The 55,820-nt window shown below is 64.1% G+C and carries 57 protein-coding genes and 1 tRNA gene (1 of these 58 only partly in view); 26 read left to right on the top strand and 32 right to left on the bottom strand.

The window, feature by feature from the left end:
• The 3 genes from thrC to QYH69_RS09300 all read right to left on the bottom strand — a co-directional run.
• Positions 1-1,372: the 5' portion of a threonine synthase gene (gene thrC, locus QYH69_RS09310; RefSeq protein ID WP_308831590.1), read on the bottom strand. The gene continues 92 nt to the left of window position 1, outside the view; only the first 1,372 of its 1,464 coding nucleotides appear in the window; its start codon is at positions 1,370-1,372; its stop codon lies off the left edge, out of view.
• A gap of 19 nt (positions 1,373-1,391) precedes the next feature.
• Complete coding sequence (locus tag QYH69_RS09305) at positions 1,392-2,735, bottom strand: homoserine dehydrogenase (protein ID WP_308831589.1); 1,344 nt, start codon at positions 2,733-2,735, stop codon at positions 1,392-1,394.
• Positions 2,736-2,805: 70 nt separating this feature from the next.
• Complete coding sequence (locus QYH69_RS09300; protein WP_308831588.1) at positions 2,806-4,044, bottom strand: pyridoxal phosphate-dependent aminotransferase; 1,239 nt, start codon at positions 4,042-4,044, stop codon at positions 2,806-2,808.
• A 517-nt stretch (positions 4,045-4,561) separates the two neighbouring features.
• Here QYH69_RS09300 and QYH69_RS09295 point away from each other — a divergent pair.
• The 12 genes from QYH69_RS09295 (at position 4,562) to QYH69_RS09240 (ending at position 18,187) form a co-directional block, all read left to right on the top strand.
• A complete protein-coding gene (locus QYH69_RS09295; protein WP_308831587.1) occupies positions 4,562-4,936 on the top strand; it encodes an Mth938-like domain-containing protein in 375 nt (124 codons plus the stop codon).
• Positions 4,937-5,253: 317 nt separating this feature from the next.
• Positions 5,254-7,032 (top strand): glycosyltransferase family 39 protein, encoded by a 1,779-nt coding sequence (locus QYH69_RS09290; protein WP_308831586.1) that lies wholly within the window; start codon positions 5,254-5,256, stop codon positions 7,030-7,032.
• Between the two features lie 17 nt (positions 7,033-7,049).
• Positions 7,050-7,421, top strand: coding sequence for an SMR family transporter (locus tag QYH69_RS09285; RefSeq protein WP_308831585.1), 372 nt, complete (start codon positions 7,050-7,052; stop codon positions 7,419-7,421).
• A 183-nt stretch (positions 7,422-7,604) separates the two neighbouring features.
• The gene (locus QYH69_RS09280; protein ID WP_308831584.1) at positions 7,605-8,756 is read left to right on the top strand and encodes a DegT/DnrJ/EryC1/StrS aminotransferase family protein; all 1,152 of its coding nucleotides are present in this window, start codon (positions 7,605-7,607) and stop codon (positions 8,754-8,756) included.
• 48 nt (positions 8,757-8,804) lie between these two features.
• Positions 8,805-9,848, top strand: coding sequence for a glycosyltransferase (locus QYH69_RS09275; protein WP_308831583.1), 1,044 nt, complete (start codon positions 8,805-8,807; stop codon positions 9,846-9,848).
• Entirely contained in the window at positions 9,845-10,840 is a 996-nt protein-coding gene (locus tag QYH69_RS09270; protein ID WP_308831582.1) for a formyltransferase, read from the top strand. The genes QYH69_RS09275 and QYH69_RS09270 overlap by 4 nt, the downstream gene beginning before the upstream one ends.
• Positions 10,840-11,883: a bifunctional UDP-4-keto-pentose/UDP-xylose synthase gene (locus tag QYH69_RS09265; RefSeq protein WP_308831581.1), complete on the top strand. Its 1,044-nt coding sequence runs from the start codon at positions 10,840-10,842 to the stop codon at positions 11,881-11,883. The genes QYH69_RS09270 and QYH69_RS09265 overlap by 1 nt, the downstream gene beginning before the upstream one ends.
• 44 nt (positions 11,884-11,927) lie before the next feature.
• Positions 11,928-12,824, top strand: coding sequence for a polysaccharide deacetylase family protein (locus QYH69_RS09260; RefSeq protein WP_308831580.1), 897 nt, complete (start codon positions 11,928-11,930; stop codon positions 12,822-12,824).
• A gap of 224 nt (positions 12,825-13,048) precedes the next feature.
• Complete coding sequence (locus tag QYH69_RS09255) at positions 13,049-13,510, top strand: peroxiredoxin (RefSeq protein WP_308831579.1); 462 nt, start codon at positions 13,049-13,051, stop codon at positions 13,508-13,510.
• A 445-nt stretch (positions 13,511-13,955) separates the two neighbouring features.
• Complete coding sequence (locus QYH69_RS09250) at positions 13,956-15,827, top strand: PhoH family protein (RefSeq protein ID WP_308831578.1); 1,872 nt, start codon at positions 13,956-13,958, stop codon at positions 15,825-15,827.
• 205 nt (positions 15,828-16,032) lie between these two features.
• Complete coding sequence (locus QYH69_RS09245; protein WP_308831577.1) at positions 16,033-17,247, top strand: NlpC/P60 family protein; 1,215 nt, start codon at positions 16,033-16,035, stop codon at positions 17,245-17,247.
• A gap of 133 nt (positions 17,248-17,380) precedes the next feature.
• The gene (locus QYH69_RS09240) at positions 17,381-18,187 is read left to right on the top strand and encodes an SDR family NAD(P)-dependent oxidoreductase (RefSeq protein WP_308831576.1); all 807 of its coding nucleotides are present in this window, start codon (positions 17,381-17,383) and stop codon (positions 18,185-18,187) included.
• A 9-nt stretch (positions 18,188-18,196) separates the two neighbouring features.
• On the opposite strand, the gene QYH69_RS09235 is transcribed toward QYH69_RS09240, so the two are convergent.
• From QYH69_RS09235 to QYH69_RS09195, 9 genes are all read right to left on the bottom strand, one after another.
• Positions 18,197-19,207: an anion permease gene (locus QYH69_RS09235; protein ID WP_308831575.1), complete on the bottom strand. Its 1,011-nt coding sequence runs from the start codon at positions 19,205-19,207 to the stop codon at positions 18,197-18,199.
• A complete protein-coding gene (locus QYH69_RS09230; RefSeq protein ID WP_308831574.1) occupies positions 19,207-19,833 on the bottom strand; it encodes a DUF47 domain-containing protein in 627 nt (208 codons plus the stop codon). Before QYH69_RS09230 ends, QYH69_RS09235 begins: the two co-directional genes overlap by 1 nt.
• Positions 19,834-20,047: 214 nt before the next feature.
• Complete coding sequence (locus QYH69_RS09225) at positions 20,048-21,436, bottom strand: replicative DNA helicase (protein WP_075157347.1); 1,389 nt, start codon at positions 21,434-21,436, stop codon at positions 20,048-20,050.
• 156 nt (positions 21,437-21,592) lie between these two features.
• The gene (rplI, locus tag QYH69_RS09220) at positions 21,593-22,045 is read right to left on the bottom strand and encodes a 50S ribosomal protein L9 (RefSeq protein WP_308831573.1); all 453 of its coding nucleotides are present in this window, start codon (positions 22,043-22,045) and stop codon (positions 21,593-21,595) included.
• A 28-nt stretch (positions 22,046-22,073) separates the two neighbouring features.
• Complete coding sequence (rpsR, locus tag QYH69_RS09215; RefSeq protein WP_075157349.1) at positions 22,074-22,349, bottom strand: 30S ribosomal protein S18; 276 nt, start codon at positions 22,347-22,349, stop codon at positions 22,074-22,076.
• Between the two features lie 2 nt (positions 22,350-22,351).
• The gene (priB, locus tag QYH69_RS09210; RefSeq protein WP_308831572.1) at positions 22,352-22,651 is read right to left on the bottom strand and encodes a primosomal replication protein N; all 300 of its coding nucleotides are present in this window, start codon (positions 22,649-22,651) and stop codon (positions 22,352-22,354) included.
• A 51-nt stretch (positions 22,652-22,702) separates the two neighbouring features.
• Positions 22,703-23,077: a 30S ribosomal protein S6 gene (gene rpsF, locus QYH69_RS09205; RefSeq protein WP_075157351.1), complete on the bottom strand. Its 375-nt coding sequence runs from the start codon at positions 23,075-23,077 to the stop codon at positions 22,703-22,705.
• Between the two features lie 350 nt (positions 23,078-23,427).
• A complete protein-coding gene (locus QYH69_RS09200; protein WP_308831571.1) occupies positions 23,428-24,414 on the bottom strand; it encodes a zf-HC2 domain-containing protein in 987 nt (328 codons plus the stop codon).
• Complete coding sequence (locus tag QYH69_RS09195) at positions 24,404-25,336, bottom strand: RNA polymerase sigma factor (protein WP_308831570.1); 933 nt, start codon at positions 25,334-25,336, stop codon at positions 24,404-24,406. Before QYH69_RS09195 ends, QYH69_RS09200 begins: the two co-directional genes overlap by 11 nt.
• A gap of 181 nt (positions 25,337-25,517) precedes the next feature.
• On the opposite strand from QYH69_RS09195, the gene QYH69_RS09190 reads away from it, so the two are divergent.
• Both QYH69_RS09190 and QYH69_RS09185 read left to right on the top strand, forming a co-directional pair.
• Complete coding sequence (locus QYH69_RS09190) at positions 25,518-26,414, top strand: metallophosphoesterase (protein WP_308831569.1); 897 nt, start codon at positions 25,518-25,520, stop codon at positions 26,412-26,414.
• Between the two features lie 90 nt (positions 26,415-26,504).
• Positions 26,505-26,909, top strand: coding sequence for a cupredoxin domain-containing protein (locus QYH69_RS09185; RefSeq protein WP_374992377.1), 405 nt, complete (start codon positions 26,505-26,507; stop codon positions 26,907-26,909).
• A gap of 3 nt (positions 26,910-26,912) precedes the next feature.
• Here the strand turns inward: QYH69_RS09185 and QYH69_RS09180 are convergent, their stop codons facing one another.
• Positions 26,913-27,824 (bottom strand): LysR family transcriptional regulator, encoded by a 912-nt coding sequence (locus QYH69_RS09180; protein WP_308831568.1) that lies wholly within the window; start codon positions 27,822-27,824, stop codon positions 26,913-26,915.
• Between the two features lie 144 nt (positions 27,825-27,968).
• Here QYH69_RS09180 and gcl point away from each other — a divergent pair, with 144 nt between their 5' ends.
• From gcl to QYH69_RS09165, 3 genes are all read left to right on the top strand, one after another.
• Entirely contained in the window at positions 27,969-29,753 is a 1,785-nt protein-coding gene (gene gcl, locus QYH69_RS09175; protein WP_308831567.1) for a glyoxylate carboligase, read from the top strand.
• A gap of 166 nt (positions 29,754-29,919) precedes the next feature.
• Positions 29,920-30,723 carry a hydroxypyruvate isomerase gene (hyi, locus tag QYH69_RS09170; RefSeq protein WP_308831566.1) on the top strand — a complete coding sequence of 268 codons (804 nt, stop codon included), beginning with the start codon at positions 29,920-29,922 and terminating at the stop codon, positions 30,721-30,723.
• Positions 30,724-30,776: 53 nt separating this feature from the next.
• Complete coding sequence (locus tag QYH69_RS09165) at positions 30,777-31,685, top strand: 2-hydroxy-3-oxopropionate reductase (protein WP_308831565.1); 909 nt, start codon at positions 30,777-30,779, stop codon at positions 31,683-31,685.
• Positions 31,686-31,989: 304 nt separating this feature from the next.
• Here QYH69_RS09165 and QYH69_RS09160 read toward each other — a convergent pair whose 3' ends face one another.
• From QYH69_RS09160 to QYH69_RS09135, 6 genes are all read right to left on the bottom strand, one after another.
• The gene (locus tag QYH69_RS09160; RefSeq protein ID WP_308831564.1) at positions 31,990-33,033 is read right to left on the bottom strand and encodes an asparaginase; all 1,044 of its coding nucleotides are present in this window, start codon (positions 33,031-33,033) and stop codon (positions 31,990-31,992) included.
• A gap of 113 nt (positions 33,034-33,146) precedes the next feature.
• Positions 33,147-34,073, bottom strand: coding sequence for a CysB family HTH-type transcriptional regulator (locus tag QYH69_RS09155; protein ID WP_308831563.1), 927 nt, complete (start codon positions 34,071-34,073; stop codon positions 33,147-33,149).
• Positions 34,074-34,085: 12 nt separating this feature from the next.
• Positions 34,086-35,186: a sulfate ABC transporter ATP-binding protein gene (locus QYH69_RS09150; RefSeq protein WP_308831562.1), complete on the bottom strand. Its 1,101-nt coding sequence runs from the start codon at positions 35,184-35,186 to the stop codon at positions 34,086-34,088.
• A gap of 12 nt (positions 35,187-35,198) precedes the next feature.
• The gene (cysW, locus tag QYH69_RS09145; RefSeq protein ID WP_308831561.1) at positions 35,199-36,158 is read right to left on the bottom strand and encodes a sulfate ABC transporter permease subunit CysW; all 960 of its coding nucleotides are present in this window, start codon (positions 36,156-36,158) and stop codon (positions 35,199-35,201) included.
• Positions 36,155-37,066: a sulfate ABC transporter permease subunit CysT gene (cysT, locus tag QYH69_RS09140; protein ID WP_308831560.1), complete on the bottom strand. Its 912-nt coding sequence runs from the start codon at positions 37,064-37,066 to the stop codon at positions 36,155-36,157. Before cysT ends, cysW begins: the two co-directional genes overlap by 4 nt.
• 138 nt (positions 37,067-37,204) lie before the next feature.
• Entirely contained in the window at positions 37,205-38,317 is a 1,113-nt protein-coding gene (locus QYH69_RS09135) for a sulfate ABC transporter substrate-binding protein (RefSeq protein ID WP_308831559.1), read from the bottom strand.
• 299 nt (positions 38,318-38,616) lie between these two features.
• On the opposite strand from QYH69_RS09135, the gene lexA reads away from it, so the two are divergent.
• The 3 genes from lexA to QYH69_RS09120 all read left to right on the top strand — a co-directional run bounded on the left by lexA (position 38,617) and on the right by QYH69_RS09120 (position 40,646).
• Entirely contained in the window at positions 38,617-39,267 is a 651-nt protein-coding gene (gene lexA, locus QYH69_RS09130; protein WP_308831558.1) for a transcriptional repressor LexA, read from the top strand.
• A gap of 113 nt (positions 39,268-39,380) precedes the next feature.
• The gene (locus QYH69_RS09125; RefSeq protein ID WP_308831557.1) at positions 39,381-39,731 is read left to right on the top strand and encodes a hypothetical protein; all 351 of its coding nucleotides are present in this window, start codon (positions 39,381-39,383) and stop codon (positions 39,729-39,731) included.
• 237 nt (positions 39,732-39,968) lie between these two features.
• Positions 39,969-40,646: a DUF2939 domain-containing protein gene (locus QYH69_RS09120; protein ID WP_308831556.1), complete on the top strand. Its 678-nt coding sequence runs from the start codon at positions 39,969-39,971 to the stop codon at positions 40,644-40,646.
• 27 nt (positions 40,647-40,673) lie between these two features.
• On the opposite strand, the gene QYH69_RS09115 is transcribed toward QYH69_RS09120, so the two are convergent.
• Entirely contained in the window at positions 40,674-41,138 is a 465-nt protein-coding gene (locus tag QYH69_RS09115) for a universal stress protein (RefSeq protein ID WP_075157365.1), read from the bottom strand.
• Positions 41,139-41,546: 408 nt separating this feature from the next.
• Here QYH69_RS09115 and nodI point away from each other — a divergent pair, with 408 nt between their 5' ends.
• Together nodI and QYH69_RS09105 are read left to right on the top strand one after the other, a co-directional pair.
• A complete protein-coding gene (gene nodI, locus QYH69_RS09110) occupies positions 41,547-42,461 on the top strand; it encodes a nodulation factor ABC transporter ATP-binding protein NodI (RefSeq protein WP_308831665.1) in 915 nt (304 codons plus the stop codon).
• A 76-nt stretch (positions 42,462-42,537) separates the two neighbouring features.
• On the top strand, positions 42,538-43,368 hold the full coding sequence (locus tag QYH69_RS09105) for an ABC transporter permease (RefSeq protein ID WP_308831555.1): 831 nt from the start codon (positions 42,538-42,540) through the stop codon (positions 43,366-43,368).
• Positions 43,369-43,401: 33 nt separating this feature from the next.
• On the opposite strand, the gene QYH69_RS09100 is transcribed toward QYH69_RS09105, so the two are convergent.
• The 3 genes from QYH69_RS09100 to mnmH all read right to left on the bottom strand — a co-directional run bounded on the left by QYH69_RS09100 (position 43,402) and on the right by mnmH (position 46,356).
• Positions 43,402-43,824 carry a hypothetical protein gene (locus QYH69_RS09100; protein WP_075157368.1) on the bottom strand — a complete coding sequence of 141 codons (423 nt, stop codon included), beginning with the start codon at positions 43,822-43,824 and terminating at the stop codon, positions 43,402-43,404.
• A gap of 273 nt (positions 43,825-44,097) precedes the next feature.
• Positions 44,098-45,150, bottom strand: coding sequence for a permease (locus QYH69_RS09095; protein ID WP_308831554.1), 1,053 nt, complete (start codon positions 45,148-45,150; stop codon positions 44,098-44,100).
• A 102-nt stretch (positions 45,151-45,252) separates the two neighbouring features.
• Entirely contained in the window at positions 45,253-46,356 is a 1,104-nt protein-coding gene (gene mnmH, locus QYH69_RS09090) for a tRNA 2-selenouridine(34) synthase MnmH (RefSeq protein ID WP_308831553.1), read from the bottom strand.
• A gap of 269 nt (positions 46,357-46,625) precedes the next feature.
• Between mnmH and QYH69_RS09085 the strand changes: the two genes are divergently transcribed.
• Both QYH69_RS09085 and QYH69_RS09080 read left to right on the top strand, forming a co-directional pair.
• A complete protein-coding gene (locus tag QYH69_RS09085) occupies positions 46,626-48,068 on the top strand; it encodes an MFS transporter (protein WP_308831552.1) in 1,443 nt (480 codons plus the stop codon).
• On the top strand, positions 48,065-48,280 hold the full coding sequence (locus tag QYH69_RS09080; RefSeq protein ID WP_308831551.1) for a DUF3820 family protein: 216 nt from the start codon (positions 48,065-48,067) through the stop codon (positions 48,278-48,280). The genes QYH69_RS09085 and QYH69_RS09080 overlap by 4 nt, the downstream gene beginning before the upstream one ends.
• Before the next feature lie 249 nt (positions 48,281-48,529).
• Here QYH69_RS09080 and QYH69_RS09075 read toward each other — a convergent pair whose 3' ends face one another.
• The 4 genes from QYH69_RS09075 to dusA all read right to left on the bottom strand — a co-directional run bounded on the left by QYH69_RS09075 (position 48,530) and on the right by dusA (position 50,659).
• Positions 48,530-48,799 carry a hypothetical protein gene (locus QYH69_RS09075; RefSeq protein WP_308831550.1) on the bottom strand — a complete coding sequence of 90 codons (270 nt, stop codon included), beginning with the start codon at positions 48,797-48,799 and terminating at the stop codon, positions 48,530-48,532.
• A gap of 108 nt (positions 48,800-48,907) precedes the next feature.
• Positions 48,908-49,276 carry a phage protein NinX family protein gene (locus QYH69_RS09070; RefSeq protein WP_075157373.1) on the bottom strand — a complete coding sequence of 123 codons (369 nt, stop codon included), beginning with the start codon at positions 49,274-49,276 and terminating at the stop codon, positions 48,908-48,910.
• Between the two features lie 210 nt (positions 49,277-49,486).
• Positions 49,487-49,562, bottom strand: a tRNA-His gene (locus tag QYH69_RS09065).
• Between the two features lie 86 nt (positions 49,563-49,648).
• Positions 49,649-50,659: a tRNA dihydrouridine(20/20a) synthase DusA gene (dusA, locus tag QYH69_RS09060; RefSeq protein WP_308831664.1), complete on the bottom strand. Its 1,011-nt coding sequence runs from the start codon at positions 50,657-50,659 to the stop codon at positions 49,649-49,651.
• A gap of 475 nt (positions 50,660-51,134) precedes the next feature.
• Here dusA and QYH69_RS09055 point away from each other — a divergent pair, with 475 nt between their 5' ends.
• Positions 51,135-51,425, top strand: a complete 291-nt coding sequence (locus QYH69_RS09055; protein WP_308831549.1) for a hypothetical protein — start codon at positions 51,135-51,137, stop codon at positions 51,423-51,425.
• A 146-nt stretch (positions 51,426-51,571) separates the two neighbouring features.
• Here the strand turns inward: QYH69_RS09055 and QYH69_RS09050 are convergent, their stop codons facing one another.
• Positions 51,572-51,820 carry a DUF6566 family protein gene (locus QYH69_RS09050; protein ID WP_308831548.1) on the bottom strand — a complete coding sequence of 83 codons (249 nt, stop codon included), beginning with the start codon at positions 51,818-51,820 and terminating at the stop codon, positions 51,572-51,574.
• A gap of 86 nt (positions 51,821-51,906) precedes the next feature.
• The gene (locus tag QYH69_RS09045) at positions 51,907-52,104 is read right to left on the bottom strand and encodes a hypothetical protein (RefSeq protein ID WP_308831547.1); all 198 of its coding nucleotides are present in this window, start codon (positions 52,102-52,104) and stop codon (positions 51,907-51,909) included.
• A gap of 250 nt (positions 52,105-52,354) precedes the next feature.
• Here QYH69_RS09045 and QYH69_RS09040 point away from each other — a divergent pair, with 250 nt between their 5' ends.
• Positions 52,355-52,645 carry a hypothetical protein gene (locus QYH69_RS09040; protein WP_374992374.1) on the top strand — a complete coding sequence of 97 codons (291 nt, stop codon included), beginning with the start codon at positions 52,355-52,357 and terminating at the stop codon, positions 52,643-52,645.
• Between the two features lie 83 nt (positions 52,646-52,728).
• Here the strand turns inward: QYH69_RS09040 and QYH69_RS09035 are convergent, their stop codons facing one another.
• Genes QYH69_RS09035 through ssuD form a run of 3 tightly spaced genes read right to left on the bottom strand, consistent with a single transcriptional unit; the run spans position 52,729 to position 55,773 of the window.
• Entirely contained in the window at positions 52,729-53,781 is a 1,053-nt protein-coding gene (locus QYH69_RS09035; RefSeq protein WP_308831545.1) for an ATP-binding cassette domain-containing protein, read from the bottom strand.
• Positions 53,778-54,596, bottom strand: a complete 819-nt coding sequence (gene ssuC / locus QYH69_RS09030) for an aliphatic sulfonate ABC transporter permease SsuC (RefSeq protein WP_308831544.1) — start codon at positions 54,594-54,596, stop codon at positions 53,778-53,780. Before ssuC ends, QYH69_RS09035 begins: the two co-directional genes overlap by 4 nt.
• Positions 54,597-54,615: 19 nt before the next feature.
• Positions 54,616-55,773: an FMNH2-dependent alkanesulfonate monooxygenase gene (gene ssuD, locus QYH69_RS09025; protein ID WP_308831543.1), complete on the bottom strand. Its 1,158-nt coding sequence runs from the start codon at positions 55,771-55,773 to the stop codon at positions 54,616-54,618.
• Positions 55,774-55,820 lie beyond the last annotated feature (47 nt).

The raw sequence follows: 55,820 nt of genomic DNA, 5'->3' as shown, positions 1-55,820 counted from the left end.
CTTCGAGTCCGACAAATGCCGCGGGCCGCTCCGGCTCGCGCAACAGCGCCTCGCGGATCGTCTCGCCGAATTTGATCGGCTGCGCGGTCTCGAGCACGATCATCGGGATGCCGGCCTGCAGATGCTCGCGCGCAACCTTGAGGCCATCGGCCGTATGCGTGTCGATCATCGTGTCGTAGCGCTCGAACACATCGCGAATCGTCTCGACGCGGCTCGCATGCGTGCTGCTGCCCGACACGAAGCCGAATTCCTTGACGCGCTTGAAATCGCCGCTTGCCGCGAGATCGAAGCCGCCCTTTTCCTCGACATCGCGGAACAGCTGCAGCACGCGCGCCGGGTCGCGGCCGAGCAGATCGAACACGAAACGCTCGAAGTTCGACGCCTTCGAGATATCCATGCTCGGGCTGCTCGTGTGATATGTCTCGGCGGCCTTGCGCACGCGGTAGATGCCGGTGCGGAAAAACTCGTCGAGCACGTCGTTTTCGTTCGTCGCGACGACGAGCCTTTCGATCGGCAAGCCCATCATGCGCGCGATATGACCGGCGCACACATTGCCGAAATTGCCCGACGGCACGGTGAACGACACGCGCTCGTCATTCGACTTCGTCGCGGCGAAATAGCCTTTGAAGTAGTAGACGACCTGCGCCACCACGCGCGCCCAGTTGATCGAATTGACGGTGCCGATCTTCTGCGCGGCCTTGAACGCGTGATCGTTCGAGACGGCTTTCACGATGTCCTGGCAATCGTCGAACACACCTTCGACCGCGATATTGAAGATGTTCGGATCTTGCAGGCTGTACATCTGCGCCGTCTGGAACGCGCTCATTTTCTTGTGCGGCGACAGCATGAACACGCGTATGCCCCGTTTGCCGCGCATCGCGTATTCAGCCGCGCTGCCGGTGTCGCCCGAGGTCGCGCCGAGAATATTCAGCGTTTCGCCATGCTTCGCGAGCGTGTACTCGAACAGGTTGCCAAGCAGTTGCATCGCCATGTCCTTGAACGCGAGCGTCGGCCCGTTCGACAGCTCGAGCAGCGAAAGCGGCGCGCCCTCCTCGATGCCGAGCGTTTTGAGCGGCGTGATCTGCGCCGCCTGCTCGTCGTCGCGCACGTTGCAGTACGTTTGCGGGGTGTAGGTGCGGCGCGTCAGTTCGCGCAGGTCGTCGGCGGGAATGTCGTCGCTGAATTTCGACAGGATTTCGAACGCGAGGTCGGCATACGGCAGCGCGCGCCAGCGCGCCAGTTCCTCGGCCGACACGCGCGGGTACGAGGACGGCAGATACAGGCCGCCGTCTTTCGCAAGGCCGCCGAGCAGAATGTCGGAAAACGAATGGCGTTCGCCTGCCCCGGCGCCGCGCGTGGAAATGTAGTTCATGAGAGAAGTCCGCTCGAGTTCAGTTCAACGATTCCATGCGCAGTTTCGTCACCTTCGAAACGACCGTGCGCAATGCCTCGATGTCTGCGATCGCCGCATTGACGTTCTTTTCGACCGTCTCGTGCGTGATCAGGATGATGTCCGTTTCGCCCTTGCCGTGATCGTCGACCTGCTCCGATTCCTTCTGCAGCAACGCGTCGATCGAAATGCCGGTATTCGCGAGAATGCGCGTGATATCGGCCAGCACGCCGGTCACGTCGGCCACGCGCAGACGCAGGTAATAGCCGCTCGTCACTTCGTCGATCGGCAGGATCGGCGTGTCGGAAAGCCGGTCGCGCTGGAAAGCGAGATGCGGCACGCGATGTTCGGGATCGGCCGTATGCAGCCGTGTCACGTCGACGAGGTCCGCGACCACAGCGGAGGCCGTCGGCTCCGCGCCCGCACCCTTGCCATAGTAGAGCGTCGTGCCGACCGCATCGCCATGCACGACCACCGCATTCATTGCGCCTTCGACGTTCGCAAGCAGGCGCTTGGCGGGAATCAGCGTCGGATGCGTGCGCAGTTCGATGCCCTTGACGGTGCGGCGCGTGATGCCGAGCAGCTTGATCCGGTAGCCAAGTTCCTCCGCATAGCGGATGTCGATAGCGGCGAGCTTGCTGATGCCTTCGACGTAGGCCTTGTCGAACTGCACGGGCACGCCGAACGCGATCGCGCTCATGATCGTCGCCTTGTGCGCGGCGTCGACGCCTTCGATATCGAACGTCGGATCGGCTTCGGCATAGCCGAGCTCCTGCGCGGCCTTCAGCGCCGTGGCGAAGTCGAGCCCGCGATCGCGCATCTCCGACAGAATGTAATTCGTCGTGCCGTTGATGATGCCCGCGATGTATTCGATGCGGTTCGCCGTGAGCCCTTCGCGCAGCGCCTTGATGATCGGGATGCCGCCCGCCACCGCCGCTTCGAACGCGACCATCACGCCGTTCTTGTGCGCGGCTTCGAAAATTTCCGTGCCGTGCACGGCGAGCAGCGCCTTGTTCGCCGTCACCACATGCTTGCGATTCGCGATCGCGCGCAACACGAGTTCGCGCGCGATGCCCGTGCCGCCGATCATCTCCGCGACGATGTCGATCGACGGATCGTCGACGACCGAGTTGAAGTCGTCGGTCACCGCCACGCCGGACGCATCGGCGCCATCCGCGTTCGCGAGCGCGCGCTTCGCTTTCTCCGGATTGCGCACCGCAAGGCGCGCAATCTCGATGTCGCGGCCGGCCCGCCGTTTGATTTCTTCCTGATTGCGGCGCAGCACCGTATAGGTGCCGCAGCCGACGGTGCCGAAGCCCAGCAGTCCAACTTTGATCGGTTCCATGCAGCGTGTGTGTTTCTGGTAAGAGTTTGAGGGAACGGGTAAGCGCAGGACCTGTATTTTAGGCGCTACCTCATACCGCGTGCCGCTTGCGGTAGCCGTCGAGAAAGCGCGCGATGCGGTTGATCGAGTCCGCGAGGTCGTCGACGTTCGGCAGGAACACCACGCGGAAGTGGTCCGGCGCCTTCCAGTTGAAGCCCGTGCCCTGCACGAGCAGTACACGCTCCTCGAGCAGCAGGTCGAGGATGAATTGCTGGTCGTTGTGGATCGGATAGAGCTTCGGGTCGAGCCGCGGAAACATATAGAGCGCCGCTTCCGGTTTCACGCAGGTCACGCCCGGAATGGCGGTCAGCATGTCGTAGGCGAGTTCGCGCTGCCGGTAGAGCCGCCCGCCCGGCGCGATCAGTTCGTTGATGCTCTGGTAGCCGCCAAGCGCCGTCTGGATGGCGTATTGGCCCGGCACGTTCGGACACAGCCGCATCGACGCAAGAATACCAAGCCCCTCGAAATAGTCCTTCGCACGGCGCCGGTTGTCGCCGCCGAGGCCCGACACCCACATCCAGCCGGCGCGGTAGCCGCACGACCGGTAGCTCTTGGAAAGACTGTTGAACGTGACCGTCAGCACGTCTTCGGACAGCGACGCGATCGCCGTGTGCTCGCGGCCGTCGTAGACGATCTTGTCGTAGACCTCGTCCGCGAAGATCACGAGACCGTGCTGGCGCGCGATTTCGATCAGTTCGAGCAGCAGTTCGTTCGAATACAGCGCGCCGGTCGGGTTGTTCGGGTTGATCACGACAAGCGCGCGCGTGTTCGACGTGATCTTCGCGCGGATGTCGTCCGGGTCCGGCATCCAGCGGTTCGATTCGTCGCAGATGTAGTGCACCGGCGTGCCGCCCGAGAGGCTCACGCCCGCGGTCCACAGCGGGTAATCGGGTGCCGGCAGCAGCACTTCGTCGCCGTCGTTGAGCAGGCCCTGCAGCGCCATCACGATCAGTTCGGAGGCGCCGTTGCCGATGTAAATATCGTCGAGTTCGACGCCGTGCACGCCCTTCTGCTGCGCGTAGTGCATGATCGCCTTGCGCGCCGCGAACACGCCTTTCGAATCGGAGTACCCGGACGATGTCGGCAGGTTCAGGATCATGTCCTGAATGATCTCGTCGGGCGCTTCGAAGCCAAACGGCGCGAGGTTGCCGATGTTCAGCTTGATGATGCGATGGCCTTCCTCTTCGAGCCGTTTCGCGTGTTCGAGAACGGGCCCGCGAATGTCGTAGCAGACATTGAGCAGCTTGTTGGATTTGAGTATGGGTTTCACGGCGGATTTCTCGACGGGCACACGCGGCACTGACAACGCGCGCAACAAATAATGGAACGAACCGCAAAAACGCCCGGAACACGAGTGGAACAAACACGCAGGCAATCAGCCAAACCGGATGAACGAGTGATTCAGCACGCCGTGCGCGGCATATCGATCTGGCCGGCCACGGCCCGCCGAGGTCCCGCTCAGGCCCCACTGAGGCCCCACACAGGCCCACTTGCAGCCCCACTGAGGTCGCGCTGCCGGCCGACGCGGACTGACCAGGCCGATCGGTCGGACAGGCTTGACGGGCGCCGCTGAACCGGCCTTGCCGGATGCGTGCGTCGCGGGTGTGCGTTCGCTTATGGCGACGTGCACAGCGCAAAGGGCCGCCGGGCGGCCAAAAAGCTATAATTTAGCGGATTTTGACCGACTTCCGCAATGCACCACGTGCGCGCAACCCCCGCCGCCCGGGCGTCGCGTCAGGCGTCAAGCGTGTTCGCCACCTATTCGTCGCAACTCACGGAATACCAGTTTGAAATTACACCAGGATTCGAGCGGCGCCCTCAATACCGTCACCGGTTACGGCGCCGACTACGTCGAAATCAATCTCGAACGTCATACCGGCAGCATCATCGTGTTGCCCGAACAACCGGTGATCGCATGGCCGGTTTCGTCGTTCGAGAACCTTGCCCCCGAGCACTTCGCGCTGCTGATCGAGCCGGCTCCCGAAGTCGTGATCTTCGGCAGCGGCGAACGGCTGCGCTTCCCTCATCCGCGGCTCACATCGGCGCTTGCGGCACAGCGCATCGGCGTCGAAACGATGGACTTCAAGGCGGCCTGCCGGACCTACAACATCCTGATGGCCGAAGGCCGCAAGGTCGCCGCCGCGCTTCTGATCGAGCAATAGCGGCGCGCGCAGGTCGGCAGCGACGCGCCGATCGAGTAAACTGCGCGGCGTTTCCCGAAGACGCACACCGCGACGCGGCGCGCGAGCAGCCTCGATGTGCGGCTCGACGTTCGGGCTTGACGCCGTTGCAAGGTGCGTCGATAAGGCTCCGTTAAGCTTCACCGCTGCATACTCACGGCGCGGCGCCGCGCGCAACGGCCGCCGGGACGTGCCGCGTAACAGAACGTTGCGGCCCGACCGCACTGGGGCAAGCGCCCTGGCTAGCATCGGGACCGGGCAAAAAAGCATTAACCAGGCACCAAACAAGGTTGAAATCAATGAACGATACGCCGTCCCGGCTACCGCTCAATCGCACCGTCATTCTGCTGTTGCTGATCGCGCTCGCGCTCATCTGGTTCGTGCCGCTCGGCTGGCGCCATCTGCTGCCGAGCGACGAGGGCCGCTACGCCGAAATGGCGCGCGAGATGTTCGCTACGGGCGACTGGATCACGCCGCGTTACAACGGCTACAAGTACTTCGAGAAGCCGCCGCTGCAGACCTGGGCCAACGCGTTGACGTTCGCGTGGTTCGGGCTCGGCGAGTGGCAGGCGCGCCTGTATACGGCGCTCACGGGCTTCGCGGGCGTGCTGCTCATCGGCTTCACCGGCGCGCGCGTGTTCAACGCGGCCACCGGCGTCTTCGCGGCAATCGTGCTCGCATGCTCGCCGTACTGGTATCTGATGGGCCACTTCAACACGCTCGACATGGCCCTGTCGTTCTGGATGGAGCTGTCGCTCTGCGCGCTGCTGCTCGCGCAGCGCCCGGACCTGCCCACGCGTGCCGTGCGCGGCTGGATGTGGACGTGCTGGGCCGCAATGGCGCTCGCGGTACTGTCAAAGGGATTGGTCGGCATCATCCTGCCGGGCGCCGTGCTCGTGCTGTACACGCTCGTCGCGCGCGACTGGGCGATCTGGAGACGCCTTTACCTGGTCAGCGGGCTCGTCGTGTTCTTCGCGATCGTCACGCCTTGGTTCGTGCTGGTCCAGCAACGCAACCCCGAGTTCTTCAACTTCTTTTTCGTGGTGCAGCAGTTCAGGCGTTATCTGACGCCCGAACAGAACCGCCCCGGCGCGTTCTACTACTTCGTACCGGTTATCCTGGTCGGGTTTCTGCCATGGCTGTCGGTCAGTGTGCAAAGCGTGCGGCGCGCGCTGCAAACACCGCGCCAGGCGAACGGCTTCGCGCCGATCGTCATGCTGCTTGTCTGGTCGGCTTTCATCTTCCTGTTCTTCAGCGCCTCGCATTCGAAGCTGCTGTCGTATACGCTGCCGATCGCGCCTGCGCTCGCGCTCGTGATCGGCATGTATTTGCCGCTCGTCACGAAGGCGCAGTTTCACCGCCATCTCACGGGCTATGCGCTGTTCCTCGTCGTCGTCGCGTTCGGCGCGGTCTTTCTCAGCCGTCTCGGCGACGATCGCAATCCGACCGCGCTCTACATCGAGTTCCGCACATGGGTTTTCGCCGCGCTCGCAGTGGGGTTCGCGCTGACGCTCGCCGCTATCTGGATCAACCGCAAAAGCCGCCACGGCATCGTCGGCGCGACGATCGCGTACGGCGCCGCCTGGCTTCTGCTCGCAACGATCGCCGGCACCGGCCATGATGTGTTCGGCCGGCTCAGTTCGGGCGCGCCGCTTGCGCCGGCGGTGCGCGCCGCGCTCGCGAAACTGCCGCCCGACACGCCGTTCTATTCGGTCGGCGTACTCGACCATACGATGCCGTTCTATGTGGGCCACACGATGATCATGGTCGAGCACGGCGACGAATTGACATTCGGCATCAGCGTCGAACCGCAAAAGTGGGTGCCGACGGTCGACGAATGGATCAAGCGCTGGAACGCGGACCGCTATGCACTTGCGTTGCTGCCGCCCGACCGCTATGCGTATCTTGCGGCGCAGCATCTGCCGATGCAGGTCGTCGCGCGCGATGCGCGGCGGGTCATCGTCGAAAAACCCGTAGCCGAAGCGCAACCGGCCGCTGCACTACCGCATGCGCAGCCGGATGCGCAACCCGGCGCACCGGCGTCCGGAGCCGCACCGGCCTCCGGCACCGCACCCTGACCTTCCCCCACCCCTCGATGAACCCGATCTCCCTCTTTTGCATTCTCGCGGGCGTCACGCTGAACGCGTGCGCGCAACTGCTGCTCAAGGCCGGCACGAATGCCGTTGGACACTTCGAATTCACCCGTGCGAACATCCTGCCCATCGGCTTCAGGCTGGCGACGCAATGGCCGATCATCGGCGGCTTGTGCTGCTATGTGGTGAGCGTCGCCGTGTGGATCGTCGGGCTGTCGCGCGTCGATGTTTCGATCGCCTATCCGATGCTCTCGCTCGGCTACGTGCTGAACGCCGTCGCCGCGTGGTACCTGTTCGGCGAAGTGCTGTCGGTCCAGCGCCTCGTCGGGATCGGCATCATTCTGGTCGGCGTGTTCGTGCTGGCGCGCAGCTAGCAAGCCGGTGCGACGCAGTACGGCAGGCGCTTCAGCGCCAGGCGGCCGGCGCCGCGCACATCGGCGCGAAAGGCCGTGCGCCTCTGCGCGCCGCTCGCCATGGCTTAAGCTTTGCGTCACGCGGTTGAAAGTATTCTTTATGCTGTCGGCATCGCGCCGTCTTCCTTATCGCTCAAGGTTCTCATGACCCAGTCATCCGTCCCGTTTTTGCCGTTCGTCCGCCCGGATATCGACGAAGAAACGATCCGCGGCGTCGCCGACGTGCTTCGCTCCGGCTGGATCACGACCGGGCCGCAGAACCAGGCATTCGAAGCGGCGTTGTCGGAATTCTGCGGCGGCCGCCCGGTGCGCACGTTCAACTCAGGCACGGCAACGCTCGAGGTCGGCTTGCGGATCGCCGGCGTCGGCCCCGGCGACGAGGTGATCACGACGCCCGCGTCGTGGGTCGCGACGGCCAATGTGATTCTCGAAACGGGCGCGACACCGGTCTTCGTCGATATCGATGCGCGCACGCGCAACATCGATCTGAACCTCGTCGAGCAGGCGATCACGCCGCGCACGAAGGCGATCATTCCCGTCTACCTCGCGGGCCTGCCCGTCGATATGGACCGGCTCTATGCGATCGCGCGCGAGCACAAGTTGCGCGTGATCGAAGACGCCGCGCAGGCGTTCGGTTCGACCTGGAACGGCGAGCGCATCGGCAAGCTCGGCGACATCGTCTCGTTCAGCTTCCACGCGAACAAGAATCTGACATCGATCGAGGGCGGCGCGCTCGTGCTCAACGACGAGGCGGAAGCCGTGCTCGCACAGAAGTACCGTCTGCAAGGCATTACGCGCACGGGCTTCGACGGCATGGACTGCGACGTGCTCGGCGGCAAGTACAACCTGACCGACGTCGCCGCGCGCGTCGGTCTCGGCCAGTTGCCGCGCCTCGAGGGCTTCACCGCGCAGCGCAGAAAACTCGCGCGCGCCTACTTCAACGGCTTTGCGGACGGCACCGCCGTGAAGCTCGGCATCGGCCTGCCGGTTGCCGACTTCGAAAACAGCAACTGGCACATGTTTCAGATCACGCTACCGCTCGAGAAGCTGTCCGTCGATCGTGCGGGCTTCATGGGCGCGCTGAAGGAACGCGGCATCGGTTCAGGCGTGCACTATCCGGCGATCCATCTGTTTTCGCTGTATCGTGCGCGCGGCTTCAGGGAAGGCATGTTCCCCCATGCCGAGCGCTTCGGCGCGACGACGGTCACGCTGCCGCTCTTCACGCAGATGAACGAACGCGACGTCGCGCGCGTCTGCCGCGCAGTCGACGAAATCTGCGAGCAGCACGGACGCTGAACGGACATCAGGCAAACCACGGACACACCACGCGGAATACAAGCGGACATGAGCCAAACGGAACAGCGCCGGGGACGACCCGAAGTGTCGATCATCATCCCGGTCTATAACGAGGAAGCCGGGCTGCACGCACTTTTTGCGCGCCTCTATCCGGCGCTCGACGCGCTCGGCACGGACTACGAAGCGATCTTCATCAACGACGGCAGCCGCGACAGATCGGCGGCGCTGCTCGCCGAGCAGTTTCGCGCGCGCCCCGACACGACGCGCGTGATCCTGCTCAACGGCAACTACGGCCAGCATATGGCGATTCTCGCGGGCTTCGAGCAGTCGCGCGGCGATATCGTCATCACGCTCGACGCGGACCTGCAGAACCCGCCCGAGGAAATCGGCAAGCTCGTTGCGAAGATGCGCGAGGGCTTCGACTATGTCGGCACGATCCGCATGCAGCGCCGCGACAGCCTGTGGCGCCGCAAGGCGTCGCAGGTGATGAACCGGCTGCGCGAGCGCATCACGCGCATCAAGATGACCGATCAGGGTTGCATGCTGCGCGCGTACAGCCGGCACATCATCGATACGATCAACCGTTGCGGCGAGATCAACACGTTTATTCCGGCGCTGGCGTACACGTTTTCGCAGAATCCCGTCGAAATCGAAGTCGCGCACGAAGAGCGTTTTGCCGGCGAATCGAAGTATTCGCTATACAGCCTGATTCGCCTGAACTTCGACCTCGTCACCGGCTTCTCGGTCGTGCCGCTGCAATGGCTGTCGTTTATCGGCGTGATTCTGTCGATGGGCTCGGCGGGCCTCTTCATGCTGCTGCTGATTCGCCGCTTTATCATCGGCGCGGAAGTGCAAGGCGTGTTCACGCTGTTCGCCATCACGTTCTTCCTGCTCGGCGTGATCATCTTCGCGCTCGGGCTGCTCGGCGAATATATCGGCCGCATCTATCAGCAGGTACGTGCGCGACCGCGTTATCTCGTGCAAACCATCCTCGAGCAACGCAACGGCGAAGCGGTCGCGGGCACGCCGCGCCAATCGGTCGTGCCGGCGGTACAGCCCGCGCACATCGTCGATCAGGGGCAAAACCCATGAAGCCGCGCGCCGTCGTGTTCGCGTATCACAACGTCGGCGTGCGCTGCCTGCAAGTGCTGCTGGCGCGCGGCGTCGATGTCGCGCTGGTCGTCACGCACGAAGACAATCCGAACGAGAACATCTGGTTCGGCAGCGTCGCGCAGGTCGCAGCCGAGCACGGCATCGCGTGCGTGACGCCGGCGGATCCGCGAAACGCCGAACTGCGCGCGACGGTCAGCGCGGCACAGCCCGACTTTATCTTCTCGTTCTATTACCGGCACATGCTGCCGCTCGATCTGCTCGCGATCGCCGGGCGCGGCGCGTACAACATGCATGGCTCGCTGCTGCCGAAATACCGCGGCCGCGTGCCGACGAACTGGGCAGTGCTGAACGGCGAAAGCGAAACCGGCGCGACGTTGCACGAAATGGCCGCGAAGCCCGATGCCGGCGCGATCGTCGCGCAGACGCCCGTGCCGATTCTGCCCGACGACACGGCCGCGCAAGTATTCGACAAGGTAACCGTCGCCGCCGAGCAAACGCTGTGGCGCGTACTGCCGGCACTGCTCGCAGGCGAAGCGCCGCATCTGCCGAACGATCTCGCGCAGGGCAGCTACTTCGGCGGCCGCAAGCCCGAAGACGGCCGCATCGACTGGACGCAGCCCGCGCAACGCGTCTACAACCTGATCCGCGCGGTTGCGCCGCCGTATCCAGGCGCTTTCACCGACCTCGGCGATCACCGCTTTATCGTTGCGCGCGCGCGTCTGATGGCGCCCGGCACCGGACCCGCAAATTTGCCGCCGGGCATCCACGTAAGCGATAATGTCTTTTTTGCGACATGCGGCGACGGCCGCGCGATCGCGATTCACGAACTTTGGCACGAGCGCCGCGGCGACACCGCCACGGACGAGGTCACATCCGCTGCGGTGCCCGCGGTCATGCCCGCAGTCGTACCGGCAGTCATACCCATAACGCCCGCCGAATTCACCCGGCTCACCCAACCTTCCCGTAACTGATGAAAAAAGTCCTGATTCTGGGCGTGAACGGCTTTATCGGCCATCACCTGTCCAAGCGCATTCTCGAAACGACCGACTGGGAAGTGTTCGGGATGGACATGCAAACGGAACGCCTCGGCGACCTCGTCAAGCACGAGCGCATGCATTTCTTCGAAGGCGACATCACGATCAACAAGGAATGGGTCGAGTATCACGTGAAGAAGTGCGACGTGATCCTGCCGCTCGTCGCGATCGCCACGCCGGCCACTTACGTGCAGCAGCCGCTGCGCGTGTTCGAGCTCGACTTCGAGGCGAACCTGCCGATCGTGCGTTCGGCGGTGAAGTACCGCAAGCACCTCGTGTTTCCGTCGACGTCCGAGGTGTACGGCATGTGCGCCGACGACGAATTCGATCCGGACGCGTCCGCCCTCACCTACGGCCCGATCAACAAGCCGCGCTGGATCTACGCGTGCTCGAAGCAGTTGATGGACCGCGTGATCTGGGGTTACGGCATGCAGGAGGGTTTGAACTTCACGCTGTTCCGTCCGTTCAACTGGATCGGCCCGGGGCTCGACTCGATCTATACGCCGAAGGAAGGCAGCTCGCGCGTCGTGACGCAGTTCCTCGGCCATATCGTGCGCGGCGAGAATATCAGCCTCGTCGACGGCGGCGCGCAAAAGCGTGCGTTTACCGATATCGACGACGGCATCGGCGCGCTGATGAAGATCATCGCGAACGACAACCGCATTGCGTCGGGCAAGATCTACAACATCGGCAACCCGAAGAACAACTACTCGGTGCGCGAACTCGCGCACAAGATGCTCGCGCTCGCGGCCGAGTTCCCCGAGTACGCGGACAACGCGAAGAAGGTGCAGCTCGTCGAGACCTCGTCGGGCGCGTACTACGGCGCCGGCTATCAGGACGTGCAGAACCGCGTGCCGAAGATCGACAACACGATGCAGGAACTCGGCTGGGCGCCGAAGTCGACGTTCGACGAAGCGCTGCGCAAGATCTTCGAAGCGTACCGCGGCCACGTGGCCGACGCGCGCGCGCTCGTCGAGTAAGCGTCCGACCGGCTCCGCTCGTTCGCAGAAGAAGGCCTGATTCCTTGGCTCGCATCGTTCTCAAGATCGACGTCGACACGCTGCGCGGCACCCGCGAAGGCGTGCCCAACCTCGCGCGCATTTTCGATCGCTTCAAGGCGCGCGCGACGTTCCTGTTCAGCCTCGGTCCCGACCACACGGGCTGGGCGATGCGCCGCGTGCTGCGGCCGGGGTTCCTGAAGAAGGTATCGCGCACGTCGGTGGTCGAGCATTACGGCATCCGTCAGCTGATGTACGGCGTGCTGCTGCCGGGGCCCGACATCGGCGTGCGCGCCGCCGCCGAGATGCGCGCGATTCATGAGGCCGGCTTCGAATGCGGCATTCACACGTGGGACCACGTGTACTGGCAAGACAACGTGCGCACGCGCGAGCGCGGCTGGACCGCCGCGCAGATGGAAAAAAGCCATGCGCGTTTCATCGACATTTTCGGCATGCCGCCCGCGACGCACGGCGCGGCCGGCTGGCAGATGAACGCCCATGCGTTCGAGCAGATCGACCGGTGGGGCATGCGCTACGCGTCCGACGGACGCGGCCATACGCCGTACTTCCCTGTGGTCGACGGCAAGACGCTCGCGCACGTGCAGATGCCCACTACCTTGCCGACGCTCGATGAAGTGCTCGGCGTCGACGGCATCGACGAAACCAATGTCGCCGCGTGGATGCTGAAACTGACCGCCGGCAATCCGCACGACCAGGTGTTCACGCTGCACGCCGAACTCGAAGGACAAAAGCTCGCGCCGGTGTTCGAGCAACTGCTCGAAGGCTGGCGCGCACAGGGCCACACGTTTGCGACGATGGGCGATTATCACGCCGCGCTAGACCGTGACACGCTGCCATCGTACCCTGTCGCGTGGGGCGAAATTCCGGGCCGCTCGGGCGAACTGATCGTCCAGCCCGACTGACGCGACGACGCTCGTTTGTGAGGCTCACTGGGAACACCCATCAGGGACGCGCATCAGCGACACGCGATCGCGACGGTCATTCGCGGCCACCATGGTCCGAATGGTCCGCGTCGATCCACATCGGTCATTTCAAGCCCCTCGGTCTCGCCAAGCTCGAGCCGGCGCGAGCGTGCATGCCAGAACCGGCACATGATCCGCACCGGCCATAACAATCGGAGAAACTCGTGCCCATCGCAGTCGATCAGCCCGTTCCCGACTTCACCGCCGCTGCAACCGGCGGCGATTTCACGCTATCCACTCTTCGGGGCAAGAAGGTGGTGCTGTATTTTTATCCGAAGGACAACACGCCAGGCTGCACGACCGAAGGTCTGCAGTTCCGCGACCTCTATCCGAAGTTCAGGAAGGCGGGCGCCGACATCGTCGGCGTCTCGCGCGACAGCGTGCGTTCGCACGAAAATTTCAAGTCGAAGCTGGAACTGCCGTTTACGCTGGTATCGGACCCGGACGAGACGCTCTGCACGCTGTTCGGCGTCATGAAACTGAAGAAAATGTATGGCAAGGAAGTACGTGGGATCGAACGCTCGACGTTCGTCATCGACGGGAACGGCGTGCTGCGTCTCGAGTGGCGTGGCGTGAAAGTGCCGGGCCACGTCGATGAGATTCTGGAGGCTGTACAAGCGCTGTGAGGCGCGTTATATTGGGCCGCAATGATTGCCTGTCCACCCTATATTTTGCGCTGTTGCGCACGCCGTCATCACGTTCGTCACACGCTTGACAACAACGCAAGCAGAAGCGACGTGAGAGCCGCAGGGCTTATGAGGCGTAACGCAACGCCCCAAGTCGAGCCGCTTGCCCCGTTCACCGGGGCGGCGGCTTTTTTAATTGCGCGCGGCTTCGTTGCGTCCGTTGCAACACTGCGCGCCCTCGTCAAGGAGCCGATCGAAAAACCGCGGAACCGGCATCACTAAACGAAGCGCGCCTGCCGGCGCAAACTGCGTGCGCAACACCGGCACGTTCAGGATGCGGCAGCCGGCGCACACGATATGTTGCACAGATCATTGCGCAGGTTATCGCCGCTCATCGCCAGCCGACGCAACCGGTCTATGCCCCCGATTCCATTCGAGGAAAACCATGCCTTTGCCTACTCCGCCCAGCAAACTCGGTAATCTGTTGCCGCCTGACGAATACAAGGCCAAAGCCCATCCGGCACGGCCTGCTCGAAAACAGGGGCATGAAGGGGAGCAAGCAGAGTCGCCCGAATACGGGCGCGCGAATGTCGCGGTTCCGATGACGGATGCGGCGAATGCGGCCACCACGCTGCGGCCGGTGCCCGTTGCGGCCGCGACGCTCGCCGGCATCGACGCGCCCGCCGTGCCGCCCGAACTGGCCGGCCCCGGCAGCTCGGCCCGCGGCCGCAAGACGAAGCAGACGGCAGCATTGCTGCAACCGATGCCGCCCGCGCCCTCGACGGAAGACGAAGCCGGTTTCGCGACGCCCGTAGTCGCGCGCCGCGGCAAGGCGCCTGCCGGCGCCGACACCGACGTGGCGGAGACTGCGTCCACGCCGCGCGGCGGTACGAAGAAGCGCGACACGAAGGGCGCGACGGTCGAAATCCGCAAGCTTTTCGTGCTCGACACGAACGTGCTGATGCACGATCCGACCAGCCTGTTCCGCTTCGAGGAGCACGATGTCTATCTGCCGATGATGACGCTCGAAGAACTCGACAACCACAAGAAAGGCATGTCGGAAGTTGCGCGCAATGCACGCCAGGTGAGCCGCACGCTCGATGCGCTCGTCGCGAACGCGGGTGCGATGAGCGAAGGCATTCCGCTCGCGCGTCTGGGTAGCCGCGAAGCGCTTGGGCATCTGTATTTCCAGACGAAGCTGACCGATATCGAGCCGGTCGAAGGCCTGCCGCAAGGCAAGGCCGACAACCAGATTCTCGGCGTCGTGCGCGCGCTGCAGCGCGACCGGCAGGATCGCCAGGTCGTGCTGGTATCGAAAGACATCAACATGCGGATCAAGGCGCACGCGCTCGGCCTGCCCGCGGAAGACTATTTCAACGACCAGGTTCTCGAAGACAAGGACCTGCTCTACAGCGGGATCCGTGCGCTGCCGCAGGACTTCTGGACGCGCCACGCGAAAGGCATGGAAAGCTGGCAGGACACGAAGACGGGCACCACGTACTACCGCGTGACCGGCCCGCTGTGCGCGTCGATGCTCGTCAACGAGTTCGTCTATCTCGAGCCGCAGAACGGCGAGCCGACGTTCCATGCGATCGTGCGCGAGATCAACGGCAAGACGGCGCTGCTGCAGACGCTGCGCGATTACGGCCACCACAAGAACAATGTGTGGGGCATCACGGCGCGCAACCGCGAGCAGAACTTCGCGCTGAATCTGCTCATGAATCCGGAAATCGACTTTGTCACGCTGCTCGGCCAGGCCGGAACCGGCAAGACGCTCGTCGCGCTCGCGGCGGGTCTTGCACAGGTGCTCGACGACAAGCGCTACAACGAAATCATCGTGACGCGCGCGACCGTGCCGGTCGGCGAGGACATCGGCTTTCTGCCGGGCACCGAAGAGGAAAAAATGCAGCCGTGGATGGGCGCATTCGACGACAACCTCGAAGTGCTGCAAAAAACCGACGATGCGGCCGGCGAATGGGGCCGCGCGGCGACGCAGGAGCTGATCCGCTCGCGCCTCAAGATCAAGAGCATGAACTTCATGCGCGGGCGAACCTTCGTCGACAAGTATCTGATCATCGACGAGGCGCAGAACCTGACGCCGAAGCAGATGAAAACGCTGGTCACGCGTGCAGGTCCCGGTACGAAAATCATCTGCCTCGGGAATATCGCGCAGATCGATACCCCTTATCTGACCGAAGGCAGCTCGGGACTGACGTATGTCGTCGACCGGTTCAAGGGTTGGGCGCACAGCGGACATGTGACGCTCGCGCGCGGCGAGCGCTCGAGATTGGCCGATTACGCGTCGGAGATTCTGTAGGCGGTCGAGCGGTTCCAGTCGAAGCATGGCGAATGCCGCTTCCGGCCCAGGCTGGAAGCGGCATTTTTACGGCCAAAGCTCAAAAGCAACAGTTAGCGCGTAAACCTCAAGTAATTTATCAAGTTTTCTTGCTCAGGCCAAGCTGGACGGGCTACCATCGAGCATCGTCCGTTTCCGGGCGAGCTTGGCGCTCGCCTCGCCATTCATGCGCCGTGCCGGTTCGATTGCTCCGGGGCTCACGCCCCTCCTGAGGCTCCTGACGCTGCTGCTGGCCGTGCTGCTCGCCGCCTGCTCCAGTGCGCCGCAGCGGACCGTCCGCGGCGGTGCGGGAGGCGCATCTTCGACGGCCGGCGCTTACCGCACGCCGCCCGGCTTCCCGCAGTTCGTCGATCACAGCGTCGGACGCGAGGAAATCTCGATTCAGGCGATGAGTCTCGTCGGCGTGCCGTACCGGTGGGGCGGCAATACGCCCGATGCCGGCTTCGACTGCAGCGGACTCGTCCACTATGTGGTCCAGCGCGCGGCCTCGGTAAATCTGCCGCGCACGACCGCCGACATGAGTTCGCGCGGCGCGTCGATCGCCCCCGACGAGATCGCGGCGGGCGACCTCGTTTTCTTCAACACGACCGGGCGGCCACATTCGCACGTCGGCATCTACGTCGGCAAGCTGCGCTTCGTCAACGCGCCGTCGACAGGCGGCACGGTACGGCTCGACTACCTGACCAATCCGTACTGGGCGAAACACTTCGACGGCATCCGGCGCGTTGCGCCGCCGCTCGCGCCGCCGAAGCCGACGCCGTTCGACGAGCCGACTTACGAGGCCGCGGCGCCGAAGGCTAATGGGGCTGTGAGCGAGAGCGCCGGAATCGCGCTCGCCGCGCCGGGCGGCGCATCGGCCGGCGCCCTAGACGCGGCGCCGCAAAGTGCAGCGGCCGAACAGACGCCGCTCACCGCGCAGCGCGACAGCCGCGTAGCAACCGCGCGTGCGCCGGGAAGCGCGACAACCGCGACAACCGCTGCCGTTGCGCCCGCTGCCGGATCCGCCGATGCGTTCGAACCACCGCCCTCCGCGATGAGCGCCGCGCAATCGCAGGCACGCGCGGCAGGCGCCGTGTCGCCGGCCGTTACGCCGGCACCGGAATCCGCACGCGCGCCGACACAGCCGGTCACGGCCAGCGCGCGCGCGCCCGACGCGATCGACGCGGCCGCCGATGCTTACGAGCCCCCGCCCTCGTCCGCGGTCGCCGCGGCACGCCAGGCGCAGGCCGCGCAGCGAACGCCGCAAGCAGCCGAATGGCAACGGCCGGCCCCGGGCGGCAGCGTGCAGATTATGCGTGCGTCGACCGACTCGCGCGGCGTCCCGGCTTCGACACAGACCAACGACGACCCGATTGCCGGCTTCGCAAACAGCAGCTATTGATCGCTCGAAAGCCCCCTGTCAGCGCGCCACTCGCATTACTTCGAGGCCGGGCCCCGAAACATGCACGCCGCCGCGCGCACCGCAATCGCGTCTGCTATCGTGTCCGATATTTTCAGATAAAGCGGGTGTCACGATGGATCTCGGACTCAAAGGCAAGGTCGTCCTGATTACGGGCGGCAGCAAAGGAATCGGCCTCGCGTGTGCGCGCGCGTTTGCGGTGGAAGGCGCAAAAGTCGCGATCGTGTCACGCGATCCGGCCAATCTCGCGCGTGCGCGCGAGCAGTTGAAAAACGAAGGCTTGCAGATTCACCTCGCGCGCGCAGATTTGCACGATCCGCACAGCGCCGCCGATGTCGTCGAAGAAGCGACGCAGGCGCTCGGCGAGATCGACGTGCTGGTCAACAGCGCGGGTGCCGCGCGCCGCTATGACCCGGAAACGCTCGACGCCGACGCGTTCAAGGCCACGATGGATGCGAAATATTTCCCATACATCTACCCGCAGCAGGAAGTGCTGCGACGCATGGTCGCGCGCGTGAAATCCGGCGAGGCAGCCGAGCCGGGCACGATCGTCAATATCATCGGGATGGGCGGCAAATACGCGACGGACATCCATATTGCCGGCGGCGCCGCGAACGCGGCGCTGATGCTGGCGACCGTGGGCCTCGCGCACTATCACGCCCGCTATGGAATCCGCATCAACGCGATCAACCCGGGCGCGACGCTGACCGAGCGTGTCGAGGAAGCACTCGCGCTCGAGGCGCAGCAGCAAGGCGTCGATATCGCCGAAGCGCGGGCGCGCGGCGAAGCGAAAGTGCCGCTCGGGCGTTTTGCGAAGCCTGAAGAAATCGCCGACGTCGCGCTCTTCCTCGCAAGCCGCCGCGCGAGTTATGTGACCGGCGCGCTGATTCCGATGGACGGTGTCAGCACGCCGCTGATCTGAGCGCCGCGGTTACAGGAACCGATGCCCGAACCACCATCCGGCGCCCGCGAGTATCGCGGACGCCGGGATCGTCAGAATCCACGCCCATACGATATTGCCCGCGACGCCCCAGCGCACGGCGGACAGCTTCTGCGTCGCGCCGACGCCGACGATCGCGCCGGTAATCGTGTGAGTCGTCGACACCGGAATGCCGAGCCACGACGCGAGAAAGAGCGTCAGCGCACCACCGGTTTCTGCGCAAAAACCGCCGACCGGCTTCAGCTTCGTGATCTTCTGCCCCATCGTGCGCACGATGCGCCAGCCGCCGAACAGCGTGCCGAGCCCCATCGACAGATAGCAGCCGCCGATCACCCAGAGCGGCGGTGCATCGGCGCTCGCCGACGCATAGCCGGTTGCGATCAGCAGCATCCAGATGATGCCGATGGTCTTCTGCGCATCGTTGCCGCCGTGCCCGAGGCTGTACAGACCCGCCGACAGCAGTTGCAGCCGCCGGAAGCGCCGGTCCACCTTGCTCGGCGGCGTGCGGAAGTACAGCCACGACACGCTCAGCATGAAGAACGACCCGAGCACGAAGCCGAGTAGCGGCGAGATGAAAATAAACGCGATGGTTTTCAGCAGACCGTCGATATTCAGCGCGCCCCACCCCGATTTCGCCAGCGCCGCGCCGACCAGCCCGCCGATCAGCGCATGCGACGAACTCGACGGGATGCCGTAGTGCCACGTCACGATATTCCAGCCGATCGCGCCGACGAGCGCGCCGAACACGACGTAATGGTCGACGATGCCTGGATCGATCGTGCCTCTGCCGACCGTCTGCGCGACCTTCAGGTGAAAGATGAAATACGCGATGACGTTGAACAGCGCTGCAAACGCGACCGCCTGTTGCGGCTTCAGCACGCCGGTCGAAACGACCGTGGCGATCGAGTTCGCCGCGTCGTGGAAGCCGTTCATGAAGTCGAACACGAGCGCGACCGCTACGAGCGTCGCGACGCCCCAGATGGCGAGATGTATCGAATGCATCAGGCGTTTTCCAGCACGATGCCTTCGATGATGTTCGCAACATCCTCGCATTTGTCGGTGACGGACTCGAGCAACTCGTAGATTGCTTTCAGCTTGATCAGTGTTTTGACGTCGTCTTCTTCGCGGAACAGCTTCGACATCGCGGCGCGCAGCACACGGTCCGCTTCGGACTCGAGACGGTCGATGTCTTCGCAGGCCTTCAGGATCGCGCGCGCCTGCTTCATATCGGACAGCATGCCGACCGCCGCCTGCACGCGCTCGCATGTCGACGTGCAGATATGCGCAAGCTGGCTCGCCTCCGAAGTGACGGCTCGTACGTCGTACAACGAAATGGCAGTGGCGACGTCCTCCATCAAATCGAGGATGTCGTCCATCGTGCTGATCAGTTTGTGGATTTCGTCGCGGTCGAGCGGCGTGATGAAGGTTTTGTGCAGCAGATCGATCGTTTCGTGCGTGAGCTTATCGGCGGCTTTCTCGGCGGACTGGACGTTCTGCTTATGGATTTCCGCGTCGGCGAGATTATCGATCAGCAGTTCGAGCTCATGGCTCGCCGAGACGATGTGCTTCGCATGCGCGTTGAAGATTTCGAAGAATTTGCCCTCGGTGGGCATGAAGCGACCGAACATGGGGTACCTGAAGGAGAGCTGTCAGTCCGCCGATGTAGAAACGACGGTGCGTCTGTCATAAATCCGACATATTGTACCGTTCGTCGCACACCGAGACACTGACTTTGGAGCATTCTCCGTGGCATCCATGCGACTTCCGGACGTTCGGTCGCATCGTCGTCGGTCGCGGCCGCGTTCCGCCCCGCCTTCGCTCCACTGTTTCCGCGCGTTGCCCCTACTCGCTGCCGTAGAACGCCTGCGCGCCTGCAAAATTGTCGAACTTCGTGTACTGCCCGAGGAACGTGAGCCGAACGGTGCCGATCGGCCCATTACGCTGCTTGCCGATAATGACCTCGGCAGTGCCCTTGTCCGGGCTGTCCGGGTTATAAACCTCGTCGCGATAGATAAACAGGATCACGTCGGCGTCCTGCTCGATGGCGCCCGATTCGCGCAAATCCGACATGACGGGTCGCTTGTTCGGACGTTGCTCGAGGCCGCGATTGAGCTGCGACAGCGCGATCACCGGTACGTCGAGTTCTTTGGCAAGGCTTTTCAGCGAACGCGAGATTTCGGAGATTTCCGTCGCGCGGTTTTCGCCCGCCGACGATCCGCTCATCAGCTGCAAATAGTCGACGATGATGAGACCGAGCTTGCCGCATTGCCGCGCCAGTCGCCGCGCGCGCGAGCGCAATTCCATCGGGTTCAGGCCACCGGTCTCGTCGATAAAGACCTGTGCTTCGCTCATTTTCTGCACCGCGTGCGTGAGCTTCGGCCAATCTTCGTCGGTGAGACGCCCGGTGCGCATCCGATGCTGATCGAGGCGGCCGACCGAACCGAGCATACGCATCGTCAGTTGCGTGCCCGGCATTTCCATCGAGAACACCGCAACCGGCAGGCCGTACTCGACCGCGACGTATTCGCCGATGTTCATCGACAGTGCGGTCTTCCCCATCGACGGTCTTCCCGCCACGATGATCAACTCGCCGCCATGCATGCCCGACGTCATCCGGTCGAGATCGACGAAGCCTGTCGGCGTGCCCGTCACGTCGCTCGGGTTCGCCGTGTGATAAAGCGTGTCGATCCGCTCGACGACCTGTGTGAGCAGCGGACCGATTTCGAGGAAGCCCTGCGTGCCGCGCGCGCCGTCTTCGGCGATCGAAAACACCTTCGATTCCGCTTCGTCGAGCAGTTGGCGCACTTCCTTGCCCTGCGGATTGAACGCGTCCGCGGAAATTTCGTCGGCCACCGATACGAGCCGGCGCAGCACCGCGCGGTCGCGCACGATTTCCGCATAGCGGCGGATATTCGCCGCGCTAGGCGTGTTCTGCGCGAGTGCGTTCAGGTACGCGAGACCGCCGACGTCCTCGGCCTTGCCCGACGTGGTCAACGCCTCGAACACCGTCACGACGTCGGCCGGCCGCGTTGCCGCGATCAGCCGGCCGATGTGTTCGTAGATGATGCGGTGGTCGTACCGGTAGAAGTCGCCTTGCGACAGGAAGTCCGCGATGCGGTCCCACGCGGCGTTGTCGAGCAGCAAACCGCCAAGCACCGATTGCTCGGCCTCGATCGAATGCGGCGGAACTTTCAGCGACTCGAGTTGGGGGTCTTTCGGCGGTGCGTTCATGGGGTGGGATTATCGGGCAATTAGCCGTGTCAGCAAAGACCGCCGGTGCGCGACGCGGCGATAAAAAAGCAGGGGCCGGTTTCCCGGCCCCTGCCCTCGCGCCTCACTGATGCCCGGCGACTTTTTCTTGCGATCCGGCTCAGCGCCGGTTGCCGCTTACACGTGCTCGCCCAGCACCGACACCGTCACGTCGACGAGAACGTCAGTGTGCAGCGAAACCTGCACCGGATGGTCGCCGACCATCTTGAGCGGGCCTTCCGGCATGCGCACTTGCGCCTTTTCGACCGCGAAGCCTTGCTTCGACAACGCATTGGCGATGTCCGCGTTCGTCACCGAACCGAACAGACGGCCATCGACGCCCGCCTTCTGGCCGATCTGAACCGTCAGGCCGTTCAGCTTTTCGCCTTGTGCCTGAGCGGCTGCCAGCTTTTCAGCGGCGACTTTTTCGAGTTCCGCGCGGCGGACTTCGAATTCGGCGATCGCATCTTTCGTTGCGCGGCGCGCCTGCTTGTTCGGGATCAGGAAGTTACGTGCGTAGCCGTCCTTCACCTTGACGATATCGCCGAGGTTGCCCAGGTTGACGACTTTTTCGAGAAGAATGATCTGCATTCAAATGCTCCTTATGGCGCCGTCGGGTTTAGGCCTTGTGCTGGTCGGTGTACGGCATCAGCGCGAGAAAACGCGCGCGCTTGATGGCCGTGTCCAGCTGGCGTTGATAGTGCGACTTCGTACCCGTGAGACGCGCCGGCGTGATCTTGCCGTTTTCGCCGATGAAGTCTTTCAGCGTTTCGATATCTTTGTAGTCGATCTGTTCGACGCCGGCAGCCGTGAAGCGGCAGAACTTCTTGCGCTTGAAGAGCGGGTTTTGTTGCTGGCGACGCTTGTCGAATTTCTTACCAGTCGGGCGGGGCATGTTCAGTCCTTTCCTATGTCCTGCAAATCTGTGATGTGAAACACCAGAGTTCTCGCATTGCGGCTTTTCCTGGCCAGGAAGCCTGTGAAGAGCGTTTCGACGCCCATCGCACAGCGTTCCAGCCTGCCGCTCGCCTCACCGGCCGCTACCGCCGGCATCGTCAGTTCAACCACCCGGGCGATGCCCGCTTCGACGACTTCGGTGCGGTGCTGCAACGTGCAGCCTGCAATCGGAACGCCGGCGGGCGTGTATCGCACCGGTTCGCGTTCGACGACGCTGGCTGTGAGTTGCAGCCGGTTCATTGATTCATGATTGACGGCGTTGCGTGACTCTGATGGCTTAAATAAAGAGTCTTAAGCCTGCGCTTCGGACGGTTGCGTAGCAGCCGCCTTCTTGGCTTCTTCGCGCTGCACTTCCTTCATCATCGGCGACGGGCCGGTTTCGGCCTTCTTCATCTTGACGATCAGGTGGCGCAGCACGGCGTCGTTGAACTTGAATGCGTGCTCGAGCTCTTCCAGCGTGGCCTGGTCGCACTCGATGTTCATGCAGACGTAGTGAGCCTTCGCGAGTTTCTCGATCATGTAGGCCAGCTGGCGACGGCCCCAGTCTTCGATGCGGTGGATCTGGCCGCCGTGCGACGTGATCGTGGACTTGTACCGCTCGATCATGGCGGGCACTTGCTCGCTCTGATCGGGGTGCACGATAAAGACGATTTCATAATGACGCATACACACTCCTTGTGTCGCTTTTGGATATAAAGCCGCCCGGGCGTCGAACCGGTGCGGCAAGTGAGAAGCCCGAAAGTCTAACCTGAATGGGGCTCGAATGCAAGCTGGAATCTATGCTTGCAGGGCGTAATTATGCTTTGAATTTCAACGATTTATCGTATGCCGGCGCGGCCGGGTCCCAGTCTGCCAAGCTATCTCCTCGCCGCGCCGGACCAACGTCCGGCGCGGTTTTGCGCTGCTTCCCCCGTATCCGTTCTGTGTTTGCTCGCGTGCGCCGCCCGATTTTCCAGCGCCGGCATCGCCCGATCAGCCGTCGATCAGCCGTCGATCAGCCGTCGATCAGCCGTCGATCACCCGCCGCCGAGCTGCAGCCGCGCCCGCAGCGCCGCCTCGAGCTGCGTCAGCGATTCCGGCGACGCATCGGTGACCGCCCACCACATCATGCCCGCGTCGCGCCAGCGCGCCACCGAGTAGCCGTCGCTCGACAGCGACGGCCCCGGCTTGCCGCCCGCCGGATCGGTGTCCGGAAACACATAGACGTCGATCACGTGCTTGCGATGCGTGTAGGTCAGCACCGCCACGCGCCGATGGCCGACGTAGTCGAGCCGTCCGCCCACCAGCGGAAAGCCGCTCGACGCGAGGTCGACGACCGGCGGCGCATAGTCGATGCGTCCGTTGAACCACGGCTTCACCGTGTGCTGGTCCGACGAAATCACGTCGATATCGCGCCCCGAAATCTGCGCGCGCACATGGCTCGACACGAGTTCGTCGACGAGCCCCGACGGCGCGGCCGCACGCTGCTGCGTGTAAAGCACGCCGAGCGCGGCGGCCGCGCATACCGTGAACGCAATCGCCCCGCCGCGCCACGCGGCCGCGCCGAAAGGCTGCGCGAGCGGCGCCGGGTCCGACGGGCCGCCGCGCGCAGGATTGCTTGCCGGCCGCGCGCCGCGCAGAAAATCGAGCCAGCGGTTTCTCGCGGGCGTGTTGCGCTGGCCGGCGCGAGCCGGGTCCGACGCCGCATCGCGCGCTCTTTCCGGCGCGTCGCCACGCCGTGGTTCGCCAATATTCCGCTCTGCGGCGGCTCGGCTGGTCTCGTCGCGCGGCTGTGCGACTTGCGTCGCCGGCAGCGCCCCGATGATGCGCGCACGCAGTGCCTGCGGCGCGCGATGATATTGGGCCGCGTTGCGCACCGCGGCGCTCAGCGCGCGGATCGCGTCGGTTTCGCGCTGGCAGGCAGCGCACCCGTCGATGTGCTGCTGCAGCGCATGCGCATCGGGCGGCGAGAGTTCCCGGTCGACGTTCGCGTCGATGAGCGGGCGTGCGTCGTTACAGTCCATCTGGGCTCTCCTCTACGATGCCGCCCGGCATCGCACCGCGATTGCCGGGGCTGCCTGCCGGCGGTTCGCCGGTCTTGCCGGGCATCCGGTCCTGCAAGTTGGCGGAAGTCGACGCGCCCGGCGTACGTGCGCCGGTCCAATTGGTCCAATTGGTCCGGTAGGTCCGATCGGCCGTCGCGGGCAGCGCTGGAATAGCGCCGGCTGGCTGCATCGACGCGGCGTTCGGTGCCGGCATGGCCGCAGCCGCGCCGGCGAAGCTCGCTGCGCACCGCTTGTCGCGCGCGCTGCGCGCGCCGGAACCCGCCGCGGACGACACCCCGCTGCCGCCGGCGGCCGCGCGCGACGGCGCCGACCCGCCGCCCGGGTTCCCCGGGCGCGCGTGCATCGACGCGAGCGCTGCCGCCAGCCGCCTTCGCCCGCGCGCAAGCCGCGACATCACCGTGCCGACCGGCAGGTCGGCGATCGTCGCGATCTCGCGATAACTGAGTTCCTCGAGTTCGCGCAGCACCATCACCTCGCGATACTCGGTGGGCAACTGTTCGAGCGCCGCATGCACGAGCCGCGTGTCCTGGTCGCGGATCATCAGCGTCTCGGGGTCGGCGTTCGAATCGCTCCAGCCTTCGAAGGTCGAGTCGTCGAGGTTTTCGTCGAATTCGACCGAATGGCGCGACATCTCGCGCTTCTGCCATTCGCTGTACCACGTGCGCCGCACGATCGTGAGCAGCCACGGCCGCGCGTTCTCGCCGTGGAACATATCGAAGTATCGGAACGCGCGGACGTAGGCGTCCTGCACGATGTCTTCCGCATCGTTCGGATTGCCGCACAACCAGCGTGCGAGGTTAAAGGCCGCATCGAGATGCGGCAGCGCCATCTGCTGGAAGCGGGCGCTGCGCTGTGCGGCATCACTGTCGGTTTCGGTCACCGGAGCCCTCCGATCGTTACGGCTGCTGTACCGGCTACGCGACGAGTTTATTCCCGCCGGATGCGTCGTTCAGCGAAAAATTTCAGACGGGAATAAACGGCGTGCCCGCCAGGTTCCACAGACGAACCGCGAAATTCAACGGCAACCGGGTCACAGCCGGGTCACAACCGAGGAGGCAGTCATGCAAAGCACCCTTCGTCATCTGAAACGGCGCGATTTCCTGAAGCTGGCCGCGGTCGGCGGCGCGGCCTTCGCGTCGGCATTGCCCGGCTTCACGTACGGGCGCGACCAGGACTTTTATTTCGTCCAGCTATCCGATGCGCACTGGGGCTTCGAAGGCCCCGCTGTCAATCCGGACGCGAAGGGCACGCTGCCGAAGGCGGTTGCCGCCGTCAACGCGCTGCCGGTCAAGCCGGATTTCGTGATCTTCACCGGCGATCTCACGCACACGACCGACGATCCGATGTTGCGCCGCGAGCGGATGAAGCAGTTCGAGGCGATCGTGCTCAATCTCGACGTGAAACCGCTCTACCTGATGCCCGGCGAGCACGACGCGAGCCTCGACGCAGGCGCCGCGTTCAAGGAGCGCTTCGGCGACACCCACTACACGTTCGATCACAAGGGTGTGCACTTCATTACGCTCGACAACGTATCGGACCCGGCGGGCCGCGTCGGCGCCGAGCAGATCGCGTGGCTTGCCGCCGATCTCGACAGGCAGCCCGGAGATGCGCGCATCGTCGTCTTCACGCATCGGCCGCTGTTCGATCTCGCGCCGCAATGGGACTGGGCGACGCGCGACGGCGCGCAGGTGATCGAGGTGCTGACGCGCCGGCAGAACGTGACAGTGTTCTACGGACACATCCATCAGGAACACCACACGATGACCGGCAATATCGCGCACCACGCGGCGCGCTCGCTGATGTTCCCGCTGCCGGCGCCGGGCTCGCAGGAGAAGCGGCTGCCGGTGCCGTGGGACGCGGCCGCGCCCTATCGCGGTCTCGGCTGGCGCCAGGTCGAGGTGGACAGGGCGCCGGACGCATTCGCGCTCGACGAGAAGCCGATTCGCAATCTTTCGTGATCGTGGGGAAGCGCGATGCAAAAGCCAATCGAATCCACCGCCCGCCACGCCGCCGCTACGGCATCGGGCAAACGTGCCGGCCATTCGGACATGAAACCCGCCGCCACGAAGCCCGCCGCCACCATGCTCGCCGCCGCGCCCGCACGGCGCAGATGGCTGATGCTGGCCGGCGCGGCCGCTGCGCTCGCCGCGATGTCGCGCATTCCAGCGCGTGCCGCCGCGCCGCGCGTAATCGAGGTGCGCGCGAAGCGCTTCGTGTTCACCCCGAATCAGATCAGGCTCGCCCCGCACGAAGCAGTCGTCTTCGAACTGACCGCCGAAGACGTACCCATGGGGTTCTCCATACCGCAATACGGCGTGCGCGCCGACGTACTGCCGGGACCGCCCGTACGGGTCGCCGCGCAGGCCGGCGACGCCGGTACCGTCGAATTCTTGTGCGACATCTTTTGCGGATCGGGACACGAAACGATGAACGGCACGCTGGTCGTCGGATGAACGCTACGCCTCGCCCGTCCAGTAGCCGGGCCGCGCGTAAACGTCTTTCAGATAGTCGATGAAATAGCGCACCTTGGCCGGCACGAACCGCTGCTGCGGATACACGGCAAGAATGTCGTACTCGGGCAGTGCGTATTCGTCGAGCACGGTTTCGAGCTCGCCGCGCGCGAGCTGCTGTTGCACTTCCCACGTCGAGCGCCAGCCGAGTCCGAGGCCTTCGGATACCCAACGATGGAGCAGCTCGCCGTCGTTGCAGTCGAGCGAGCCGCCGACGCGCACGGTAGCGAGCTTGCCGTTGCGCCGGAAATACCAGCCGCGGTTCTGGCCGCCTTGCAGGTTGAAAGCGAGGCAATTGTGCTCGGGCAGGTCTTCGAGCGTCCTGGGCCGGCCATGTTTGTCGAAGTATTCGGGCGTGCCGCACACGACGCGCCGGTTCGACGCGAGCTTGACCGCGACGAAGTTCGGATCGACGGCGCCGCCGATGCGAATCGACAGGTCGTAGCCTTCGCGCACGAGATCGACGACGCGGTCGGTCAGATTGAACGACACCTGTAACTCCGGCTTGTCGGCAAGAAACGCCGGCGCGAGCGGCGCGACGTGCTTGCGGCCGAACGCGGCCGGCGCCGACACGATCAGGTGGCCGCTGACCGCGCGGTGCCCGGCCGACAGTTCGTTTTCCGCCTGATCCCATTCGGCCAGCAGCCCGCGGCAGCGTTCGAGAAACACCGCGCCCTCCTCGCTGACGACGAGCCGCCGCGTGGACCGGTACATCAGCTTGACGCCGAGCCGCTTTTCGAGCGCGTCGATACGGCGGCCCAGAATGACCGGCGAGACGCCCTCCTCGAGCGCCGCGGCCGCGAGGCTGCCGGAGTCGGCCACCCGCACGAAGGTTTCGATCTGTTTGAAGCGGTCCATCTGCTGTCTCCGTGCCCAATCCGATTCGATACTTTTTGTATCGGAATAAACGACCCAAACCGATCTTATCAAACCTTTGGTGCAGGCCTAAAGTGCAGGGAACGCCCCATTTCCCACTTTGCAGGACCTCCCGAGGAGACACTCATGGCCAGGATGAGAGCCGTCGACGCAGCCGTACTCGTGCTTGAAAAAGAAGGAATCGACACTGCGTTCGGCGTACCCGGCGCCGCAATCAATCCGTTCTACTCCGCGATGCGCAAGGCGGGCAACATCAGCCACGTGCTCGCACGCCACGTCGAGGGCGCATCGCACATGGCCGAAGGCTACACGCGCGCCGCGCCGGGCAACATCGGCGTCTGTATCGGCACGTCGGGCCCCGCGGGCACCGACATGATCACGGGCCTCTACTCGGCATCGGCCGACTCGATTCCGATTCTCGCGATCACGGGCCAGGCGCCGCGCGCCCGCCTTTACAAGGAAGATTTCCAGGCCGTCGATATCGAATCGATCGCGAAGCCCGTCACCAAATGGGCCGTCACGGTGCGCGAGCCGGCGCTCGTGCCGCGCGTGTTCCAGCAAGCCTTCCACCTGATGCGCTCGGGCCGTCCGGGTCCCGTGCTGATCGACCTGCCGGTCGACGTGCAAGTGGCCGAGATCGAGTTCGACATCGACACCTACGAACCGCTGCCGGTCTACAAGCCGAAGGCGACGCGCGCGCAGATCGAAGCCGCGCTGAAGATGCTCAACGACGCGGAAAAGCCGCTGATCGTGTCGGGCGGCGGCGTCATCAACGCGGCTGCCGAAGATTTGCTCGTGCAGTTCGCCGAAACGATCGGCGTGCCCGTGATTCCGACGCTGATGTCGTGGGGCGCGATTCCCGACGACCATCCGCTGATGGCCGGCATGGTCGGCCTGCAGACATCGCACCGCTACGGCAACGCGACGATGCTCGCCTCCGACTTCGTGCTTGGCATCGGCAACCGCTGGGCCAACCGCCATACGGGCAGTGTCGAGGTGTATACGAAGGGCCGTAAATTCGTGCACATCGATATCGAGCCGACGCAGATCGGCCGCGTGTTCGGCCCCGATCTCGGCATCGTGTCCGACGCGAAGGCCGCGCTCGAACTGTTCGTCGAGGTCGCGAAGGAATGGAAGGCCGCGGGCAAGCTGAAGAACCGCGGCGCGTGGGTCGAGGAGTGCCAGGAGCGCAAGCGCACGATGCTGCGCAAGACGCACTTCGACAACGTGCCGGTCAAGCCGCAGCGCGTCTACGAAGAGATGAACAAGGCGTTCGGCCGCGACACCTGCTACGTGAGCACGATCGGCCTGTCGCAGATCGCCGCCGCGCAGTTCCTGCACGTGTTCAAGGCACGCAACTGGATCAACTGCGGCCAGGCGGGCCCGCTCGGCTGGACGATTCCCGCCGCGCTCGGCGTGCGCGCGGCCGATCCGCAGCGCCCGATCGTCGCGCTGTCCGGCGATTACGACTTCCAGTTCATGATCGAAGAACTGGCGGCCGGTGCGCAGTTCAAGCTGCCGTATGTGCACGTGGTGGTCAACAACTCGTATCTGGGCCTGATCCGCCAGGCGCAGCGCGCGTTCGAGATGGATTACTGCGTGCAACTGTCGTTCGACAATATCAACGCGCCCGAAGTGGAAGGCTACGGCGTCGATCACGTGAAGGTTGCCGAAGGTCTCGGCTGCAAGGCGCTGCGCGTGTTCAAGCCCGAAGACATCCAGCCGGCGCTCAAGAAAGCGCAGGCGATGCTGTCCGAGTTCAACGTACCGGTTGTCGTCGAAGTGATTCTCGAGCGTGTGACGAACATCTCGATGGGCGCCGAAATCGACGCAGTCAACGAGTTCGAAGAACTGGCCGCGTCGCACGAGGATGCGCCGACGTCGATCACCGCACTGAGCGCGCTCGATTGACGAAACGAGCGGCAGATTGCGCCGCGACGGCGCGCCGCCCTCGCCTGTGCCGCGCGTTGCCGTCGCGGCACATCTACCAGTCCGTTTCTGTTTTTGCCATGCCCGTGCGGCGGTTAGCGACAACCGCCCGCGGGACGTTGTCCACCTGACCGACCAGAGAGCAACAATGCCGAAATTCGCCGCAAACCTGACAATGCTGTTCAACGAAGTCCCGTTCCTCGAGCGCTTTGCCGCCGCGGCGAACGCGGGTTTCGATGCCGTCGAATTCCTGTTTCCGTATCCGTACAAGACGGCCGAACTCGCCGAACGCTTGCAGCAGAACGGCCTGAAGCTCGTGCTGCACAACCTGCCGGCCGGCAACTGGGAAGCCGGCGAACGCGGCATCGCATGCCTGCCCGATCGCGTCGGCGAGTTTCAGGAAGGCGTCGGGCGCGCGATCGAATACGCGAAGGCGCTGAAGGTACCGCAATTGAACTGCCTCGTCGGTATTCCGACGGCCGGCGTCGATGCGGACAAGGCGCGCGCGACGATCGTCGATAACCTGCGTTTCGCCGCCGCCGAACTGAAGAAGGAAGGCATCCGGCTGCTCGTCGAGCCGTGCAACTCATACGACATTCCGGGCTTCGCGCTGAACCGCTCCGCCGAAGGACTCGACTTGATCCGCGCGGCCGGCTCCGACAACCTGTTCCTGCAATACGACATCTATCACATGCAGCGCATGGAAGGCGAACTCGCCGCGACGATCAAAAAGAATTTCGCGTCGATTGCCCACATCCAGCTCGCCGACAATCCGGGGCGCAACGAACCGGGCACCGGCGAAATCAACTATCCGTTCCTGTTCGATCTGCTCGACTCGCTCGGCTACGCAGGCTATATCGGCTGCGAATACAAGCCGCGCACGACGACCGCCGAAGGACTCGGCTGGTTCCGCCAGGCGAAGTCGGCGCACGGCGCGAAAGCGACGGCATAAGCACAGCGAAGACCTCAGGACCTCAATTTCCAGCTATCACGGAGAGTACGTAAATGGCAAAGATCGGTTTTATCGGCCTTGGCATCATGGGCGCGCATATGGCGCGCAACCTTCTGAAGGGCGGCCACACGCTGTTCGTGAACGGCGCGTATCCGGTGCCGGACGATCTGACCAAGACCGCGACCGTCGTCAAGGATTCGACGGCCGTTGCGCAGGCATCGGACGTGATCGTGATCATGGTGCCCGATACGCCCGACGTCGCGAACGTGCTGTTCGCCGCTGACGGCGTCGCGGCGGGCCTCGCCAAGGGCAAGCTCGTGATCGACATGAGCTCGATCTCGCCGCTCGAAACGCAGGCGTTCGCGAAGAAGATCAACGAACTGGGCTGCGACTATCTCGATGCGCCCGTGTCCGGCGGCGAGATCGGCGCGCGCGAGGCCACGCTGACGATCATGGTCGGCGGTCCGCAGAAGGCCTTCGATCAGGCGAGGCCGCTGTTCGATCTGATGGGCAAGAACGTCACGCTGATCGGCGACAACGGCGCAGGCCAGACCTGCAAGGTCGCGAACCAGATCATCGTTGCGCTCAATATCGAGGCGGTTGCGGAAGCGCTGCTGTTCGCGGCGCGCTCGGGCGCGGACCCGGAACGCGTGCGCCGCGCGCTGATGGGCGGCTTCGCGGCGTCGCGCATTCTGGAAGTGCACGGCGAGCGCATGACGAAGCGCACGTTCAACCCGGGCTTTCGCATCGAACTGCATCAGAAGGACCTGAACCTTGCGCTCGACGGCGCGCGCAAGCTCGGCATCGCGCTGCCGCATACGGCGAGCGCGCAGCAACTGTTCAGCGTCTGCGCGGCGAACGGCGGCAAGGCATGGGATCACTCGGCGATGGTGCGCGCGCTCGAGATCATGGGCAACTTCGAAGTCGCGCAGGCGCCTGCGAGCGACGCGAAGGCAGCCTGACGCGTTCTTGCACCTGATAAAGCAGTCAAGCAGGACTCGGGCTGTCGCATCTGCCGCAACGTGCAGCGACAGCCCTCTCGTGGGGCGTCCGGTCCGAAGCGCATCACGCAACGGGCTGGACAAATCAGGCCGCTCTGGGCTGAGGGCGGCTAGTGGGGTCCGCAGCGGCGCCCGTCGGCGACGGGGAAGCCTTGGTCGGTCAGACGTCGTCGTCGGGTGTCCGCCTGTCGGATTTCAATCGAGCGCGCGCGCAACGCGACGCGCTTCTAGCGCACGCACCGCGCGTGCGAGGTCGCGTACCCAGTCAGTAAAGATCGAATACGCGCTGCAACGCCGCTTGCGTCGTGTTGCCGGCCGCCAGCGCCAGCAGCAGCAGAACACGCGCCTTATACGGATTCAGCGCATTCGCGCTGACAAAGCCGAGCGTATCGTCCGATGCCGCACCGTTGTGCATCACATGCCCCGAACCGACGCGCGATGCGCGTACGACTGCGATGCCCTGCGCGGCCGCGTCTGCAAGTGCTTGCTGCAGCGACGCGTGAATCGACCCGTTACCCGTGCCCGCGACGACGATGCCGCGCACAGCGGCCTTCACGAGGGCATCGACCGTCACGCGGCTTGCGCCCGCGTAACTCGCGACGATTTCGACGGCAGGCCAGCTATCGTTCGCCGTCGCTTCGATCGCGAACGCGCTGGCCGTCGTATGAGGCCGCACGACGCGGCGCTGAAATTCGACGCGACCATCCTGCACCCAACCGAGCGCGCCGACTTCCGGCGACTGGAATGCGTCGACGGCGAACGTGCTCGTCTTCACCACATCGCGTGCGCTGTGAATGCGGTTATTGAACGCGACGAGCACGCCCTGGCCGTGGGCCGCGCGGTTCGCCGCGACGCTGACCGCATTGAGCAGATTGAGCGGGCCGTCGGCCGACAGTGCACTCGACGGCCGCATTGCCGCGGTCAGCACGACGGGCTTCGTGCTCTTCACCGTCAGATGCAGCAGATAGGCGGTTTCCTCGAGCGTGTCGGTGCCGTGCGTGATGACGATGCCGTCGATGTCGTCGGTGGCGAGCAGCGCGTTGACGCGTTGCGCGAGCGTGGTCCACAAAGCGAGCGACATGTCCTTGCTGTCGATGCTCGCGACCTGTTCGGCCTCGATGTTCGCGAGTGCCGGAAGCGCGGGCACGGCCGCAAGCAGTTGCCCGACACCGACGACGCCGGCCTGATAGCCGGCGGTGCTGGTCGCATCCTGTGCGGAGCCGGCGATCGTGCCGCCGGTCGCGAGCACGGCGATGCGCGGCAATGCGCTATAAGACGCGGCGGAAGGCGACGAAGAAGAGGTATTCATGCGGGCGATTGTAAGCGATGCGCCGCTTCGGTCCACAGCGAAACGCATTGCCCTGCGCGGCTCGCGTCAGGCGAACGCTGAAACCGCCTGCCGCGCAGCGAACCCAGCCAAGCCTAGGCCGTCTCGCGCAATTGCGCCGCGATTTCCGCTTCGCTCAATTGCGGCGCGAACATTTCGATGAGCCGGTACGCGTAAGCGCGCAGAAACGCGCCCTTGCGCAAGCCGACGCGCGTCGTGCTCGCCTCGAACAGATGCTGCGTGTCGAGCGCGACGAGTTCGCTGTCGCGCTTCGGATCGAACGCCATTGCCGCGACGATGCCGACGCCCATGCCGAGTTCGACATAAGTCTTGATTACGTCCGCGTCGATGGCGGTCAGCACGACGTCGGGCATCGCGCCGACCTTCGTGAATGCCTGGTCGATATGCGAGCGGCCCGTGAAGTCCTGGTCGTAGGTGACGATCGGGTATTCGGCGATCTCTTCGAGGGTCAGGTTCGCGCGGCCGACGAGCGGATGCTCTTTCGGCACGACGACGACGTGATGCCACGAATAGCACGGGAACGTCACGATATCGGGGTACCGGTCGAGCGCTTCGGTCGAGATGCCTAGATCTGCTTCGCCGTTGATGATCATCTGCGCGATCTGCTGCGGGTTGCCCTGGCGCAGCGCCAGATGCACTTTCGGAAACACGTCGGTGAACTGGCGGATCACTTTCGGCAGCGCGTAGCGCGCCTGCGTGTGCGTGGTCGCGACGACGAGGTGGCCGTTGTCCTGGTCCGCGTACTGCCGTGCGACGCGACGCAGGTTTTCCGCATCGAGCAGCATCCGCTCGATCAGCTGATGCACGGCCTTGCCCGGCTCCGTGAGGCCGGTGAGACGCTTGCCGCGGCGGATAAACACATCGACGCCGAGTTCGTCCTCGAGGTCCTTGATCTGTTTCGACACGCCCGACTGCGACGTGTAGAGCACGTTCGCGACTTCGGTCAGGTTCATATTCTGGCGCACGGCCTCGCGCACGAAGCGCAACTGCTGGAAGTTCATGGGGTCTCCTGTTCAATCCCGCGCCGGGAACACACGCAGCGAACGCGGCACCGCCGTCACCGTATCGCCGACGGCAAGCTGCAATTCGCGCCACGCTTCGCGATCAAGCTCCGCTTCGAGCACCGATGCTCCGCGTGCATCCGCCGCCGATTCCACCGCGCCGCGCTTACGCCGTTCGAGTTCGACACGCACCGACCCGCCAAGCGTCACCACGCGCCGCACGCCGAGCGCAATGCCCTCACGTTCCCCACCCGCCGCCTCGCGATACAGCACGAGATCGTGCGGTCGCACATACGCGAGCGCCGGCCCCTCGAAGCCCGCATCGACGGCGATCGGCTGTGCCGCCCCGTCGACGACGAAGCCACGCCGGTCGACACTGCCGTGCAGACGGTTCGCCGCGCCGAGAAACTCGTAGACGAACGACGTCTGCGGATGGTCGTACACATCCTGCGGGCTGCCGACCTGCTCGACATGCCCGTGATTCATCACGACGATGCGGTCCGCCACTTCGAGCGCTTCTTCCTGATCATGCGTGACAAAGATCGTCGAAATATGCAGATCGTCGTGCAGGCGGCGCAGCCAGCCGCGCAGCTCCTTGCGCACTTTCGCGTCGAGCGCGCCGAACGGCTCGTCGAGCAGCAGCACCTTCGGTTCGACCGCGAGCGCGCGCGCCAGCGCGATACGCTGCCGCTGCCCGCCCGACAGCTCCGACGGATAGCGCGGCGCAAGCCAGTCGAGCTGCACGAGCTTGAGCAGTTCATGCACCTTCTCGCGAATCGCCGCTTCGGACGGCCGCTCGTTGCGCGGCTTCACGCGCAGACCAAATGCGACGTTCTCGAACACGGTCATATGACGGAACAGCGCGTAATGCTGGAACACGAAGCCGACCTCGCGCTCGCGCGCGCGAACTTCGGCGACGTCCTGCCCTTGCAGCACGACCTGCCCGTCGTCCGCGAACTCGAGACCGGCGATCACGCGCAACAGCGTGGTCTTGCCGCAACCGGACGGCCCGAGCAGCGCGACCAGTTCGCCGGGCGGAAAGTCGAGCGACACGTTGTCGAGCGCCGTGAAATCGCCGAAGCGCTTATGCAAATTACGAACGGTGATGCCCATCTGTTGCGCTCCTTATTGAATCCGGCGGCCGGCGGCCGCGCCGGCCGCCATGCCGGACCCGGCAGCGGCCTGCGCGCCGGCACGCGACGACGCAGCCTCCGCCGACATATGCCGCTCGGCAAGCAGCTTGAGGCCGAGCGTCACGAGCGCGAGCAACGCGAGCAGCGACGCCACGGCGAACGCCGCCGAGAAGTTATATTCGTTGTAGAGAATTTCGACGTGCAGCGGCATCGTGTCGGTCTGCCCGCGAATATGGCCCGACACGACCGACACCGCACCGAACTCGCCCATCGCCCGCGCGTTGCACAGAATCACGCCGTACAGCAGACCCCACTTCACGTTCGGCAGCGTCACGCGGCGGAAAATCTGCCAGCCCGACGCGCCGAGCACGTGCGCGGCTTCTTCTTCGTCGGTGCCTTGCGCCTGCATCAGCGGAATCAGCTCGCGCGCGACGAACGGGAACGTGACGAACACGGTTGCGAGCACGATGCCCGGCACCGCGAACACGATCTGCACATCATGCGCTTGCAGCCACGGACCGAACCAGCCCTGCGCGCCGAACAGCAGCACATAGATCAGGCCCGAAATGACGGGCGATACCGAAAACGGCAGATCGATCAGCGTCGTCAGCAGCGCCTTGCCGCGGAACTCGAACTTCGCGATACACCACGAGGCCACGAGCCCGAACACGAGATTGAGCGGCACCGCGAGCGCCGCGGTCAGCAGCGTGAGCTTGATCGCGGACCATGCGTCGGGGTCGGCGAGCGACTCGAAATAGAACGCGAGGCCTTTGCTCAACGCCTGATAGAACACCGCGGCCAGCGGCACGACGAGAAACAGCACGAGAAACAGCAACGCGACGGTGGTCAGAATCCAGCGGACCGCGCGCGGCTCGGTAACCGGACTGTCGACGCGCACGGCCTTCGAAGCCGTACGCCGCGTGTTCGACAGCACGACGGAGTCGTCGCTCATCGCGCACCTCCATCGTGCGTCGCGGCTGCCGGCAGACGTCCCGGCGCCGCGGCCGGCACCGGTGCCGACGCGCTGCGGCTCGTGCGGCGCTGCAAATACCACTGCAGCGTATTGATCAGCAGCAACATGATGAACGACACCACCAGCATCACCACAGCGATCGCCGTCGCGCCCGGATAGTCGTACTGCTCGAGCTTCGTGATGATCAGCAGCGACGTGATCTCCGACTTCATCGGCACATTGCCCGCGATAAAAATCACCGAGCCGTATTCGCCGAGCGCGCGCGCGAAAGCGAGCGCGAAGCCGGTCAGCAGCGCCGGAAACACGGCCGGCAGGATCACGCGCCGGAAAGTCAGCCAGCGCGATGCGCCGAGGCACGCGGCCGCTTCCTCCTGCTCGCGTTCGAACTCCTCGAGCACCGGCTGCACCGTGCGCACGACGAACGGCAAGCCGATAAACGTCAGCGCGACGAGCACGCCGAGCGGCGTGAACGCGATCTTGAGGCCGAGCGGTTCCAGAAACCGGCCGATCCAGCCGTTGCCCGCATAGACGGCCGCAAGCGAGATGCCGGCCACCGAGGTCGGCAGCGCGAACGGCAGATCGACGATCGCATCGACGACACGCTTGAACGGGAACGTATAGCGCGTGAGCACCCACGCGACGAGAAAACCGAACACGGCGTTGATCAATGCGCCGCCGAGCGCCGCGGAAAACGTGAGCCTGTATGACGCGAGCACACGCGGCGAACCGACCGCGCGCACGAACTGGCTCCAGTCGAGCGTTGCCGTTTTGAGGAACGTGGACGCAAGCGGGATCAGCACCACGAGGCTCAGGTAAGCCACCGTGATGCCGAGCGTCAGGCCGAAGCCCGGCAACGCACTGGGCTTGCGGAAGGTCAACGTCGTCATGCTGGGTACTCTTTCAAAAGTCTTGCCCCGGTCGCTGTTGTGCACAGTGCGCGCACTGCGCAACAGGCATTTCGGTTACACGCTCAAAAGCGCGCCCGAAGGCGCGCTTGCCTGACTGCATCCGCCGCAGCGCGAGTGCTACTGCGGCGAGTAAATCGAATCGAACACGCCGCCGTCGGCAAAGTGCGTCTTCTGCGCGTTCGTCCAGCCGCCGAACGTATCGTCGACCGTGTAAAGCTTAAGCTTCGGAAACTTTTCGGTCAGCGCCGCGGGCACCTTGTTCGAACGCGGACGGTAGAAGTTCTTTGCGGCGATCTCCTGGCCTTCTTCGCTGTACAGGAACTTCAGATACGCTTCGGCGAGCTTGCGCGTGCCATGGCGGTCCACGACCTTGTCGACCACCGCGACGGGCGGCTCCGCGAGAATGCTGACCGACGGCACCACGATCTCGAACTTGTCCGGTCCGAACTCCTTGATCGACAGAAACGCCTCGTTTTCCCATGCGATCAGCACGTCGCCGATACCGCGCTGCACGAAGCTCGTCGTCGCGCCGCGCGCGCCGGAATCGAGCACGCCCGCGTTCTTGTAGAGCTTCGACACGAACGCCTTCGCTGTCTGCTCGTTGCCGCCGGGCTGATGCAGCGCATAGGCCCATGCAGCCAGATAGTTCCAGCGTGCGCCGCCCGATGTCTTCGGGTTCGGCGTCACGATCGCGACGCCCGGCTTCACCAGATCGTCCCAGTCCTTGATGTGTTTCGGGTTGCCCTTGCGCACGAGAAATACGATCGTCGACGTGTACGGCGAGGCGTTATCGGGCAAGCGCTTCTGCCAGTCCTTGTCGACGAGGCCCTTGTTCGCGAGCGCGTCGATGTCGTAGGCGAGCGCGAGCGTCACGACGTCGGCCTGCAACCCGTCAAGCACCGAGCGCGCCTGTGCACCCGAGCCGCCGTGCGACTGCTTGAAGGTGACCGACTCGCCGGTCTGCGCCTTCCATTGCTTGCCGAATGCCGCATTGATGTCCTGGTACAGTTCGCGCGTCGGGTCGTACGACACATTGAGCAGCGTCGTATCAGCATGCGCCTGTGCGGCCAGACCGAGCACCGCGGCCGCACCGATGGCCAGCGAAGCGAAGAATTGCTTCGCGCGCTGTGTCGAGCGCCACGTCGCCCCGCGCCGTGCCGCCTTGTTTGGCGTCGCCGATGTCGTGCGCTCAGACGCGCTATGTGCAAACCCCGTAGTCCGACCGTTCATTGATGTTTTCTCCGCTCGCTGCTGTTTCCCACGCCCGCGATTTGCTTACTCCGCCGGGCCTCATATCGATGTGCAGCCAGTCTATCTGCGGCGCTTCATCATTAAAAATAATGTTTCTTCATTTTTTAATACGCAAAAGTGGTAACGATGGGTCGAATACCGCGTTCGAACGCGGTTTTCGACGTTGAAAGGGCTGGGCTTGCCGGAGGGCGCATCGGCACACGAACTTAAAGTAAAGCTTGAAAAGCGCCGCATACTGTATAAAAATACAGTCACCTGTTCATCCATACAGTGGCGCCATGACCAAACTCACCGCACGACAGCAGCAGGTTTTCGATCTGATCCGCCGCGCGATCGAGCGCACGGGCTTTCCGCCCACGCGCGCCGAGATCGCGGCCGAATTGGGCTTCAGCTCGGCCAACTCGGCAGAAGAGCATCTGCGCGCGCTGGCTCGCAAAGGCGTGATCGAACTCGCTGCCGGCGCGTCGCGCGGCATCCGGCTGCTGGCTGGGCAGGAAGACGCCCCTCATCAGTTCACGCTGCCGCATGCGGCGCTCATGCAGTTGTCGCTTCCGCTCGTCGGCCGTGTCGCAGCCGGCAGCCCGATCCTCGCGCAGGAGCACATCGCGCAGCACTATGCGTGCGATCCGGCGCTGTTCTCCAGCAAACCCGATTACCTGTTGAAGGTGCGCGGCCTGTCGATGCGCGACGCCGGCATTCTCGACGGCGATCTGCTTGCGGTGCAAAAGCGCAGCGAAGCAAAAGACGGCCAGATCATCATTGCGCGCCTTGGCGACGACGTCACGGTCAAGCGCTTGAAGCGGCGGCCGAACGGCATCGAACTGATCGCCGAAAACCCCGATTACGAAAACATCTTCGTCGAGGCCGGCAGTGCGGATTTCGCGCTCGAAGGCATCGCGGTCGGCCTGATCCGGCCAGGTGAATTGTGATTTTCCGCTGATCTGGCGTCGAGTGTCAGCGGATTTCCGTTCAGTTTCGGCTCAGTTTCGGCTCAGTTTTTCGCTCAGTTTCGCTCAGTTTCGGATACCGTCTGGAGAGATTCATGGAACGCCTTGCCCGCTTGCTGCCCTTCCGTCAGTTCGGCCGTCTGCGCCACCTGCGCAACCTCGTGCCATGCGCCGTGCTCGATGCGATGCATGTGCCACGTACCGGCTCGCTGTTCGATTTCGAAGAGCACGAGCAGTCGGTGGTCGAAGCCGACGCGTCGTTGCCATCGTCGCTACCGGCGTTTGCACGCGTCTCGCTGAACGCCGCGCTCAACGCCGAGCCCGCACGCCGCGCGCCGGTGCGTGTTTATCACGGGCCGTCGCGGCTTATCATGGTCGGCACCGTCGATGCCGTGTGCAACATGATCGACCGCTGCATCGCCGAGGAGCACGCGCAAGCAGCGTGAGCGCGCTCGTTCATCGCCAACGCGCATGTCGCCAACGCATGTCGCCAACGCATGTCGCCAACGCGCATGTCGCGAACGGCCGAGGCGCGATGAACTACATGAGATTGCGGGATCGTTTCAGCCAGAACGGGGTCCACGGTAAACCACCCCGTTCACCCCATGAAAGGAACGTCCCGCACGATGATGGTTCGCACAGGCTGCGCGAAACGCGCGATAAATGACCGCATCAGTTGCCGCATGAATCACAAGATGACCGGCAGCGTCAGGCGGTCCGTGCTGGTCACGGTCGTCGTCATCGTTGTCCTGATCGCACTGGCCTTCGCGTATGCATCGCCGTATATCGCACTTGACCGCCTGAAACGCGCAGCCGACACGCGCGATGCAGCAACAGTCAACGAATACGTCGATTTCCCGGCGTTTCGCGAGAGTCTCAAGGAACAGCTCGGGGGCTTGCTAAGACGCAGAATCGACGCGGAAAGTCACGGCAATCCGCTCGCCGCGCTGGGCGCAATGATCGGTGTCGCGTTGATCGGGCCGCTCGTCGACGCGTATGCGACGCCGGACGGCGTCGCCGCGCTGCTCAACGGGATGCCGCCACGTGGTGAACCGGGCGAGCGCCCGCCTGCGTCGCCGGACGCGTCGGCTTCGTCGTCCGCTTCGTCGTCCGATTCGCCGTCAAACAGTGGCAACCCCGCTGCTGCGCCCTCTGCTCCAGCCGCATCATCCGCACCGACAGCATCGGCCGCGAACGGCTCGAAGCCGCCTCAACCTCCGCAAACCACGGCCGGCTATCGCGGCATCAACGAGTTCGTCGTCACGTATCGGCACGGTGTCGGCAACACGCGCTATGCCGCGATTTTCCATCGCGAGAGGCTCTTCACGTGGAAGCTTACGGCAGTCGATCTCGGCGAGTAGGCAGCGCCGGCTCTGCCGGCGCGAGCCTCATGCTGCGGCCGACTGCTCCTCGCCAGGCGACGAACACGCAACGAGAATGCTGCACGACACGCGATCGAGTAGCGGCGTGTTGCCCGCGCCCATCCACCATCGCGAGAGTCCATGCCGGCAGCGATGGCCGACGACGACAAGATCGACCTTCAGCTCTTCCGCGAGCGCCGCGATTTCATCGATCGGATGACCGAACGCAAAGTGCCCTTGCGCCCTGACGCCACGCTCGGTCAACCAGTCGACGCCTTCCTGCAGGATGTCGCGCGCGGTCTTTTCGAAGCTGCCGCACGCCACGTCGGTCAGCAGGCCCGCGCTTTGCGCGATGCTCGAGCGCATGTCGACCACCGACAGCAAATGAGTCTCCGCTTTCAGATCCAATGCCAGATCCGCACCGCAGCGCAGTGCCTTGCGGCCTTCGCGCGAGCCGTCGTAGCACAGCAGAATTTTCTGGTAGCTGGCCATTGTCGTTTCTCCCTTCCGCGCCGATCGCGGACGTCGAGTCAATCATGGTGCGCCGCAATTGCGCTTGCAAGGGCTGGAAAACGCTAAGTGCGCGCCAGCACGTTCGAAGCCGCATGCCGCGCCGCACGAAAGCCCGTCGCAGCCTTGCGGTGGCCGCCCGGCGCCCGAACACGTGGCCTAGAATAGGCGACGCTTCGAAGCGGCCAGCTCGTGAACGACTGCCTCGTTTTTATTCGACATCCCGTCGCGCTTGCTGTTCGTGTCGCCTCGCCGCTGTCTGTCGTTCGTCGTGTGTCGTTCGTCGTCCGCTGTTCTGTTGCGCCGTCTCGCAGCCTCGCCATTGCCTGTAGGGATGGCGAGTCATTGCGATCTTTGTCCCATCAACTATCGTCACCGAACGCTCCGCTTATGCCCAACGCCGCGATCGAATTCCATCGAGTCGAAAAACGTTACGGCGGCAGAAAGGTCGTCGACGGCCTGTCGTTCGATGTGCGGGTCGGCGAATGTTTCGGTCTGCTAGGTCCGAACGGCGCCGGCAAGACCACGACGCTACGCATGCTGCTCGGCATTGCCGCGCCCGACGCCGGCGCGATCCGTCTGTGCGGCGAACCGGTTCCCGCGCGTGCGCGCATCGCCCGCGCGCGCATTGGCGTGGTTCCGCAATTCGACAATCTCGATCCGGACTTTAGCGTTCGCGAGAATCTGCTCGTGTTCGGCCGCTACTTCGGCCTTAGCGCCAGGGCAATACGCGAGCGCGTGCCCTCGCTGCTCGAATTCGCGCGGCTCGAACACAAGGCCGATTCGCGTGTGGCCGAACTATCGGGCGGTATGAAACGTCGGCTCACGCTCGCGCGCGCGCTCGTCAACGATCCCGATGTGCTCGTCATGGACGAGCCGACCACTGGTCTCGATCCGCAGGCGCGCCATCTGATCTGGGAACGGCTTCGCTCGCTGCTGTCGCGCGGCAAGACGATTCTTCTGACGACGCACTTTATGGAAGAAGCCGAGCGCCTGTGCGACCGGCTTTGTGTGATCGAAGAAGGCCGCAAGATCGCCGAGGGCGAACCGAAGGCGCTGATCGCATCGGAGATTGGCTGCGATGTGATCGAAGTCTACGGTCCCGATCCGCTCGCGCTGCGCGATGCGCTCGCGCCGTTCGCCACGCGCATCGACATCAGCGGCGAGACGCTTTTCTGTTATGTCGACGATCCGCAGCCCGTGCACGCGCAACTGAAACAGCGCGACGACGTGCGCTATCTGCATCGGCCCGCAAATCTCGAAGACGTATTTCTGCGCCTCACCGGCCGCGAGATGCAGGACTGACGTGGCACGATCGAACGGCAGGACTCAAACGGCGGAACTCAAAACAGCAGCACACAAGCAGCAGGACTCATCGACCATGGACGCCCGCTCATACGATACCCCCGACCACCCGCTCGAGCCCGCGCGCGAACGCTTCGCGGCACTGCCCGCCAATGCGCTGAACTGGGTCGCGGTGTGGCGCCGCAACTATCTCGTGTGGCGCAAGCTCGCGCTCGCGTCGATGTTCGGCAATCTGGCCGATCCGATGATCTATCTGTTCGGCCTCGGTTTCGGGCTCGGGCTTATGGTCGGGCGCGTCGACGGCGTGTCGTATATCGCGTTCCTCGCGGCAGGCACGGTCGCCTCGAGCGTGATGATGTCGGCGAGCTTCGAGTCGATGTATTCGGGCTTTTCGCGAATGCACGTGCAGCGCACATGGGAAGCGATCATGCATACGCCGCTGACGCTCGGCGACATCGTACTCGGGGAGATCGTCTGGGCCGCGAGCAAATCGGTGCTGTCCGGCACGGCAATCCTGATCGTCGCGGGTCTGCTCGGCTACGCGAAATTCCCGGCAACGCTCGTCGCCTTGCCCGTCATCGTGCTCGCGGGCCTGGCGTTCGCGAGCCTCGCGATGATCGTCACCGCGCTCGCGCCGTCGTACGACTTCTTCATGTTCTATCAGACGCTCGCGCTTACGCCGATGCTGCTGCTCTCCGGCGTGTTCTTTCCCGTATCGCAGCTGCCGCCCGCCGCGCAATACGCGACGCAAGTGCTTCCGCTCGCGCATGCGGTGGACCTGATCCGGCCAGCGATGCTCGCACGGCCGATCGACGATGCGGCGCTGCACGTTGCCGTGCTCGCGCTCTATGTGATCGTGCCGTTTCTGATCTCGGCCGTGCTGTTGCGCCGCCGGATGATGCGGTAAGCCGCTGCTCGTCTTTTCAGTCGTCGAGCCGGCTTAATCTTCGTCGTCCGACCACGGGATATCGACGTCGGAAATGAATGCGACGGTGGCAAACGGCCCGCCTTCCTGGCGGCCGATCTTGCCGTCCGCACGATGCCATTCGACACGAAACACGGTACCCGGATCGTTGGCGAGAAGGCGCACGGTGCGCACCTCGTCCGGATCGGCCTCTTCGACGGGACCGTCGAGCGAGACCAGCAATGCCTGCGGCCACACGCCCTCGTCCGGGTCGTAGATGCGGTCGCCGTCGGGAATCGATGTCGATGCCTCGACGCCGATCGTCGCCGATGCGTCGACGATCATCTTGCCGAGCGCCCGCAGCAAAGCCGTTGCACGCGCCGAATTGGCCTGGCGGATCGCGAGGTCCCCGCGCGTGAGCGCCTGCTCGAGCTTCGGATTGGTCTTCTGTTGCGCCATGCGTCTGTCCTGAGTTCGATCGTCTTTTGACTATGAATAATCGCCTGCCGGATTGCCGACCGGCAAGCTGCCACCCCTAAGCACCCGGCTCCACCCAGTTTAGGTCGAGATTCAACCGTAGAGGCCGCTTGAAACCGGTTGAAACCGCTTTTGAAACCTTGAAACCGTTGAAACGGCCTGAAACGGGTTGAAACCATTTGAGATGCCAGATCGCGCGATGCCATAGGCGATGTTACGTCAGCCGCCCGCGCATCCGCTGTTGCAGCGCGTCATTTACAGGCCGATGCCGGCCGCCAGCAGCCCCGCCACGATACCGAATGCGACTACCGCGACCGCGACGATAGCAAGCACGCGCGGGCGAAACGAACGCGCGAGCATCGCGAGCGACGGCACGCTGATCGGCGGCAGCGTCATCAGCAGCGCGCCCGCGGGACCGACGCCGATGCCGAGCGTCAGCATCGCCTGAATGATCGGTACTTCGCCCGCCGTCGGAATCACAAACAGCATACCGGCGACCGCGAACGCGACAATCCAGCCGATCTCGTTGCCGATCGCAGGCCCGATCTGCGGAAACAGCCACGCGCGCGCCGCGCCGAGCAGCAAGACCAGCACCAGATACTCGGGCACGAGGCGCACGGTCATACGCGCGAGGATTGCCGACCAGCGCGCAAACGCACTGCCTTCCTGCTGACGCGCAACCAGTTCGGCGAGGCGCGCGTCGGCTGCGCTGGCCTCGCCCGGCGTGACGATCCGGTTCACGATGTAACCCAGACCGAACACCATCAGCACGCCGAGTGCAAGCCGCAAACCGGCCCATTGCCAGCCGAGTACGAAGCCCATGAAAACGAGCGTGGCCGGATTGAGCACCGAGTTGCCGAGCCAGAATGCGATCGCGCCGCCCGGGGATGCGTGGCGCGCACGCAAGCCCACGACGACCGGCGCCGCGCAGCAGGTACACATCATGCCGGGAATCGCAAGCAAGCCGCCGGCCGCGACGCTGCCGAATCCGGTCTTGCCGAGCACCTTCGCGACCCAGTGCGCAGGCAGCAACGCCTGTACCGCGGAGCCGAGCAGCAGGCCGAGCACCATCGCCTGCCAGATCGCCTTGCCGTATGCCCACGCATAGGCGAGCGCCGCGGAGAGCGATGGCGCCGGCGGGCTCGACGCATTGCCCATGAGGATCGACGAGCCGATCGAATGGGTCGACGCCGCCGTGAATGCGCGGTGATAGTACGGGAACCACTTCACGTAAAAGAGTCCCGCGACCGCGAGCAGCAGGAAGATCAGCCACCCCGATGCCGGGGCGGTCTGTCGCGTGGTATTCATCTGGATTGTCCTCTGATGCGTATGTTGCCGGTTGCTGCTGTTCGAGTCGTAGTGCTTGCTTATGTAGCGTGCTCGTGTCCGCCAGGTACGCTGCGCAATCGATCAAGTAGACGCGTGCACGATCGCCGGTTCATCGGCCCTGACCGATCCCGATACCGATAACGATAACTGCGCGAGCAGCGCGTGCGCCTGATCGAGCGCGTCGCCGGCAGTCGGCCTGAACGTGAACCGCTGCGCATGCGCGAGTTCGGTGAAATGCTGCCGGCTGCTGCGCTGATACGCGGGATCGTAGTGACGCTCGAGCAGTTCGCGGAACAACTCGCTGCGTGCATCGTCATCGATCATCTGCTGCCAGCGCGTGACCTGTTCGCGGCTATGCAGGCCAATCAGATGCGCGAGTTGATGCTTGAAGCCCGCGCGGTCATCGAACAGATGGCCATAGTCTTCGAGCAGGAACGCCACGCGTTCGTCGAGCGCCGCGTGAATCTCGACACAGGCACCGCGATGAAAGCGCTCGAGCAGCGCATCGGGCAAGGTGATCGCACCGATGCGCCGGCTTTCGGACTCGACGAACACCGGACGCGCCGGATCGAATTGCGCGAGCGCGCCGATCAGCGCGCTGTCGAAGGCCTTCTGCGACGGTTGAGGCCGGTCCGGCCACGCGCCGAGCAGCGACCCGCGATGGCACGCGAGCCCTTCGAGTTCGAGCACCTGCGCACCCGCGTCGCGCAATGCGTGCAACAGCCGCGTCTTGCCGGTGCCCGTATGACCGACGAGCGCGATGTAGTCGAACTCCCGCGGCAAGATCGCTAGCCTGTCGACCACCGAGCGGCGATACGTCTTGTAGCCACCGTCGAGCTGCCGCGCCTGCCAGCCGATCATGTTGAACAGCGTTGTCATCGATCCGGAACGCTTGCCGCCGCGCCAGCAGTAGATCAGCGGACGCCAGTTGCGCGGCCGGTCCGCGAAGGTCGTGTCCAGATGGTGGGCGATATTGCGTAATACGAGCGCGGCGCCGTGGCGCGTCGCTTCGTAGGGCGACACCTGCTTGTACATCGTGCCGACGATCACGCGCTCTTCGTTCGACAACACCGGCGCATTGAATGCCCCCGGGATATGATCTTCGGCAAATTCGAGCGGCGTGCGCACGTCGATGATTTCATCGAAGCGCGCGAGGTCGTCGAGCGGCGCAAGCAGACTTTTCAATTTGGACACGCGAAATAAAGGGCATTTCCGGCGCGCACTCGGCGGCGGGCGTGCGCCCGGGTTCTGCGAATCCGTGATTATCTCACGCGATGCCCATCGGCGAAGAGCGGTGCGGTGTGCACGTGCGCTGCGCCGCGCCGTCGACGTTTGCGAGGCGATGCGGCTGCATGCGGAAGCGACGAAAACTGTAGCGATCAGTAGAATGTCGCTCCGAAAGCCTTTCAAGCATACATCGCACTCTGCCACCCGCTGCACGGAGCGTTATCCCAATGTCAGATTCGCCGACCGCCGCTGCCCGCCCGGAAGACTCCACACTGATTGTGATGCTCGTCGCGGCCGCGTACTTCATGGAGAATCTCGACGGCACGATCATCGCCACCGCGTTGCCGCAGATGGCGCAGTCGTTCGGCGTGCATCCGGTCGAGCTCTCGATCGGCATCACATCGTATCTGCTGACGCTCGCGGTATTCATTCCGATCAGCGGGTGGGTCGCGGACCGCTTCGGCGTGCGCAACGTGTTCACCGCGGCGCTTGCCGTCTTCACCGCTGCTTCGGTCGCGTGCGGCATGACCAACGGCCTCGTCGGCTTTACCGCGGCGCGCGTCGTGCAGGGCATCGGCGGCGCGATGATGGTGCCGGTCGGACGGCTCGCGGTGCTGCGCGCAACGCCAAAAGACGATCTGATGCGCGCAATCGCGTTCATCACGTGGCCGGGGCTCATCGCACCCGTCATCGGGCCGCCGCTCGGCGGATTCATCACGACCTACTCGTCGTGGCGCTGGATCTTCTATCTGAATCTGCCGCTTGGACTGATCGGCATCGTGCTCGCGTGGCGCTTTATCCATGCGGCCGGCAGCACGGAGCGGCGGCCGTTCGATGTGCTCGGCTTCGTGCTGTGCGGCATCTCGGGCACGGCGATCATGTACGCGATGGAGTTGCTCGGCCGCGTCGATACGCGCTGGCCGCAAGCGCTCGCGTTTCTGGCCGCCGGAGTCGCGGCGGGCACGGCCGCGCTTTTTCATGTGCGGCGCACCGCGCACCCGGTCATCGATCTGAGCGCGCTGCGCGTGAAGACGTTCGCGGTCTCGATGGCGGGCGGGTCGCTGTTCCGCGTGTCGATCAGCGCGGTGCCGTTCCTGCTGCCGCTGATGTTCCAGATCGGCTTCGGCATGAACGCGTTCCGCTCGGGGATGCTCACGCTCGCGGTGTTCGCCGGCAACCTGTCGATGAAGCTCGTCACGACGCAGGTGATGCGGCGCTACGGCTTTCGCTCGGTGCTGCTCGTCAACGGCGTGCTAGCCGCATTGTCGCTTGCCGCGATGAGTCTGCTTACTGCGCGGACACCGTACTGGATCATCGTCGCGGTGCTGTTCGCAAGTGGCCTCGTGCGCTCGTTGCAGTTCGGCGCGATCAACACACTGAGTTTCGCCGATGTGCCGACAGCGCAGATGAGCGGCGCATCGACGCTATCGAGCACGGTCCAGCAACTGACCATCGGCATGGGCGTCGCGCTCGGCGCCATCGCGCTGCGCATCGCCGCGTGGCTTCACGGACACGGCGCGCAATCGGTCACGAATGCCGATTTCAGCGTGGCCTTCCTGCTCGTCTCCGCGGTCGGATTCGCGTCGATTTTCGACGTATTCGGACTCGATGCGCGCGCCGGTTCGCACGTGAGCGGGCATCGCGCGTCACGCGCAGGGGCCGCGCGATGAAGCCCGAAGACCTCGAACTGCTCGTCACGCGGGTCATGCCTTTCGGCAAATACAAGGATCGCGTGATCGCCGACCTGCCCGGCCATTATCTGAACTGGTTTGCGCGACAAGGTTTTCCACCCGGCGAAATCGGCCGGCTGCTTGCGCTGATGCACGAGATCGATCACAACGGGCTCAAGCCGATACTTGAACCGCTGCGTCGTAAGACATAAAGCGCGCAATGGGCGACGCGCCGATGTGGATGTCCAAGCCGGCGAAATCGCGCCGAAACCGCCTTAATAGGCAAAATCTGCCAAAATCGCGACACGAAACGATCCGAAACACGCCGTTTCGTAACAGTTTGTCATTTTTCTGCGGTTGAAATCAACCTTTTAAGCGGATACTGTAATGCTGCGCCTGATCTCCAAGGAACCTTCTTCATGCGCAGCCCCGCTCCCGACTTTCGGCGGGGTTTTTTTTCGTCACCGGGCCAAATGAGGCGGACCGCGGCGCGGCATCATATCGACGAGCCGTCTACCTTCGGCGTACCCCGCATCGCGCGCTTCGTCTTCGCTGCGAAACGTCGTGACCATTTCCTGAAAGCGTGTGCTCTGGCCTGCCAGATGTGCGTCCGCGCCATGCCGGCAAAAATACGCGGCGTAGTGCCAGAGCGTATCGGGCGCCGGTGGCCCGTAGGCCAGTACTGGCATGACCCAGATTTCGTAACCGTTATGCTCGATGCGATCCCACATGTTCGGCTCCCGGCGGTAATTCTTCAGGAATCCTAGCATGTGCTGCGGGCTTGCGATGAGCTCGCGCCGAGTGGCCGTGCCGGTCCAGACCGGATGAAACGCCCGTTGTTAATCGGCTGCCGGCTGATCTTCGTCGGGCACTTCGCTGCCGAACCGGTTAGCGACGTAAAAGCGCATCGCGGCGACGAGCGGCGTCGCGCCATAGGCGCGGAACTGCGGAGCTTCGCCAGTCGGTCCGGCGCCCCATGCATGCGCATCGGAGTAGCCGATGCAGATCAGCGCGCGTTCGATGAACGGACCGCCGTGCGTCCAGTCCGTGGACGGCGCGAACGCGGCTTCAAGCGCGCCAGCGGGATCGCCGTCGCACGCGGGCTCTTCGATCCAGCAAAAGCCGTCATCGACGCGCGGCTTCGGCAACTGCGCGGCACGCGCGACCCAGTAATCGAGCAGCGGACCTTCCAGATCGGCAACGTTCATGGGTTCTCCCGTAGTCCCTTATGTTGGTGGTAGACACGAATAGTAGCTTTTGTTCGGGACGGGTGTCGGATCAGGTTCAGCGGCGCGTCGATGCGGGGTTCGCCGCGCAAGCGGCATGCGCGCGATTCAAGTGGGCGAGGCGCAACGACCTGCAACTGAAAGACTCGGGAAGCAACGGAAAAATCGAAAGCAGCGATGAAAGAAACGAGATGGGGTGGCTGATGGGACTCGAACCCACGACGACAGGAATCACAATCCTGGACTCTACCAACTGAGCTACAGCCACCACTGGAACTGCTATCTGGCTTGCCAGAACTGGCTCACCGACGAAGAAGCGAGATTATACAAACACGTTCTGCGTTTGCCTAGCCCTTATTCCAACATTTCGACCGCGGCGGCGCTTTGCACGTCATTGCGACCCGACTTGTCGTCCTCACTTTCGGCGACTGCACGCAGCAGATGCTGCCGCGCTTCATCGAAGATCGATAGATCGCGCGCCGCGAGTTTGCGGCTATCGGACAGCACACGACGCCACCCGCGCGCACCGGCCACCCCGCGATAAAGCCCAAGCGCATGCCGCACGATCGCGCCTGGATAGGTGCCGCGCGCGAGTTCGGTTGCACAGTAGTCGACGAGCTTCGCTTCGACTTCATCGCGCGTCGGTGCCGCATCGGTCGAACCGTAGAAGCGCGCATCGACGCCGGCGAGCAGATAGGGATTGTGATAAGCCTCTCGACCCAGCATCACGCCGTCGACATGCTCGAGATGCAGGGCGACTTCATCGAGCGTCTTGATCCCACCGTTGATGATGATCTCGAGATCCGGAAAATCGCGCTTGAGCCGATATGCGTATTCATACTTGAGCGGCGGAATCTCGCGGTTTTCCTTCGGGCTCAAGCCCTTCAGGATCGCGTTGCGCGCATGCACGATAAACACGCCACAGCCCGCTTCGGCAATCGTGCCGACGAAGTCGCGCACGAACTCGTAGTGCTCGACCGCATCGACGCCGATGCGGTGCTTGACCGTAACCGGCACCGACACCGCATCGCGCATCGCCTTCACGCAGTCGGCGACGAGCTGCGGCTCGTTCATCAGGCACGCGCCGAACGCGCCACGCTGCACGCGCTCGGACGGACAGCCGCAGTTCAGATTGATCTCGTCGTAACCCCATTGCTCGCCAAGACGCGCCGAACGCGCGAGGTCGTCCGGTTCGCTGCCGCCCAGCTGAAGCGCAACGGGCGCCTCGTCGGGCGTAAACGCGAGATGGCGCGCGACGTCGCCGTGAATCAGCGCGCCAGTGGTCACCATCTCGGTGTACAGCCACGTATGACGTGAAATCGCGCGATGGAGCGAACGGCAGTGACGGTCCGTCCAGTCCATCATCGGGGCAACGCTGACGCGGCGAGGACTCAAGGCCTGGTTCGAGGCCTGGTTCGAGGCCTGGTTCGAGGCCTGGTTCGAGGCCCGGTTCGAGGCCTGGTTCGAGGCCCGGTTCGAAGAAGAAGACATCGGAATCTGTGGGAAATGCGAAGCAGCGCAACGCGCCGCGGTCGAGGCTGGGATCGAGGCGCATTTTAACGTAATGCGAGCCCATGCCCCGATCCGTCCCCATCTGTTTCAGCCGTTGCGCCTTCTCAATTATTGGATAACGTCGGACTGGAATAACAGGGGAAAACCCTTGAAAGCCCCGTCAGATAAGGCCGAGGGATTGTTTCGATTGACAGAAAAGTAATTTCGAGATATCGCGTACAAAACTCCGATAGTAAGGGTATACACTGCGCTCCAACGATGTCGCAAACCTTTCGCCCCGCCGACGGACGCGACATTCAGCAAATATCGAAACTTACTGGAGGTTGTCATGAAGACCAAATTTATCGCCGCTGCCCTGCTCGCCGCTTCCGCCGTTGTCGCCGCTCCTGCTTTCGCTAGCGGCTATGGTCCGGCTCCGTTCTACCGTCCGAACGTTGGCGCACCGGCCTCGCAACGTGGCGAAAGCGCACAAACGCTGGCTGCCGAACAGCAACAGATCGACGACAATGCAGTCGCCTACGGCGGCGTGCGTTCGGGCGAGACGCAAACGGGCTACCGCGTTTCGAACGCGCGCCAATCGGCATCGGGCAACAACGATGGCGTGTTCAAGGGTCACTAAGCCGCCGCCACTGAGCCGACGCGGGCCAGCTGACCGCACGAGGTCAACCGCTCGTGGCTGAAGGCAGGTCCCCAAGAAAACGGGCGTTCAATCGGGCGCCCGTTTTTTTTGCGCCTTACGCCTTACGCCTTGCGGCAAGCGCGTGACTACGCGGCGGCGTCCAGACCCTTGTCGATCATGGCGCGTGCGGCGCGAAGCGCCGCCTCCGCGGCCGCGCGTTCAGTCGGCCAGAACCGGTCGATGTGCACGAGGTGCCAGTCCAATGCGACAGCGCCATCTTTCAACACGCGGAAGTGCGCTTTCACGCCAGTAAGGACCTGTTCGACCGCGACCTCGATAGCGAATTCCTTGTACCGCTCCCGATAGTCGCCCATGTCGAGCCCCGTCGGCTCCATGTCAGGCTCCTTGATGCGGCTCGTGCCGCGTCGGTCAAACGTCAGACGTCGTCAGCGCACGAGTTCGCACCTCGCATGCATCGTCGTCAATCGCAATCGCCGGACAGGTACTTCCTGCCATCGCAGGTAATTTCGATGCCATCGCGGCCAGCCTTCGCGACGAGGCCGGCGCCCAGCAGTTCCGCTACCACCGTGGCCCGAGGCGGGATGGACTGCGCGCCGGATGGCGCATCGTTCAGGTGCCGCAACGTGTCGATCGCATCGGGACTCAGCGCTTTCATCATTGCTACCTCCGCATGAGGAACGGCCTTGTTCGCGGCGTTTACTTGCGGCCTGCATTCACCGTCGTTGCCCGATTCATGCTAGCACTTCCAGCGAGGCATGCCGGCCGTTGCTGCACGCAATGCGCGTGTTGCACGCGGACACGCGCGCGAATCTTCATAGCGGCCCGCTGTCTACGAAGGGACGGGTCGCGCATGATGCATGACACGCAGAAAAGACGAACAGAAACTGGGCAAAAACCCGGGAGGATCGATGAACGGAATGAAACTGCGCAAAACGCTGGCGCCAGCCGTAGGGTCGGGCGTCGTTCTGATTGCGACCGCACTGGCGAGCGGTGCTGCGTTCGCGCAACAACACGCGCCTGTGCAACAAGCCCCTATGCAAAATGCGCCTGCGCAGGACAGCGGGGCATCGATGGTCAAACCGCCTTCAGCGGCGTCGGGCGGCGAAAATCCGGACAATATGCCGGTCAAGAAACCGCGCAAACCGACCAACGACAAAATGATGCACTACCCGCCGGCCAGCGCGGCCAACGCGAAGTGATGCCGTTGTAGCGCGATCGCGCGAGCCCTGTTCGTGCGCATGCTCGCGAGACCGCGCCTCAGTCCGGAACGAATCGGAACGGGTCAAAGCCGTGCGATCGATCCGTCGGTCGTAAAAAGCGAATCGGCATGCGAACCCGCATGCGCGTTTCCCGATCGCGCATCGCTGCCGGCATCGCGCCTGAGTACCTGGTGCAGCACGCGATCCTCGATACGCGCAAAGCCCGCCGACGCGCGCTCGCGCGGCCGCGCAAGCGGCACCGGCAGATCGAGCGCAATGCGCCCAGCTTCAATCAGCAGGATCCGGTCGGCCAGTGCAACGGCCTCCTGCACATCGTGCGTGACGAGCAATGCCGTAAAGCGATGCTCGCGCCACAGGCGTTCGATCAGCGCATGCATTTCGATGCGCGTGAGCGCATCGAGCGCGCCGAGCGGTTCGTCGAGCAACAGCAGGTGCGGCCGGTGCACAAGCGCACGCGCCAGGGCGACGCGCTGCCGCTGGCCACCGGACAGTTGCGCGGGCCAGTCGTTCGCACGCTCGATCAGGCCGACCTCGGCAAGTACCGCGCGCGCATCTTCCCGCGCACCGCGGCCGAGGCCGAGCATCACGTTCTGCAGCACACTCTTCCACGGCAGCAGGCGCGCGTCCTGAAACATGATGCGAGTGTCGAAACGCGCGGCGTTCGAGGCCGTGCCGGCTGCTTCGTTCGACGCACTGCTTTCGGCGTGTTTTTCGAGCGTGCCTGCCGTCGGCGTTTCGAGTCCGGCGACGAGCCGCAACAGCGTCGACTTCCCGCAGCCGCTGCGCCCCACGATCGACACGAAACTGCCGCGTTCGACCGACAGATCGAGATCCGCAAGCACCGTGCGCGCGCCGTACCGTTTGCGTACGCCGCGCAGCTCGACCGAGTAATCGGCGTTGCGCCGTTCGGTGACAGCGTGCTGCCCCGCGGAGCGCGAGCGCTGCGCGACCTCTTCGCGTAACAACGCGCCATGGCCCGCTGCGCCGTGCGCTTGCGTCTGCTGCGTCGGCGCACCGGCATCCGCTTCGCGCGCGCGCCGCTGCTCCCGCTCACGGTCGGCGCCGCGCAGCAACCCGCTGCCGGGCGACGGCGTCGATAATCCAGTCGCACTCATGTCTTCGTCCCTTGTTGATAAGCAGGATGCCAGCGCAGCGTGACGCGCTCGAGCGCTTTGGCGAGCAGGTCCGCGAGCTTGCCGAGCACCGCATACAGCAGGATGCCGACCACCACCACGTCGGTCTGCAGGAATTCGCGCGCATTCATCGTCATATAGCCGATGCCCGACTGCGACGAGATCGTCTCCGCGACAATCAGCGTGACCCACATGAGCCCCAATGCGAAACGCACGCCGACGAGAATCGACGGCAGCGCGCCCGGCAGAATCACCTCGCGATACAGTGCAAAACCTTTTACGCCATAACTGCGCGCCATCTCGACCAGATTCGCGTCCACCGAACGGATGCCGTGGAACGTGTTCGCGTAGATCGGAAAGAACACGCCGAGCGCGACGAGAAACACCTTCGCTTCCTCCTCGATGCCGAACCATAGAATCACGAGCGGAATCATCGCGAGTGCGGGAATATTGCGGATCATCTGCACGGTCGAATCGAGTGCGACTTCGGCGGGCCGGAAAAGCCCCGTCGCGAGCCCGAGCGCGAAACCGATGCCACCGCCCAGCGCAAAACCCGATATCGCACGCCACGTGCTGACCTTCACGTCGGCCCACATTTCGCCCGAACGGATCAGCGACCACGCGGCTTTCACGACCGCAAGCGGCTCCGGCAACACGCGCGTCGACAGCACGCCGCTTTTCGCCGCGAACTCCCACGCGATCAGAATCGCGAGCGGCACGAGCCACGGCGCGATGCGCGCGCCATACGACGCGCTGAAGTACCGCTTGTCGACGGCGACCGCCGCAGTAGCAGACATCGATACGCCCTCCCCCGTTTCAGCTTTGCGCGGCCTGCGGCGCATGGTGGTTACCGACGATTTCGCCGAACGGCCCCGACAGCGGTCCGTTTGCGCTTGCGCGTTGCCGGCCCGGCAGCAGCGGAAACACGAGCTCGGCAAAACGGTAGGACTCTTCGAGATGCGGGTAGCCCGACAGGATGAACGTCTCGATGCCGAGCGACGCATACTCCTGCATGCGTTGCGCGACCTGCTGCGGGCTGCCGACGAGCGCCGTGCCTGCGCCGCCGCGCACGAGGCCGACGCCGGCCCACAGGTTCGGATAGATTTCCAGGTCTTTGCGACTACCGCGCTTGCCGCCGTGCAGCGCGGCCATGCGCCGCTGCCCCTCCGAATCCATCTTCGCGAACGACGCCTGCGCGCGTGCAATCGTCTCGTCGTCGAGTTTGCTGATGAGTCTGTCGGCGGCGGCCCACGCTTCGTTCTCGGTCTCGCGCACGATCACATGCAGGCGGATGCCGAAGCGAATGGTTCGCCCGTGCTGTCCGGCGCGCGCGCGGATCTGCGCGATCTTCTGCGCGACCGCGGCAGGCGGCTCGCCCCACGTCAGATACGTATCGATATGCTCGCCGGCGATGTCATGCGCGGCCGGCGACGAGCCGCCGAACCACAGCGGCGGATGCGGGTCCTGCACCGGCGGATAGAGCAGCTTGCCGCCCTTCGATCTCAGATGCTTGCCGATGAAGTCGAGCGAGGCCTTCCGATGCGCGCCCGCAAGCAGACCGCGCCAGATATGCAGGAACTCGCCGGTGATCTCATAGCGCGTGTCGTGATCGACGAAGAGGCCGTCGCCTTCGAGTTCGACCGTATCGCCGCCTGTCACGACGTTGATCAGCAGACGCCCGCCCGAGAGCCGGTCGAAGGTCGCCGCCATGCGCGCGGACAAGGCCGGCGACGTAATGCCGGGGCGAATCGCGACGAGAAACTTGAGCCGCTTCGTGACCGGAATCAGGCTCGATGCGACAACCCATGCGTCTTCGCATGAACGTCCGGTCGGCAGCAGCACGCCTTCGTAGCCGAGCGTGTCGGCAGCGCTCGCGATCTGCTGGAGATAGTTGTAATCGACGGCGCGCGCGCCTTCGGACGTGCCGAGATAGCGCGTGTCGCCGTGCGTGGGAATGAACCAGAAGACGTTCATTTGAAACTCCTGCGTATCGCCAATTGCCGTTCGATTAGTTGAATCAA

Source organism: Paraburkholderia sp. SARCC-3016 (assembly GCF_031119615.1).
Classification (GTDB): domain Bacteria; phylum Pseudomonadota; class Gammaproteobacteria; order Burkholderiales; family Burkholderiaceae; genus Paraburkholderia.
Note: the sequence above shows the minus strand (reverse complement) of the source record. Positions and strands in the feature narration are given on the sequence as shown.

Bases quoted from the DNA above. Each gene is read 5' to 3' on its own strand.
- QYH69_RS09055 (WP_308831549.1), top strand. From the start codon at position 51,135: ATGAAGACCAAATTTATCGCCGCTGCCCTGCTCGCCGCTTCCGCCGTT.
- QYH69_RS09150 (WP_308831562.1), bottom strand. From the start codon at position 35,186: ATGGGCATCACCGTTCGTAATTTGCATAAGCGCTTCGGCGATTTCACG.
- QYH69_RS09305 (WP_308831589.1), bottom strand. From the start codon at position 2,735: ATGGAACCGATCAAAGTTGGACTGCTGGGCTTCGGCACCGTCGGCTGC.
- QYH69_RS09265 (WP_308831581.1), top strand. From the start codon at position 10,840: ATGAAAAAAGTCCTGATTCTGGGCGTGAACGGCTTTATCGGCCATCAC.
- QYH69_RS09190 (WP_308831569.1), top strand. From the start codon at position 25,518: ATGCAAAGCACCCTTCGTCATCTGAAACGGCGCGATTTCCTGAAGCTG.
- QYH69_RS09275 (WP_308831583.1), top strand. From the start codon at position 8,805: ATGAGCCAAACGGAACAGCGCCGGGGACGACCCGAAGTGTCGATCATC.
- QYH69_RS09105 (WP_308831555.1), top strand. From the start codon at position 42,538: ATGGACGCCCGCTCATACGATACCCCCGACCACCCGCTCGAGCCCGCG.
- QYH69_RS09075 (WP_308831550.1), bottom strand. From the start codon at position 48,799: ATGTGGGATCGCATCGAGCATAACGGTTACGAAATCTGGGTCATGCCA.
- priB (WP_308831572.1), bottom strand. From the start codon at position 22,651: ATGAACCGGCTGCAACTCACAGCCAGCGTCGTCGAACGCGAACCGGTG.
- QYH69_RS09245 (WP_308831577.1), top strand. From the start codon at position 16,033: ATGCGCCGTGCCGGTTCGATTGCTCCGGGGCTCACGCCCCTCCTGAGG.
- QYH69_RS09050 (WP_308831548.1), bottom strand. From the start codon at position 51,820: ATGGAGCCGACGGGGCTCGACATGGGCGACTATCGGGAGCGGTACAAG.
- QYH69_RS09135 (WP_308831559.1), bottom strand. From the start codon at position 38,317: ATGAACGGTCGGACTACGGGGTTTGCACATAGCGCGTCTGAGCGCACG.
- QYH69_RS09125 (WP_308831557.1), top strand. From the start codon at position 39,381: ATGGAACGCCTTGCCCGCTTGCTGCCCTTCCGTCAGTTCGGCCGTCTG.
- gcl (WP_308831567.1), top strand. From the start codon at position 27,969: ATGGCCAGGATGAGAGCCGTCGACGCAGCCGTACTCGTGCTTGAAAAA.
- rpsF (WP_075157351.1), bottom strand. From the start codon at position 23,077: ATGCGTCATTATGAAATCGTCTTTATCGTGCACCCCGATCAGAGCGAG.
- QYH69_RS09280 (WP_308831584.1), top strand. From the start codon at position 7,605: ATGACCCAGTCATCCGTCCCGTTTTTGCCGTTCGTCCGCCCGGATATC.
- QYH69_RS09045 (WP_308831547.1), bottom strand. From the start codon at position 52,104: ATGATGAAAGCGCTGAGTCCCGATGCGATCGACACGTTGCGGCACCTG.
- rpsR (WP_075157349.1), bottom strand. From the start codon at position 22,349: ATGCCCCGCCCGACTGGTAAGAAATTCGACAAGCGTCGCCAGCAACAA.
- QYH69_RS09270 (WP_308831582.1), top strand. From the start codon at position 9,845: ATGAAGCCGCGCGCCGTCGTGTTCGCGTATCACAACGTCGGCGTGCGC.
- QYH69_RS09085 (WP_308831552.1), top strand. From the start codon at position 46,626: ATGTCAGATTCGCCGACCGCCGCTGCCCGCCCGGAAGACTCCACACTG.
- ssuC (WP_308831544.1), bottom strand. From the start codon at position 54,596: ATGTCTGCTACTGCGGCGGTCGCCGTCGACAAGCGGTACTTCAGCGCG.
- QYH69_RS09200 (WP_308831571.1), bottom strand. From the start codon at position 24,414: ATGGACTGTAACGACGCACGCCCGCTCATCGACGCGAACGTCGACCGG.
- QYH69_RS09230 (WP_308831574.1), bottom strand. From the start codon at position 19,833: ATGTTCGGTCGCTTCATGCCCACCGAGGGCAAATTCTTCGAAATCTTC.
- QYH69_RS09040 (WP_374992374.1), top strand. From the start codon at position 52,355: ATGAACGGAATGAAACTGCGCAAAACGCTGGCGCCAGCCGTAGGGTCG.
- QYH69_RS09250 (WP_308831578.1), top strand. From the start codon at position 13,956: ATGCCTTTGCCTACTCCGCCCAGCAAACTCGGTAATCTGTTGCCGCCT.
- QYH69_RS09160 (WP_308831564.1), bottom strand. From the start codon at position 33,033: ATGAATACCTCTTCTTCGTCGCCTTCCGCCGCGTCTTATAGCGCATTG.
- QYH69_RS09115 (WP_075157365.1), bottom strand. From the start codon at position 41,138: ATGGCCAGCTACCAGAAAATTCTGCTGTGCTACGACGGCTCGCGCGAA.
- hyi (WP_308831566.1), top strand. From the start codon at position 29,920: ATGCCGAAATTCGCCGCAAACCTGACAATGCTGTTCAACGAAGTCCCG.
- QYH69_RS09095 (WP_308831554.1), bottom strand. From the start codon at position 45,150: ATGAATACCACGCGACAGACCGCCCCGGCATCGGGGTGGCTGATCTTC.
- QYH69_RS09100 (WP_075157368.1), bottom strand. From the start codon at position 43,824: ATGGCGCAACAGAAGACCAATCCGAAGCTCGAGCAGGCGCTCACGCGC.
- QYH69_RS09225 (WP_075157347.1), bottom strand. From the start codon at position 21,436: ATGAACGCACCGCCGAAAGACCCCCAACTCGAGTCGCTGAAAGTTCCG.
- QYH69_RS09235 (WP_308831575.1), bottom strand. From the start codon at position 19,207: ATGCATTCGATACATCTCGCCATCTGGGGCGTCGCGACGCTCGTAGCG.
- QYH69_RS09285 (WP_308831585.1), top strand. From the start codon at position 7,050: ATGAACCCGATCTCCCTCTTTTGCATTCTCGCGGGCGTCACGCTGAAC.
- QYH69_RS09185 (WP_374992377.1), top strand. From the start codon at position 26,505: ATGAAACCCGCCGCCACGAAGCCCGCCGCCACCATGCTCGCCGCCGCG.
- dusA (WP_308831664.1), bottom strand. From the start codon at position 50,659: ATGATGGACTGGACGGACCGTCACTGCCGTTCGCTCCATCGCGCGATT.
- QYH69_RS09180 (WP_308831568.1), bottom strand. From the start codon at position 27,824: ATGGACCGCTTCAAACAGATCGAAACCTTCGTGCGGGTGGCCGACTCC.
- lexA (WP_308831558.1), top strand. From the start codon at position 38,617: ATGACCAAACTCACCGCACGACAGCAGCAGGTTTTCGATCTGATCCGC.
- QYH69_RS09035 (WP_308831545.1), bottom strand. From the start codon at position 53,781: ATGAGTGCGACTGGATTATCGACGCCGTCGCCCGGCAGCGGGTTGCTG.
- QYH69_RS09155 (WP_308831563.1), bottom strand. From the start codon at position 34,073: ATGAACTTCCAGCAGTTGCGCTTCGTGCGCGAGGCCGTGCGCCAGAAT.
- ssuD (WP_308831543.1), bottom strand. From the start codon at position 55,773: ATGAACGTCTTCTGGTTCATTCCCACGCACGGCGACACGCGCTATCTC.
- nodI (WP_308831665.1), top strand. From the start codon at position 41,547: ATGCCCAACGCCGCGATCGAATTCCATCGAGTCGAAAAACGTTACGGC.
- QYH69_RS09165 (WP_308831565.1), top strand. From the start codon at position 30,777: ATGGCAAAGATCGGTTTTATCGGCCTTGGCATCATGGGCGCGCATATG.
- cysT (WP_308831560.1), bottom strand. From the start codon at position 37,066: ATGACGACGTTGACCTTCCGCAAGCCCAGTGCGTTGCCGGGCTTCGGC.
- QYH69_RS09120 (WP_308831556.1), top strand. From the start codon at position 39,969: ATGAATCACAAGATGACCGGCAGCGTCAGGCGGTCCGTGCTGGTCACG.
- QYH69_RS09070 (WP_075157373.1), bottom strand. From the start codon at position 49,276: ATGAACGTTGCCGATCTGGAAGGTCCGCTGCTCGATTACTGGGTCGCG.
- QYH69_RS09240 (WP_308831576.1), top strand. From the start codon at position 17,381: ATGGATCTCGGACTCAAAGGCAAGGTCGTCCTGATTACGGGCGGCAGC.
- rplI (WP_308831573.1), bottom strand. From the start codon at position 22,045: ATGCAGATCATTCTTCTCGAAAAAGTCGTCAACCTGGGCAACCTCGGC.
- QYH69_RS09080 (WP_308831551.1), top strand. From the start codon at position 48,065: ATGAAGCCCGAAGACCTCGAACTGCTCGTCACGCGGGTCATGCCTTTC.
- QYH69_RS09290 (WP_308831586.1), top strand. From the start codon at position 5,254: ATGAACGATACGCCGTCCCGGCTACCGCTCAATCGCACCGTCATTCTG.
- cysW (WP_308831561.1), bottom strand. From the start codon at position 36,158: ATGAGCGACGACTCCGTCGTGCTGTCGAACACGCGGCGTACGGCTTCG.